The following is a 57,671-nucleotide window of genomic DNA, read 5'->3' as shown; positions in this document are numbered from 1 at the left end:
GCGCGGGCCTGGCCGGGCTGACCGCAGCGTCCCGGCTGGTCGCCGCGGGCGCGACGGTGACCGTCCTGGAGGCCCGCGACCGGGTCGGCGGGCGCACCCACGGCATCGAGGTCGCGCCCGGCTCCACCGTGGACGCCGGCGCGGCCTACCTGGGCGAGCGCCACACCGAGCTGCTGAAGCTGATGGCGGACCTGGACCTGGCCACGGTGCCCACGGGCATGCGCGGGGACAGCCGTTTCGAGCTCGGCCACGGCGCCGACACCCGCGCCGGGCGGTTCCCGCCGCTGAACGCGGTGGCCCTGGGCGACCTGTTCGAGAAGCTGGCCGAGGTGACCGCGGCGGTGCGCCCGGACGCGCCGTGGGCGAGCCCCCGCGCGGCCGAGCTGGACGCGATGACGGTCGCCGAGTGGGTGGAGCGGGAGGTCCCGCACGCCGACGCGCGGCTGTTCTTCCCGCTGTTCCTGGGCGAGATGATGGCCGCCGACGCCACCGACGTCTCGGTGCTGCACATGGGCTTCTACCTGCGTTCGGGTGGCGGGATCCGCTACCTGAACGCCTTCGAGGGCGGCGCGCAGGAGAGCCGGGTGGACGGCGGCGCGCACCAGATCTGCGAGCGGCTGGCCGCGCCGCTGGACGTCCGGCTCGGCGAGCCGGTGGTGGCGGTGCGGGCGGGCGGGGACGGCGTCACCGTCCACGGCACCGGAGGGAACGGCGGCGCGTACCGGGCGGACGCGGTGGTCGTCGCGGTCCCGCCGGTGCTCGCCGACCGGATCGAGCTGCCGGCGGGCCCGGCCCGCTCGACGGCGGTGACCGCGCCGGGCTGCGCGGTGAAGGTCCACCTGATCTTCGGCTCGCCGGTGTGGCGCGAGCACGGCATGTCGGGCTGGTCGGTGAACGCGCACGGGCCCCTGCTGTCCACGGTGGACGATTCGCCGCCCGGCGGCGCGGGCGTGCTGACCGGTTTCGTCACCGGCGCCGAGGCGCACCGCTACGGCGCCCTCGACCCCGCCGAGCAGCGCGCGAGTGCCGTGGCGCAGGCGCAGCGGCTCTTTCCGTTCCTGCCCGACCCGGTGGCCTTCCACGTCACCGACTGGGTCGGGGAGACCTACTCCAAGGGCTGCTACGCGGCCCTGTTCGGGCCGGGCGACTGGACGCGCCTGGGCCCTGCGCTGACCACCCCGCGCGGCCGCGTCCACTGGGCGGGCACCGAGACGAGCACCGAGTTCTTCGGGCTCATGGAAGGCGCGATCCGCTCCGGCCACCGGGTGGCCGCCGAAATCCTCTCCACCTACTAGCCGAAAAGGAGGCCGACGATGACCTCGATCGCTCCCCTCTCCGCCAGGCAGAAGCTGATGACCGAGCCGGAGCTCGGCGCGGGCAACTTCCTGGATTACGCCCTGGCGTCCAACCCCAACCGCTCCGTCCCGTTCGTCTTCACCCACCGCCTCGACCACCGCGGGCGGGTGGCCCTGCGCGGCCACAGCCTCGACGACCTGGCCGCCCTGCGCGACCGCTACGCCCGCTGGTACCACACGGCGGGCGTGCGTCCCGGCGAGCCGGTGGGCATCGTGGTGGCCGAGGGCCTGGAGCCGCTGATCCACTTCCTCGCGCTGTCGGCGCTGGGCGCGATCCCGGCGATGATCAACGACGCGATGCGCCCGGACGTGATGGTGCGCTACCTCAACCACGTCGGCGTGGTCGGCGTCGTCGCCGACGACACCACGCGGCTGGCCTCGGCCTACCGAGCCGACCCGCAGTCGCGGCCGCGGTTCCTGGCGCTGGCCGCCGAGGTGGCGTCCTTCGACGCGGCCACCGCCGAACTGCCGGAGGTGTACCCGCACCGGCACGCCCCCGACGACATCGTCGCGCTCATCCACTCCTCGGGCACCACGGGCACGCCGAAGTCCACGACCCTGGCGCACCGCCAGTTCTGGGACGGCAAGCAGCCGCGCATGGTCCGCTTCCCCGCCCAGGACTACGACCGGCTGATGTCGCTGATGCCGCACACCCACGCCGGTGGCCTCAGCTACTTCATGACCGCCACGCTGCTGGGGCTGCCGCAGGTCATCATGGGCGACTGGCGCCGCTCGGTGGTCGAGCCGGTCATGGAGGCCTTCCAGCCGACCATGATCGCCTCGTTCCCGCGCACCTTCGTCGAGCTGGCCACCGGCGAGCTGCCGGTGAAGGGCGCGGCCAGGGTCCACTCCTGGTTCAACACCGGCGACTCCGCCCACTACGGGCACATCCGCCGGCTGGTCACCCTCGGCGAGCGGCCCGCCGGGCTGATCAAGCCGTGGCTGCTGCCCTCGGAGGCCGCCGCCGAGGAGGCCGTGCCGGGCTCGCAGTTCATCGACGGCCTCGGGTCCTCCGAGATGGGCATGGCGCTGTTCGGGCAGGTCTTCACCCCGGAGTCGGCCCGCGACGACCGCTGCGTCGGCAAGGCCACCGAGGTCGTCACCGACGCCACCGTCCTCGACGACGACGGCAACGAGCTCCCGGCCGGGACGGTGGGGATGCTGGCGGTCAAGAGCCCGTCGATCACCCTCGGCTACTGGAACGCCGAGCGGCTGACGAACTCCTTCCGCCTCAACGGGTACTGGCTGACCGGCGACGTGGCCCGCAAGGAGGCCGACGGCCGCTTCTACCACCTCGACCGGACCGTCGACGTCATCGACACCGCCGAGGGCCCGGTCTACAGCCTGACCCTGGAGGAGGTGCTCATCGCCGACGTGGACGACCTGGTGCTGGACGCCTCGGTGGTCGGCGTGCCCGCCGCGGTGGCCTCCGCGCCGGTCGCGGTGGTGCTGCTCCAGCCGGGCGTCACCGTCTCGGCCGAGGAGCTCAAGGAGCGGGCGAACAAGGCGCTCACCGAAGCCGGGCTGGCGAACGTGGCGGCGGTGTCCATCGTGGACGCCTACCCGCTCGGCCCGACGGGCAAGGTCCTCAAGCGCGAGCTGCGCACGCGGCTGGCCTCGATCCTGGAGCCCGCCGCCCGATGACCACCGACGCTGCCCGGCAGCCGTACGCGTACGTCCGGACTCAGCTGGTGGAACCGGACTGGCGCAGGCTGCCGGGCTGGCGTCACGTCACCGAATCGGAGTGGCGGGACGCCCAGTGGCAGCGCGCGCACTGCGTGCAGACCCCGAAGCGGCTGCGGGAGGTCCTCGGCGGCCTCGTCGGCGAGGCCTTCTACGCCGATCTCGCCGAGGACATGGCGCGGCACGCGACGATGTCGATGCTGCTCCCGCCGCAGATGCTGAACACGATGGTCCCGGGCGGCGAGCCGTCCACCGAGGCCTTCTACGAGGACCCCGTGCGCCGGTACATGCTGCCGGTGGCCTCCGACCGCGACCCGGTGTGGCCGAGCCATCCGCTGGCGCAGCGCGACTCGCTGCACGAGGCGGAGATGTGGGCGGTGGAGGGCCTCACCCACCGCTATCCGACGAAGGTCCTGGCCGAGCTGGTGTCGACGTGCCCGCAGTACTGCGGGCACTGCACGCGCATGGACCTGGTCGGCACGTCCACGCCGCAGGTGACCAAGACGCGCCTGAGCCTGCGTCCCGCCGACCGGCAGGAGCAGATCCTGGACTATCTCAAACGCACCCCGTCGGTCCGCGATGTCGTGGTGTCCGGCGGGGACGTGGCGAACGTGCCGTGGCCGCGGCTGGAGACGTTCCTGCTGCGGCTGCTGGACCTGGGCTCGGTCCGCGACATCCGGCTGGCCACCAAGGCGCTGATCGGCCTGCCGCAGCACTGGCTGCAACCGTCCATCGTGGACGGCATGGCCAAGGTCGCCCGGCTGGCCGCCGCGCGCGGGGTCAACCTGGCGATCCACACCCACGCCAACAGCGTCCAGTCGGTCACGCCGCTGGTCGCCGAGGCGGCCCGGGCGATGCTGGACGCCGGGGTCCGCGACGTGCGCAACCAGGGCGTGCTCATGCGCGGCGTCAACGACACCGCGCAGTCCCTATTGGACCTGTGCTTCGCGCTCCAGGGCGAGGCGAACATCCTGCCCTACTACTTCTACCTGTGCGACATGATCCCCGGCGCCGAGCACTGGCGCACCTCGGTGTGGGAGGCCCAGGAGCTACAGGAGGGCATCATGGGCTACCTCCCCGGCTACGCCACACCCCGTATCGTGGTGGACGTCCCCTACGTCGGGAAGCGGTGGGCGCACCAGGTCGTGTCCTACGACCGGGAACGCGGCATCTCGTACTGGACGAAGAACTACCGCATCGAGTCGGTCTTCAAGGAGACCGAGCGGCTCGACGAGCGCTTCCCCTACCACGACCCCATCTCCACGCTGACCGAGTCGGGCGAACGATGGTGGGCCGACCGGTACGGCCGAAAGGCGGATTGATGCTCGACCTGCACCGCCGCACGCTCCTGCGCAGCGCCGACCTCGTCGCCGCGGTCGGCGCCGGGCAGTGGGACGGCCCCACGCCCTGCGCGCCCTGGACCGTGCGGGAACTGGTGACGCACATGATCCGGGAGAACCGCGGCTTCGCCGCCGCCGCGCGCGGCGAGCGCGCCGACCGGAGCCCGTGGACCTCGCCAGTGGGCCCGTCCCCGGCGGCCGACTACGCGTCCTCGGTGGACGAGGTGCTGGCCGCCTTCGCCGCCGCCGACCCGGCGCGCGGTTTCTGGCTGCCGTTCATCGACGACGGGATCGTCCACCCGTACGCGCGGGCGGTGAGCTTCCACCTGCTGGACTATCTCGTGCACGGCTGGGACGTGGCGGCCGCGACCGGGCAGAAGTGCGGTTTCGATCCCGACATCGTGGCGGCGGTGCTGGACGTCGCTCACCGCGAGGTCCCCGACGGGCCGCGCCGCCACCGGGAGCGTGCGAGCTTCCGGCCGCCGGTGGCGGTGCCGCCGGAGGCCCCGGCGATGGCGCGGGTCCTGGGGTGGCTGGGGCGTGACCCGGAATGGCACCCGTCGTCCGATTCATGACTTTCGGGTAGAAAAATCTGCGCGAAGGCCCGTCCGGTATGTCCCGGACGGGCCTTTCGCCCGCTGCTGAACTGGACGGATGCAGCGGGAGAAGCGGGTCGCCCCGCCGCCCGCGCGGCGGCCGCCCTCGGCGTCGGCGCCGGGCCTGCTGTCCCTGCAGAGCCTGGCGGGCAACCTCGCGGTGTCGCGGCTGGTCGCCGGTGGCGTCCTGCGGCGGGGTTCACGCGGTCCGGAGGTCGCCGAGCTCCAGCGGCGCCTGGGCGTGCGCGCCGACGGGGAGTTCGGGCCGGGCACCGAGAAGGCGGTGAAGGCGTTCCAGAGCGCGCACGGGCTCAAACCCGACGGCATCGCCGGGAAGGACACGCGAGCGGCCCTCGACAAGGCCGCCGCGCCCGCACCCGCCGCTCCTCCGATACCCGGGCCGGTCCCGGCGAGCGGGCCGCCGGGCACGCCCTTCGGGCCGCCGTCGATACCGCCGTTCACCGCGCCCGACGACCGCGACCTGCCCGCCTTCATCGCCGCCCGCGCCGAGCTGAAGCGGTTCCTGGCACAGGGGCACCTGCTGAAGAAGAACCACCAGCCCTCCACCGGCGTCGGCGGCTTCAACGTCGACTACGCGCCGGCCGCGAGCGCGCTGACCGCGCTGTTCCCGGTGCACTTCGAGTTCAGGGACGGCGTCCGCGAGCACACCGTCTTCCACTGGCCCGGCGGGAAGGTCACCGACCTGCCGTTCCCGATCCCCGAGGGCGAGGACCCGCGCGCCATCTCGCGCCCGGAGACCGTGCGGGACAAGGTGGGCTGGACCCAGGCCAGGCAGGACGTGTTCCGGCAGGCGTTCCGCGACCAGGTCCAGGACACCTGGAACAAGGCGGCCTTCGTGTTCCACTGCCACCACGACTGGTGGGAGACTCTGCTGGCGCAAGCGAAGGTGGTCGTCACCGACCGCACCGGCGAGGCGACGACCCCGCCGGACGTCGGCGCGTTGTGGGCGGTCATCGTGACCGCCGGGGCGAATCCCGATCCGGCCGGGCCCGAACGCAGCCACGTCGGCGCGCGCAGCGCGTCCCTGTTCGAGGAGGACCGCGACACCGCCGACGGCGCCAACGTCCTCGGCCACGAGTCGGGGCACATGCTCGGCCTGGGCGACGAGTACTTCGACGCGCAGAACGTCAAACCCGGCCGCGCCCAGCACTCCGACCTGGTGAACAGGGAGTTCGGCCACCACGTCGATCGTCAGGACGCGAAGTCCACGACCAGGGACAAGGCGCAGTCGCTGATGCTCACCCACTTCGGCACCGTCCACCCCGAGCTGGCGGTGACACTGCTGGAGGCCCTGGTCGAGGTGTCGAAGCAGGAGTGGCACCTGCGCCCCAAGCCGCCCCGGCCGATCCCGCCGGGCGGGCTGTTCCAGACCTTCTAGGGTGTGTCCTGTGGGTCTTGTGGGTGCGAGACGGTGTCGGCTGCATTTCTGAAGCTCTGTGTTCATGGCAAGCCGGTCTTCCGGCCTCGTACCGGTGTTGTACGTGGCCGGGAGAGCGGTGCAGCTAGGGGCGAAATCGGCTCGTCGCAGCCCCGCAAAGACCCGCAGGACAGGCCCTGACCGCGCTAAGTCGTCGGCGGCCGCCTTCACCCACAGCGCCAGCCTCCCCGCCGGAGTCCACCCCTTGGCCCCCAACTTGGAGTCGGCGTAGCCGCGCGGGTAGGCCGACTCGATCAGCTTCATGTGGTAGTCCAGCAGCACCAGCCGGGCGGCCCGGCCGGGCACCGGGTTCATGTCGAGCAGCTTCATGATCGACTTCCGCAGGTCGGCCTCATCGGTGCCGCCCACCCGCTCGTGGGTCCGCAGGACCGCCCGGTGCGTCGCCTCGTTGCGGTAGTCGGTGTTACCGGCCTCGAAGGCGACCCCGGGGGTCATGTTCACGTGGGACAGCGCCTTGGTCACGCCGTCCTGCGCGTAGAGCGGACGCGCGGTCGCCGGAGCGGCCTTCGCGGCGGTGACCAGGGTGTCCATCTGCGGCTCCAGCTTGGGCCGGTCCGGGTCGCGCACGGTCTTGAAGACCTTCAGGCGGGTGACCATCTCGTCGATCCGCCGGCCCATGGCGGGCAGCTCGTCGACGGCCTCGCCGACCTTCTTGCCCAGCAGCGCGGCCCGCACGATGTCCTGGTGGACGATCCAGGCCGTGCTGTGCGCGCCCATGCTCGTGCCGGGCAGGTGGTTGGGCGGGCGGCCCTCCAGCAGGACCTCGGTGACCGTCTCGTCGGCGGCCAGGACGAGGGCCGCGGCGGTGCCCGGCCGGTCGATCTCCTCGCGGTCGATGGCGTCGTGCTTGCGCTTGGGCGGGTTCGGGTTGGGCGCCTGCGGTGGGATCGGGTCGCCCTTCACGTAGGCGACTCCGCCGTTGGCCACGACGAAGCCGGAGAGCCGGACGATGTCGCCGTTGATCGTGGCGATCTCCTTGAGCAGCTTCTCCCTCCGTCTGCCGGTCTCCACGCCGGCGGTCTGCTGCTTCTGCTCCACCTGCGCGAAGAGCGCGACGATGCGCCCGTTGTAGAAGGCCACGTTCTTCGCCTTCTTCTCCGCCACGATCGGGGCCAGCGCCGCGTTGAGCGCGATCGTCGCGGTCGCCACGTCACCCCAGGCCCGCGCGATCACGCCGGGGTAGGCGGTCTCGATGGACGCCAGGTGCTGGGCGATGATCGGCGAGGTCCGGTCGGCGAGGTCCGCGCCCGGCGCGACCCAGGACGCCACGTCGGCGTCGGCCTCGGTGGCGAACAGCGCGGTCCCCTCCACGTCCCACAGCCCGAGGACGCCCTCCTGGAGCTGCGCCGGTGGCGCCGTGGCGATCGGGGCGGAGAGCATCGCGTGGTAGGCGGCCTCGCCCTTGCCCTTGCCCGCGATGGCCTTGCTGATCTGCCCGATGTTCAGGGTCGTCAGCGGCACCAGCTCGCGGTAGTCCATGAACGCGGTGATCAGGCTCTGCAGGACGGTCACCAGCCGTCCCCCCGCCGCCCCGGCCAGCTCCGCCGCGAGCGCGGCGCCCCGGGCGCGCGCGGCGTCGAAGCGGTCGCCGTGCTCGGGATGCGCGCCCGCCGCCGCCCGCGGCAGTTGCGGCGCGCGGGCGTGCCCGGGCAGCGCCTCGGTCGCCGCGACCAGCGTCAGGACGGCCGCGCGGGCCTCGGCGGGCGTCTTGCCGATGACGGCCTTGCGCAGGGCGGTGACCTGGGCGATGTTGGCGGTGGTGTGGTCGCCCATCGAGTCGCCGTGGGTCTTGGGCGGGCGGCCGATCACATTGAGCGTCTCGATCTTGTCGTGCGCGGCGTCGAGGCCGACCTGCGCGACGAGCCGCTGCGCCAGCACCGGGCGCGGCCGCCGTCCGCCGCCCATGAGGGCCGCCACGGCGGCGTTCCCGGCGGCGCGCTGGAGGCGCAGGAGCCCGTGCGCCACGGGGACGACCTCGGCGTGGTGGCTCGCGGCGGGCTGGGGCTCGTGTTCGGCTCGCTGGATGTCCCGCATGCGCTCACCCGCGTCCACCGAGGGGATGTTTCGGGCGAGGCTAGCGCGAATCACCCTTTATGCACACGTACGCGGACGTGATCCTCATATGGCGGTGAACGGGCGTCCCGGAGGCCGGGACGCCCGCCGCTTCAGACCCCGCTGGTCGCCAGGCTGCCGACCGTGGCCAGCACCCGGCGGCGCAGGTAGAACCACCAGTTGACCACCGCGAAGACGGCGTACCCGCCCAGGAACACGTACATCGCCAGCTCGATGCCGCCGGTCGCGGCCAGCGATCCGGCGAAGCCGCGCGGGATGAGGAACCCGCCGAAGGCTCCGATGGACGAGGCGATGCCGATCGCGGCGGCGGCCTCGCGCTTGGCGGTGACCAGCGCGGTGGCGGGGGCCGTCCCGGTGTCGATGGCGTCGCGGGCGCGGGCGGCGAAGATCGCCGGGATCATCCGGTAGGTCGAGCCGTTCCCGGCGCCGCTGGCGATGAACAGCAGCAGGAACGAGCCCAGGAACAGCGGGAAGCTGTGCGCGCCCAGCCCGAACAGCGCTCCGGCGACACCGGCGGCCATCACCGCGAAGGACCAGCCGGTCACGCGCGCGCCGCCGACCCGGTCGGCGAGCCAGCCGCCGGCGGGCCGCGCCAGCGAGCCGACGAGGGCGCCGAGGAACGCGAAGTAGCTCGCCTTCGACTCGGGAAAGGCGCGGTTGATGACCAGCGGGAAGGCCGCCGAGAAGCCGATGAAGGAGCCGAAGGTGCCGATGTAGAGGAAGGACATCACCCAGGTGTGCATCCGCTTGAAGGCCCGCCCCTGCGAGGCGAAGTCGGTCTTGACCTCGGCGAGGTTGTCCATGCCGACCAGGGCCAGCACGGCCGCCAGCACGATCAGCGGCATCCAGAACAGCCCGGTCAGCACCGCGGCGAGACCCGCCAGCAGCGGCACGACGAGCTGGACGACGGCCACGCCGAGGTTCCCGCCGGCCGCGTTGACGCCGAGGGCGGAGCCCTTGAGCCGCTCGGGGTAGAAGTAGGAGATGTTGGCCATGGACGAGGCGAAGTTGCCGCCGCCGAGCCCGGCCGTGGCCGCCGCGAGCAGCAGCAGCCAGTAGGGCGTGGTGGGATCGGTGACGCACCAGGCGAGCAGCCCGGTGGGGATCAGCAGCAGCAACGCGCTGGCCACCGTCCAGTCGCGGCCGCCGAAGCGGGCCACCGCGAAGGTGTAGGGCAGGCGCATGGCCGCCCCGCACAGGTTCGGCACCGCCACCAGCCAGAACAGCTGGTCGACGGACAGGTCGAAACCGGCCTTCGGGAGGTAGAGCACCACCATGCTCCACAGCAGCCACACGGTGAAGCCCAGGTGCTCCACGAAGATGGAGTAGGCCAGGTTCCGCGAGGCGACCCGGCGTCCGGTGTCGCGCCAGAAATCGGGGTTCTCCGGATCCCAGTGCCGGATGGTGCGGTTCATGCGCTCTCTCCTTCGAGCCGGGCGATCAGGTCGGCGATCCGGTCGCGGCAGTCACCGCAACCGGTTCCGGCGCGCGTGGCGGCGGCCGGGTCGGGGGCGCCCGCGCGCCAGGCGTCCACAAGGAACGCCCGGGTCACACCGGCGCAGCGGCACACGAGCCCGCCCGCCGGGGCCGCGCCGGCGGGCAGCGCGCGGCCGAAGAGCAGGGCGAGCCGGTCGGCGGGCGCGGGCGCGCCGGTGGCGTGCAGGTCGGCCAGGTGCGCGGCGGCGTCGGGCAGGCCGAGCAGGACCGCGCCGCCGACCCGGCCGTCCACGATGGACAGCGCGCCGTAGCGCCCGCCCGCCGGGTCGCTGAAGCGCAGGGCGTCGGGGTCGAGGCGGCCGAAGGCGGTGAGGTCGACGCCGGACGCGCGCAGCCGCGTGACCGGCGGCTCGGGGACGTCGCGGCGCTCGCCGCCGGTGAGCCGCTCGGCGAGCACGTCGGCCTGCCGCCAGGCGTGCGCGACCAGGCCCGGCGCGCCGCGGACGCAGTCGCCGATCGCGTACACGCGCGGGTCGCTCGTGCGCAGCCCGTCGTCCACGATCACGCCGCCGTCGACGGCGAGCCCGGCGCGTTCGGCCAGTTCGGTGCGGGGCCGCACGCCGGTGGCGGCGATGACGATCGCGGCGGGCAGGAAGGTCCCGTCGTCGAGTTTGAGGCCCTCGCCGGGTTCGTGGCGCACGGCGGTGGCCCCGGCCAGGACGCTCACCCCGTGGTGGCGGCACTGCCGTTCCAGCACCGCCGAGGCGGTGTCGTCCAGGACGCGCTCCAGGAGCCGCCCGGCGGGCTGGACGACGGTGACGCGCGCCCGCATCGAGGCCAGCGCGAGCGCGGTCTCCAGCCCGAGGACGCCGCCGCCGAGCACGGCGATCTCCGTGCCGGGCCGGACCTCGGCGGCCAGCGCGAGGTGGTCGTCGAGGGTGCGCAGGACGCGCGCGTCGAGGTTCTCCACCGGTGGCGTCCACGGCCGCGCGCCGGTGGCCAGGACGAGGACGTCGTAGGGCAGGCCCGTCCCGTCGGCGAGGGTCACCCGCCGCGCCCGCGGGTCCACATCGGACACCGCGACGCCGAGCCGGGCGGTGCCGCCGCCGGTGAGGGCGACGTCGTCGGCGGTCAGGGTCCCGGTGAGCACCTTGGCCAGCAGGAGCCGGTTGTAGGCGGGCCGGGGCTCCTCCCCCACGACCGTGACGTCGTGCCCGCCGAGGCGTTCGGCGAGGCGGGCGGCGGCCATGCCGTATCCGGCGATGACGATCCTCATGGCCGTTCCAGGCGGACGGCGGCGACCTTGAACTCCGGCATCCGGCTCACCGGGTCCAGCGCGGGGTGGGTGGCCAGGTTGGCGCGCTGCTCCCCGGGGAAGTGGAAGGGCGCGAAGAGGGTGTCGGCGCGGATGCCGGTGGTGCAGTGGACGCGGGCGGTGAAGGCCCCGCGCGCCGAGACCACCCGGGCCAGGTCGCCGTCGGCGAGCCCGGCGCGGGCGGCGGTGTCGGGGTGGACCTCGACGCGCATCTCGGTGGCCAGCTCGGGGACGCGGCGGGTCTGCGCGCCGGACTGGTACTGGGCCAGGACGCGGCCGGTGGTCAGCCACAGTGGACGGTCCGGGGTGAGCGCCTCGGCGGGTCCGGTGTGCTCGGCCGGGCGCATGCGGGCGCGCCCGCCGGGATGGGCGAAGCCGTCCAGGAACAGCCGGGGCGTGCCGGGGTGAGCGGCGTCCGGGCAGGGCCAGTGCAGGGCCTCGCCCGCGCGCAGCCGCTCGTAGGTCACCCCGGAGTAGTCGGCGAGGCCGCCCGCCGAGGCGCGGCGCAGCTCGGCGAAGACCTCCTCCGGCTCGTCGGGGAAGCGCTCGGCGGGCTGCCCGAGCCGGACGGCGAGCTCGCGCAGGATCCGCAGGTCGCCCATGGTCCCCGGCGGCGCGGGGTAGGCGCGGCGGCGCAGCAGGACGCGTCCTTCGAGGTTGGTCATGGTGCCGTCCTCCTCGGCCCACTGCGGCACCGGCAGGACGACGTGCGCCAGCCGCGCGGTCTCGGAGGGCACCAGGTCGGCGACCACCAGCAGGTCCAGCGCGGACAGCCGACGGTGGATCCTGGCGCTGTCGGGGGCCGAGACCGCCGGGTTGCTGCCGAAGACGATGAGGGCGCGCGGCCCGCCGGGCTCGCCGAGGGCGTCCAGCAGCTCGAAGGCGGAGCGGCCCGGGCCGGGCAGCGACTCCGCCGGGACGCCCCAGACGCCCGCGACGTGGGCGCGCGCGGCCGGGTCGGTGATGGAGCGGTAGCCGGGCAGCTGATCGGCCTTCTGCCCGTGCTCGCGGCCCCCTTGCCCATTGCCCTGGCCGGTGAGGCAGCCGTAGCCGGAGCCCTCGCGGCCGGGCAGGCCCAGGGACAGGGCCAGGTTGATCCAGCCGGTGACCTGGTCGACGCCGGTGGCGTGCTGCTCGGTGCCGCGCCCGGTGAGCAGGTAGGCGCGCTCGGCGCCGGCGAGGATCTCCACGGCGGCGCGCAGGTCGGCGGCGGCCACGCCGGTGACCGCCTCGGCGCGCTCGGGCCACCACCCGGCCGCCACCCGCCACACCTCGGCGAAGCCGGTGGTGCGGGCGTCCAGATAGGACTTGTCGGCGTGGCCTTCGGCGACGGCGATGTGCAGCATCCCCAGTGCCAGGGCCAGATCGGTGCCGGGGCGGGGACGCAGGCGCAGCGCGGCCAGCTCAGCGGTGGCCGAGTCGCGGGGGTCGACGGTGATCAGCCCGCCCCGGTCGCGGGCCCGGCGCAGGTGCCGCACCAGCGGCGGCATGGTCTCGGCGACGTTGGCGCCGACCAGCATCACCGCGTCGGCGGCGGCCAGGTCGGTGACGGGGAACGGCAGTCCCCGGTCGACGCCGAAGGCGCGCAGCCCGGCGGCGGCCGCCGAGGACATGCAGAACCTGCCGTTGTAGTCGATCTGGGCGGTGCCCAGGGCCACCCGGGCGAACTTGCCGAGCAGGTAGGCCTTCTCGTTGGTGAGCCCGCCGCCGCCGAAGACGGCGACCGCGTCGGGCCCGTGCTCGGCGCGGATCGCCAGCAGCCGCGCGGCCACCGCGTCCAGCGCCTCGTCCCAGGTGGACGCGCGACCGTCCACAGTGGGCGTACGCAGACGCTCGGGGTGGTCCAGCAGCGCCGTCGCCGACCAGCCCTTCCGGCACAGCGCACCCTCGTTGACCGGGAAGGACCGCGCGGCCACCGCCGGTCCCGGCTCCAGCGACATCCCGCACTGGAGCGCGCAGTACGGGCAGTGCGTGGGCACGCCCATGTCAGGTCAGCCCGGCGAAGGGGTTCCCGGCGAGGGTCACGCTGGCGCCCCGGAACTCCGCGATCGCCTCGCCGTCGCGGGTCACCGTCACGTCGTAGAGCCCGGCGCGGCCGATCCGGGACCGCTCGCGCGCCTCGGCGACCAGCGTGTCGCCCGGCTCGGCGTGCCGCAGGAACATCACCTGCGCCGACTGCGCCACGGTGACCGGGCCGTAGGAGTTGCAGGCGAAGGCGAAGGCGGCGTCGGCCAGCAGGAACAGGTATCCACCGTGGACTATGCCGTGGCCGTTGACCATGTCGGCGGTGGCGGTCATGGAGACCACCGCCCGTCCCGGCGCGGCCTCGTCGAGGGCGATGCCGAGGGACCGGCAGGTCAGGTCCCGGGCGTGCATCTCCTTCGCGGGCGTCGCCTCGGCGCTGGAGCGGGGCATCGATCCTCCTGTGGGGCCGGCTGTCCGGCGAGCGTGTCAGCCGGCCCCACAGATCCGCTTCAGATCGGGTACGTTTCCGCCGCGTCCAGGTCCAGGCGGGGCGGGACCATGTCGCGCCTGCGCTGCGCGGGGATCGCCACGCCCGCGGCGGCCTCGCGGACCCGCAGGGCCCGGCTCACCGCGATCAGCGCGCGCGACAGCGCCCGGTCGGCGGGCGTCACGCGCGGCACGTCCAGCGAGCGGTCCAGGTGGTCCAGGTACTCGTCGGCCAGCTGCTGGTCGAGGTAGACCCAGCCGCGGTCGAAGCGCCCGAAGCGGTCGCCCTGCGAGCCGATCGCGGCCTGGCACAGGATCACCGCCTGCGCGAAGCGCTCGTGGCCCCGGTCCAGGGCACCGGCCCGCACCAGCACCTGCGCGTAGCCGAGGAGGGCGATGGCGTAGGCGATCGGCTCGCGTCCCGGGTCGAGGTAACGCAGCGCGCTCTCCACGGCCTCCCGCGCCTCGGCCTGGCGCGACTGGCGGGCCCGCACCAGGCCGAGGGCGAAAGAGGCCGCCGACGGCAGGCGGCCGTGCCCGGCGTCCAGCAGCTCGGCGGCCAGCGCGAGATGCCCCTCGGCCCCGTCGAGCCGCGCCGGATCGCCGAGCAGGACCAGGCCCAGCCGGGCGTGGGCCTCGCCGACGGCGCGGCGGTCGTCCAGCTGCCGGGCGGCGGTCAGGCCCAGTTCGGCGGTCTCCGGGTCGAGATCGGCGCCCGCGGTGTGGGTGAGCGAGACCAGCCGCCACGCGGTGCGCAGGTCCCGGTCGGCGGCCCAGGCGATCACGGCGGCGAGGTTGCCGCTCTCGGCGCGCACGAACCGCGCGGCCGAGGCGGCGTCGGCGAACGGCGACCACTCGGCGTGCCCGGCCACCGACGGCCACTCGCGCAACGGCTCGGCCTCGCGCGCCAGCGCGTCGAAGACCGCCAGGTACCAGCGGGACACCCGCTCCTCGACCACCGCCCGGTCCGGCAGGCGGCGGCCGCAGCGGCGCGCGTGCCGGCGCACCATCTCGTGCAGCCAGTAGCGGTCCGGGCCGGTCTCCACGACGAGGTTGGCCGCCAGCAGCTCGTCCAGCAGCCGCCGCGCGCGCAACACCGAGGTGCCCGAGGCCGCCGCGGCCAGCGCGAGACTCGCCGTGGCACCGGGCAGCAGACCGAGTTGCGCGAACAGGCGCGCGGCGGCGGGATCCAGCTCGTCGTGGGTCTCGGCGAGCGCGCCGCGCACCGTGCGGGGATCGTCGGCGACCGACAGGACGTCGACGCGTTCGCGCAGCTCCTCGGCGAAGGACGGCAGCGACTGCAGCCGCCGCGCGGCCAGCGTCGCCCCCGCCAGCCGCAGCGCCAGGGGCCACCCGCCGCACAGTTCGACGATCTCGGCGGCGCCGGGCCCGCGCAGCCGGTCGGCGCCGACGATGGCGCGCAGCAGGTGCCCGGCCGCGTCCTCGCCGAGCGGGTCCAGCGCCAGGGTCCGCACGGCGTGATGCGCGGCGAGCGCGGCGAGCCGGTTGCGGCCGGTGGCGACGACGACGCTGCCGGGCGTCGGCGGCACCAGCGGCAGGATCTGCCCGGCGCCGGAGGCGCCGTCGGCGACGACGAGGACGCGGCGGCCGTGCGTGAGCGTCCGGTACAGCGCGGCCCGCTCGTCCACGCTCACCGGGAGCTGCTCGGCGGCCACGCCCAGGGCGAGCAGGACCGAGCCGAGCGCCGCGCCCGGCGACAGCGGATCGGCGGCGCCGCGCAGCTCCACGTAGATCTGGCCGTCGGGGAAGCGGTCGGCCACCGCGTGCGCCCAGCGCACCACCAGCGCGGTCTTGCCGATGCCACCGGCGCCGCAGACCACCAGGACGCGCGGTTCGTCGCCGTCGCCGGGCAGCGCGGCGGTCAGCGCGTCGAGCTCGGCCTCGCGGCCGGTGAAGTGGCCGGAGCTGGCCGGCATCTGCGCCGGTCGCGGCTCATCGCGCGAGACCTCCGGGGCGGGCCGGGTGGCCGGGGAGGGCTCGCGCCGGGGCCGCTGCTCGCCGCGCAGGATCATGGTGTGCAGTTCGCGCAGGTCGGCGCAGGGCTCGCCGCCGAGTTCGTCGGCGAGGCGCTCGCGCAGCGCCTGATAGGCGCGCAGGGCGTCCGCCTGCCGGTTGCTTCGGTAGAGGGCGGTCATGAGCTGCCCGGCGAGGCGTTCGCGCAGCGGGTGGGCCGCCACGGCGGTGAGCAGCTCGCCGACGATCTCCTTGTGCCGGGCCAGGGCGAGCTCGGCGTCGAAACGGTCCTCCATCAGTCCCGCGCGCAACTCGGCGAGGCGGACCCGGTCGGCGTCGACCCCCGGGGCCGAGATGCCGTCTAAGGGCTCGCCGCGCCACAGGCCCAGCGCGCGGCGCAGCCAGTCGGCGGCCTCGGCGGGGTTCTCGGCGCGTCCGGCCCGTGCGGCGAGGTCTTCGCAGCGCGCGAGGTCGGCGGCGCCGTCCGGCAGGTCGAGCAGATACCCCGGATGGCGGGTGATCAGGACGTCGCCCAGTTTGCGGCGCAGGGTCGACACCAGCCCCTGTACCCGGGAGCGCGGGGCGGCCGGGGGCCGTTCGCCCCACAATCCGTCGATGATCCGCTCGGTGGACAGCACCGTCCCCGGGGAGAGAGCCAGCAGGGCGAGCAGGTTCCGCTCCAGCGGCGCCAACGGCACGCCGGTCCCGCTCGCCAGGACCTCGACGGGTCCCAGTAGGACTACCTCCAGCAACGTAGCTTCCTCGCTATCGTGGCGACATAAATCTCGCGTGCGAACATGGCCCATCGGGCCGCCACCCCCGTGGACGACCACCTGGAACGATTCGATTATCGAAGGCATACGACCTTCGACAGGAGGTCGATTATCACCCAATCGGCGGGCCGCCGAAAGAACTCGTTCGACTCTTTTTGCCGGGCGTGCGGCCACACTTTATGAATACGTCCGCACTACCACTGAGTACCGGATCCGAAGTGATCTTCACAGTCGCGCGTTCACCCATTCGGGCAAGGGTTAATGGCGCGCGAGCCCACCGCGGGCGCGGCCCCGCCGTCCCGGCCCCGGACGGACCCGCCGGGGCCGACCCAGCGTCCCCGCTCCGACGGAACGGCGGTACCTGCGCCTTCATGATCAGTTCAGTGAACCGGTGGCCGGGAGAACTCTGAACGGTGAAGGTGACGGTGGTCCTTCCGGTTACCGATCGCGGTCGGTTACATTTGTGTTGCGGAACGCCGACATCACCACTCTTCGGACGCCCAGAATCCGGCATACCCCGCAGACTACCGCCGCACCGTCCTCAAAACTGCATCACCGCATCCTTGCGACAGCACCTCCCGATCGGGCCGGGATCAGTCCAGGATATTATCCGATAAAGCCCGCAGAGTTGATCTTTTTGGACTTTGCCCGCGCAATTCCGCCATGGCCACCATCGGTGGTTCATGCGGATTTCGCGCAATTTGGCCGAACGTCGAGGCGGTGCGGCGCGTAGCGGAACCACCGCCGCGAGGGGCGCGACGGCGTCCCACTAAAGGCCGAGTCCGGCCCGGAACGCGACGGCCCGACAATGATCAACATTGGCGCCGGGGAGCGGATTGATCACTCCGGAATGGGTGATCACCGGGCCCGATCACACCTGGCCCCACCCGCCGATCGAACCCGACGGGCGGTTCGGCCCACCGGCTCGCGGGCGGGAATTTTCGCGGATGCGGATTCGCGCGCACTTGCGGGTGGAGTGGCGAGTGCGGCAGTGGGTGGAGTGGAGGTGGCGGCGGGATTTCCGGCGGACTCCGGCGATATGCCGAGCCGATGACCCGCGGCCGGCCGTGACCCACCCCCGGCCGCTCCGGGCCTCTGGGAGTAAGACCCGGGGCGGCGGCGCGCCCTGGCGACGGAAGCGCGTTGCCGCCAGTGTAGGTGAGAATGGTTATCAGTTCTATCCCCTCGGGGGTGGATGTTCGCCCGTGTCCAGCATGTGGACCAGCTCGCGTACCCGCCCGACGCGGACGCCTACACCGGCACTGGCACCGGCACCGGCACCGACGATGTGGGGAGGCCACGCGGCACCATGCCGTGGCGAGCCGCCACTGGCGGTGCGGTTGGCCGGGCCGAGCACCGCACCTGGCCACAGCGGGCCGCGTCACGCCCGGCCAGGGAGACGATCCCGGGCGGCGCGCTCCACCACCCGAGCCACCCGAACCCAGACTGCACCGGGCCGCGTCACGCCCAGCCGGGTGGCGCGATCCCAGGACGGCACGCTTCACCAGGCCGAACCGCCCAAGCCCAGGCCGCACCGCACCTGGCCGGGTGGCGCGATCCCCGGGGCAGCGGCCACGCGGCGCCGCGCTTCACATGGCGTGAAGTGGGGCTTCGTGTGATTTGAGCCGGTACGGCCCGGCCGGTGCCGCCTGGCATCGCGTGACTTGGCGTGGCTCGGTGCGGCCTCCCACCGCACGGCTCGGTTCGGCGCCACCTCGCGTGGCGTGGCGTCGCTTCGCGTGGCGCGCAGCCCGGAGCGGCTGCTGCCACGGACCCGGCTCGGCACGGCCCAACTCGGCGCGTCCCGGCGAGATGAGGCAAGCCCGCTCGGGCTCGGCTCGGCGTCACCCGGCGCCGCGCTTCACATGAGGTGGCGCGGGGCTTCGTGTGACTTGAGCCGGTACGGCCCGGCCGGTGCCGCCTGGCATCGCGTGACTTGGCGTGGCTCGGTGCGGCCTCCCACCGCACGGCTCGGTTCGGCGCCACCTCGCGTGGCGTGGCGTGGCGTCGCTTCGCGTGGCGTGGCGTGGCGTGGCGTCGCTTCGCGTGGCGTGGCGTCGCTTCGCGTGGCGCGCAGCCCGGAGCGGCTGCTGTCACGGCCTCGGCCCGCTCATCGCGGCGCCACGGCGAGGTGAGGCAAGGCCCGCTCGGGCTCGGCTCGGCACCACCCGGCGTGGCGTCATGTGGCCCGCCTCGGCGTGCCGTGGTGTCGCGTGGTCTGGGCTTGCGCCTGGTGCGGCCCGGTGCCGCGTGCAAGGCTCAGCTCAGCGCGGCGTGGAATACCGCTGCGTGACCTGGGCTTATGCGGCCTGGGCCGTGGTCTGAGCCGGGGCCTGGGCTTCCGTGACCTCGCGTCAGGTGATCCGGCCCAGCCCACCCCGGCCTCGTGCGGCGTGGGTCGGCTCGGCAGCGCCCGGTCGGCCTGTCGCGTGACCTGCCCCGGCCCTACGACTCGGCGCAGCTCCGCCCGGCCCGGCACGCACTACCTGACTCGGCGGGGGCGGGCCAACACGGCCCGGCGCGAGGTGGCGCCGTGCAATGTGGCTCGGCTCGGCTCGGCTCGACCCGATCCAGCCCGGCCCGGCTCGACCCGATCCAGCCCGGCCCGGCCCGGCTCGACCCGGTCCGGCTCGACTCAGCCCTGCCCTGCCCTCTGTCCCGCTATCCCCGTACCGCTCCCGCGCTCCCCCGCAGTGCCGCGCGGTCGGCGGCCTCGCGTCCGGCGGCCCAGCCGTGGCCGTCTCGCACGCGTACGCGCTGGGAGCGCAGGCGGCCGAACATCGCGTCGACGGCCTTGTCGACCTTCTCCTCGCGCGCGGCGAGCACGGGCAGGAGATCGGAGTCCGCCGTTTCCGCGACGGCTTCCTCCACCGCGCTCTCGGTCGCCGCCGAGAGGCGTTCGCGGATGCGGGTCGCGTAGGCCACCAGGAACGAGTGCCGGAACGACTTCGTGCGCGCGGCGCCGTGCCGGTGGTGGGCGTCGCCCGCGCGGGACATCGCGGCGGTGGCCTGCACCAGCAGCGAGGTGTAGAGCAGGTCGACGGCGTCCAGGTCGGCGTCGAAGCCGATGACGGTGCAGAAACCGAACTCCTTCGACCACACCGCGCGGCAGCGGTTGGCGTCGGCCACCGCATCCAGCAGCATCGTCTTCGGGCCGTCGTAGGGCGCGTCGACGCCGATCCGCAGCGCGGCGGGCGCGTCGGGGGACGCGTGCCCGGCGGCGAGGCGGGCCTCGTCGATGCTGTGGCGGGCCATCAGCTCCTGCGCCTTGCCGGTGAGCGCCTCGGCCTCCTGCGGGAAGTCGGTGGACTCGGCCTTCGCCAGCAGCGCGCGGATCCGCGCCAGCATCGGCGAGTCGCCGGTGACCGGCTCCGACGCGCGGCGCGGCGCACCCCCCGGAGCCGCGCCCACGGGAGTGATGACGGGCAGCAGCCCCCACACACGCAGCAGTTCGAGGACGGCGGTGGCGATCGCGAACCGGTCGAGCCGGTGCGCCGCGGCGAATCCGGGCAGGTACGCGTCATCGCCGTCCCACCACACGTCGGCGGACAGCTCGCGCAGCTCACCCAGCCAGCGCCGGTCCAGCACCGCCGGAGCATGCCGGCGCCCCTCGGCGGCGATCAAGTCGACGGCGAGCGCCACATGGACGGCGGCCAGCTCACGACGCGCGACCCGCGCGAGATCGGCGGGGCGCCACCCGGCGTCCCAGAGCCGCCCGAGCTCGGACTCGGCGTGCGCGAGCAACTGCCGGCCCACCCCGGGCCAGGACGCCTCGGACGCGGCGAGCGTGGACGCGCCGAGGTCGAGCGCGAGATCGAGATCCCGGTCGGTGGCGGCCAGAACGCGGTGGGCGGCCGCGGTGACCAGGTTCTCGCTCACTTCGTGTCCCCCTGTCGGTTCGAAGGCAATGATGCCCGAGGGCGAGGTGGGACCGCCCGGGTGTGTGACGGATGTCGGGTTCGCGAGACCACACGCGGCACCGAACCCGCCGACTCGGGACGAGGCCGAGCCGCCCAGGCCGCGCATGCGCCCATGCGCCCATGCGACGAAGGCACCGCATCGCCCACCCGGGTCACGGCCAGCCCGCCCAGGTCACGCCACCACACACACGCCACCCTCACCCACGGCCCGAACCCGCGCGGACCACGGCACCGCCGCACCGCAGCACCAGCGCCATCCCGCCGAGGCCGCGCCGCCACGTCACGGAGCCGCGCCCCGCCCCGCCTCGCCTCGCCTCGCCAGGGGCAGTGTTTCAGCAGGTCACGCGCGACGTGCGCACCGCCGAACCAGCACGGACCACGGCACCGCCACACGCTCGCCATGCGACCAGGGCCGCGCCGCAACATCACAGAGCCGCAACCCGCCCCGCACCGCGCCATCCCGCCCCGCACCGCCTGGCCTGGGGCAGGGGCAGGGGCAGGGGCAGGGGCAGTGTTTCAGCAGGTCACGCGCGACGTGCGCAGCGCCGAACCTGCACGCTGGCCGAGCCACTCACACCACGCACCACACGATGCGGCGTACTCGCCACATACGGCAAGGTCACGTGCTGCAAGTAGGCATCGTGCGATGCGCTGCACCGAAGGCCACCGCCACACGACGCCGCCGTTGCTCTGCGAGAGTCACGAACCCTGGTCACGGGTCAGGGCTCACAGCTCACAGCTCACAGCTCACAGCTCACAGCTCACAGCTCACAGCTCACAGAGTCATTGGAGCTTGCGGGCTTGGCTTGCGGGCCTGCACGCGGTCTTGCGGCTTGCGGGCTTGGGGGCTTGCAGGCCCGCGGGCTTGCGGGCTTGCGGGCTTGCGGCTTGCGAGCCTGGCTTGCGGGCTTGGGGGCTTGCGGCGCCTCGTCCCACCCCAGGTCCACCCCGCCCCACCCACCCCCCGACGGCACCGCCGCGATGTCCCCCACCCGCGCCGCCCCGGCAAGCCCCGTGAGCGGATGGCCATCGCGCTGCGGAGACATCACCGTCCCGCCCCGTTTCCGCAGGTCACGCGCGACATACGCCCCATCGACCCGACCCGACCCGGCCCGACACCGCGCCCAACCCCCTCACCCCTCCCCCTCCGCCGCCCGCGCGATGTTCCGCGCCATCCCCCCGAACACCACCGCGTGGAACGGCCACACCGCCGCCCAGTACGCGTGCCCCGCGATCCCGCGCGGCAGGAACACCGCCCGCTGCCGGTAGCGGCTGCCGCCGTCCCCGGCCGGTTCCGCGCGCAGTTCGAGCCACGCGCGGCCGGGCAGGCGCATCTCGGCGCGCAGGCGCAGCAGCTCGCCGGGGACGAGTTCCTCCACGCGCCAGAAGTCGAGGGCCTCGCCGACGCGCAGTCGCCGGGGGTCGCGGCGGCCGCGGCGGAGTCCGACGCCGCCGACGGCGCGGTCGAGCCAGCCGCGCGCGGCCCACGCGAGGGGAAAGGAGTGCCAGCCGTTGCCGCCGCCGATGGCCTCGATGACCCGCCACAGGCGCTCGGGCGGGGCGGCCACGTCGCGCTGCCGGACGTCGGTGTACACCGTCCCGCCCGACCACGCGGGATCGGAGGGCAGTGGTTCGGCGGGCGCGCCGAGGACGGGCGCGTTGACCCAGCTGGTCTCCACGTCGGCGTCGCGGACGCGGCGCAGCGCCAGCCGCACGGCGGTCTCGAAGCCGGTGAGCCCGCCGGGCGAGTCAGGGACATACCGGGCGATGTCGTGTTCGCGGCAGACCGCCTCGTGGACGAGCCCGGCGACGAGCGGCCGCGCGATCGCGTTCGGCACCGGCGTCACCAGCCCCACCCAGTGCGCCGACAGCCCGGGGCTGAGGACGCCGACCGGCAGCAGGACGCGCCCGCGCAGTCCGGCCACGCGCGCGTATCCGGCGATCATGTCGGCGTAGGCGAGGACGTCGGGCCCGCCGATGTCGAAGGCGCGGTCGACGTCCGGGGGGAACGCGTCGGTGGCGGCGACGAGGTAGTGGAGGACGTCGCGGACGGCGATGGGCTGCACGCGGTTGCGGACCCAGCGGGGCGTCACCATGACCGGCAGGCGTTCGGTGAGGTGCCGCAGCATCTCGAAGGACGCCGAGCCGGAGCCGATGATGACCGCGGCACGCAGCACCACCGCCGGGACGGGCGCGTCGAGGAAGATCCGCCCGACCTCCTGCCGGGACCGCAGGTGCGCCGAGGCGGTGGAGCCGACGGCGGGCCCGCCGAGGTAGACGATCCGGCCGACACCGGCGGCTTCGGCGGCGCGGGCGGTGTTGCGGGCCCCGGCGCGGTCGGCGGCCTCGAAGCCGGGCCCGCCCATGGAGTGCACGAGGTAGTGGACGACGTCGACGCCGTCCATGGCCGCGCCGAGCCCGGCGCCGGTGGTCACGTCGCCGGTGACGACCTCCACGTCGGCGCGCCACGGCACGTCCCGCAGCCGGTCGGGCGAGCGGGTGAGGCAGCGGACCTCATGCCCGGCCGCGAGGAGTCTGGGGACGAGCCGGCCGCCGACATAGCCGGTGGCCCCGGTGACGAGGCAGCGCACACCTTGAGCCTAAGCGCCGGTGATCTCCGCGAGGGCTTTCACGGTGTTCCAGTTGCGGCTGGTCGCGCGCAGCCCCTTCACCAGGCGCGGGCGGGCGAGTTCGACACCGAGTTTCGACACGCCGAGCCCGTCGGGGGCGTACAGGTAGACGGCCTTCTCGCCGAGCCGGTAGTCCTCGGGCGCGTACGCGGCGGCGTCGACGGCCGCGAAGCGCTCGCCGGGCTCCTCCGACAGGAACGTCACGTGGAGCTGTTTGCCCTCCAGCTCGTCGGCGGGGAAGGGGCAGGCGGCGATGACGCGACGCAGGTAGGGGCCGTCGACGACGAGGGTGTCGATGGGGAACCCGAAGTGCCCGGCGAGGGCCTCCTCCACGCGCAGGGTCAGCTCGGCGGCGTCGCCGGTGGCGGTGAAGGTCGCGTTGCCGCTGTTGAGGTACGTGGTGACGTCGGTGTACCCGAGCCCGCTGAGGACGTCGCGCAGCTCGGCCATCGGCACGCGCTTCTTGCCGCCCACGTTGATCCCCCGCAAGAGGGCCGCGTATCTGGTCATGACCGCACTCTCACACATCCGCCGCGCGCAGGACGAGGGTCATCGCCTCCTCCAGGCTCGCGGGAGTGAGGACGCCCGGCGGCGGCGCGGGCCAGCCCGGCCCGGCCGCGGCGACGAGCACGCCGGACGCCTGGAGCCGCGCCAGCTGCGCGGGATCCCCGGTCGCGGCGGCGTGCGACCACACGATGACGAGGGCGGGGCCGGTGCGGGCGACGGCGGCGGCCAGCGCCTCGGGCGGGACGCGCGCGCCCAGCATCCGCACCGACAGCCCGCGCTCGGCGAGCGCGGCGGCGAGGGCTTCGAGGGGCAGGCTGTGCTGTTCGTCGTCGGCGCAGGCGAGCAGGACGGGCGCGGGTGGCGCGGTGGGGCGCGGGACGGCGGCGAGGGCCTCTCCGGCGCAGCGGGAGAGGAGGTGCTCGACCTCGACGTGGCGTCCGGTGGCGGCGTGCCGGTCGCCGACGCCGGTGAGGGCGGGGCGCAGGAGCCCGTCCCAGGTGGCGGGGACGCCGTGGACGGCGAGGTGGCGGGCGAGGGTCTCGCGGACGGCGGTGACGTCGAGCCGGAACGCGGCGGCGATGAGTCCGCGTACGGCGGCGATGGGCGAGACCGGTGGGGGCGCGGGCGGCGCGCCGGACATGGGCAGCACGAGCGTGCCCGGCGGTGGGGCCAGGGTGGTGGGGGCGCCGTGGCCGAGGGCGGCCGGCGGTACCGCGCTCACTCGCCGGGCCGCCTCGGCGGCGGGGACGCCCCGGGAGGTCAGGCGGCACATCAGCTCCAGCCGCGCCAGGTCCGCCTCGCGGTACCTGCGGTGCCGTCCGGCGGCGTGCCCGCCGGGCCCGAGGCCGTAGCGGCGGTGCCAGGTGCGCAGGGTGGTGACCGCGACGCCCAGTCGGCGAGCGGCCTCCCCCGCGCTCAGTCCTTCAGTCAAAACGGCAATCTCCGGTTCACAACACGACACCTTAACCACGGCTCCCTTATGGCCCGATGCACTACGCTGGGCACATTGCGTCGATTCGTGCGTCGATTGGCCTGGCTCATGCGTACCGTGATGGTCGTCTTCACCCGGGACCTGCGGGTGCGGGACAACCCGGCGCTGGCCACGGCGTGCCGGGTGGCGGATCGGGTGGTGCCGCTGTTCGTGGCCGATCCGGCGATCGAGGCGCCGCCGGGGCGCGCGCGTTTCCTGCTGGACGCGCTGACCGACCTGCGCGCGTCGCTGCGGGATCTCGGGGGCGATCTGCTGGTGCGGCGCGGTGATCCCGCCGAGGTGATCGCGCGGACCGCGCGGGAGGCGGGAGCCTCGCAGGTGGCGATGGCCGAGGACGTCAGCGCGTACGCGCGGCGCAGGCAGCGGCGGGTGGGCGAGGTGGCCGAGCTGCGGCTGTTCCCGGGGGTGACGGTGCTGCCCGCCGGGGCGGTGCGCCCGGCCGGGGGCGATCACTACAAGGTCTTCACGCCGTACTGGCGGTCGTGGTCGGCCTCGCCGTGGCGCAAGCCCGAGGAGGTGCCCGCGCGCGTCGTGCTGCCCGAGGGCTGGAGGGGCGACGATCCGCGCGCGGTCCTGGGCGAGGCGCCGCCCGCCCCGGTGACCGGCGGTGAGTCGGCGGGCCTGGCGCGGCTGGAGGACTGGGCGCCGCGCGCGGGCGACTACGCCGGCCTGCACGACGCGCTCGCCGAGGACGGCACCTCGCGGCTGAGCCCGTACCTGCGCTTCGGGTGCGTCTCGCCGCTGGAGCTGGCGACCGACCCGCGCGTGCCGGAGGCGTTCGTGCGGCAGCTGTGCTGGCGGGACTTCTACCACCAGCTGCTGGCGGCGTTCCCGAGGCTGGGCACCGAGAACTTCCGGCCGGGGGCGCGTGAGGACTGGGCCGACGACCCGGAGGGCCTGGCCGCGTGGAAGGCGGGCGAGACGGGCGTCGCGCTCGTCGACGCCGGTATGCGGCAGCTGCTGGCCGAGGGCTGGATGCACAATCGCGCGCGCATGGTCACCGCGTCCCATCTGACGAAGACGCTGGGCGTGGACTGGCGGGAGGGCGCGGCGTGGTTCGCCCGGCACCTCCTCGACGCCGACGTGGCCAACAACTGCGGCAACTGGCAGTGGACGGCCGGTACCGGCACCGACGCCCGCCCGCACCGGCGCTTCAACCCCGAGCGGCAGCGTGAGCGCTTCGATCCCGAGCGCGTGTACGTAGACCGCTGGAGAGCCTGACGCCGGGGACGACGCGAGCCGCGCGCCGTCCCGCCGAGGGGCCGCCGGTCGGGGCGCACCGGCGGCCCCTTCGTCACTTCCCGAGGCGGGCCGGCCACCAGATCCGCCGTCCGATGTCGACGGCGAGCGCCGGTACCAGCAGGGAGCGCACGATCAGCGCGTCCAGCAGGACGCCGAAGGCGACGATGAAGGCGATCTGCGCCAGGAACAGCAGGGGCAGCACGGCCAGGGCGGAGAAGGTCGCGGCCAGCACGACCCCGGCGGAGGTGATGACGCCGCCGGTGGCGGTGAGTCCGCGCAGGGTGCCCTCGCGGGTGCCCAGGCGGACCGATTCCTCGCGGACGCGCGTCATCAGGAAGATGTTGTAGTCGATGCCGAGGGCGACCAGGAACACGAAGCCGAACAGCGGCACCACGGGATCGGCTCCGGGGAAGCCGAAGATGTGCTCGAAGACCAGCGCGGAGACGCCCATGGTGGCCGCGAAGGACAGCACGACGGTGCCGATGAGCAGCAGCGGCGCCACGAGCGAGCGCAGTAGCAGCGCGAGCACCGCGAAGATCACCACGAGCACGATGGGGATGATCAGGGCCCGGTCGCGGCGGGAGGTGTCCTGTGTGTCGAGCTGGACGGCGGTGGGCCCGCCGACGAGCGCGTCGGCGCCGGGCACGGCGTGGACGGCCTCGCGCAGCCGCCGGACGGTGTCGACGGCGGCCTCGGAGTCGGCCGGGTCGCTCAGGATGACGTCGAGGCGCGCGAGCCCGTCGGCGACGCGGGGTTTCCCGTCGCGCCCGAGGGCGGGCGCGGCCGACTCGACGCCGTCCACGTGCGCGGCGGCCAGGACGGCCCCGGCGGTTTCCTGGCGGGCGATGACGATGGTCGGCGCGCCGGAGCCGCCGGGGAAGTGCCGGGACAGCAGGTCCTGCCCGGCCACCGATTCCACCTCGCCGAGGAAGATGTCGGACTGGGCGGTGCCCTCGGCCTTGAGCTGACCGGCGAAGGCCGCGCCGAGCAGCAGCACCACGGCGGTGAGGGCCCACACGGCGCGGGGGCGGCGTTTGACGAGCGCGGCGACGCGCGCCCACAGCCCGCCGGTCTCGGGGTGCGGTGAGCCGACGGCGGGCCGTTTCGGCCAGAACGCGCTCCGGCCCAGCAGGGCCAGCACGGCGGGCAGGAACGTCACCGAGGACAGGAAGGCCGCGGCGATGCCGATGGCGGCGACCGGCCCGAGGGCCCGGTTGCTGTTCAGGTCGCTGAAGAGCAGGCACAGCACGCCCAGGACGACGGTTCCGGCGGAGGCGGCGATCGGCTCGATGGTGGCCTTCCAGGCCTTGCGCAGCGCGGCGTGCCGGTCGGCGGTGTCGCGCAGTTCCTCGCGGAAGCGCGAGACGAGCAGCAGCGCGTAGTCGGTGGCGGCGCCGAAGACGAGGATGAACAGGATGCCCTGGCTCTGCCCGTTCAGGTCGAGCCTTCCGCTGTCGGCCAGCACGTAGACGGTCAGCGCGGCCACCGCCAGCGCGAAGGCCGAGGAGGTCAGCACCACCAGCGGCAGCAGCGGTGAGCGGTAGACGGCGATGAGGATGAGCCCGACCACCGCGGCGGTGACCAGCAGGAGCAGCCCGTCGACGCCCTTGAAGGCCGCGCCCAGGTCGGCCAGCTGCGCGGCGGGCCCGGTGACCATGATCGTGAGCCCGTCGGGGTGTGTCGCCAGCTGCGCGCGGATCGCCTCCACGGCCTGGCGCGGGTGCGCGGGGATGGCCACGGTGATCCGCCCGGCGTCGGGGATCAGGACGGCGGGCGCGGCGGTGCCGTGCGCGGCCAGCGCGGCAGGCAGGCCCTCCAGGTAGGCCCGGTCGCCGGGGGTGAGCCCGCCGGGGCGTTCGGCGACGATGACGGCGGGGATCGCGGTGCGGTCGTCGAACTTCTTGAGCAGCGTGGCGACCTCGGTGGCCTCGGCGGAGGCCGGCAGGAACGCCGAACCGTCGTTGACGGTGACCTCGCTGAGTTTGCCCGCGTAGGGCCCGGCGAACCCGCCGAGGGCGAGCCAGGCGAGCACGATGAGGGCGGGGACGAGCCACCTCGCGGGTCGGCGCTTCGCGGGGGCGTCGGTGGGGGCAGGATTGACGGTGGCCATCGGCGAATCTTTCGATCGTCGAAACTTTCGATCGTCGAAATGATAACCACGGGACGGAGAGGACGAACCAGGTGCCCGAGACAGCGCCCGAAGAGGTGCCCGACGCGCTACTGGTGCGCCTGCTGCGGCGGTTCACCGTGGAGTCGGGGCGGTTCGTGGAACTCTTCGGCGAGGCGCACGGCCTCCACCGCACCGACCTCAACGCCATGGCCGTCATCCTGGACGCCGGGCTGCGCGGCGAGTCCGTCACGCCCGGCCGCGTCGCCGAGGCCCTGCGCCTGAGCCCCTCGGCCACCACCGCCGCCCTGGACCGGCTGGAGGCCGCCGGGCACCTGCGCCGCTCCCGCGACCCCGCCGACCGCCGCCGGGTCGCCCTCGAACTGCCCGAACGCGCCCGCGAGCTCGGCGGCCGCTTCTTCCTGCCGCTGGCCCGCGAGTACGCCGAGGCCTGGCGCGGCTTCGACGAGCGGGAGCGCGCGGTCATCGCCCGCTTCCTCGCCGCCAGCATCGAGGCCACCGAGCGCGCGCACACCGACATGCCGCATCCGGGCCCATCCGGGCGCCGGGCGGCTCCGAACCACGGGGAGAACCCACGACGCGAATGAACGCCTAGACGGGAGTGACCCGTGAGAGCCCTGCCCGAGCCCGGACGTCCGGGCTCAGCCGACGCCACGACACCGACCCCCGAGGAACTGATGGCGCGGATCGCGCGCGGCGACGAGGACGCCTTCGCGTCCCTCTACGACCTGCTCGCCCCGCGCGTGTGCGGCCTGGCCCGGCGCGTGGTCCGCGACCCCGCGCAGGCCGAGGAGGTCGCCCAGGAGGCGCTGGTGGAGATCTGGCGCCACGCCGCCCGCTTCGACCCGGGCCGCGGCTCGGCGATCGCGTGGGCGCTCACCCTCACCCACCGCCGCGCCGTCGACCGCGTCCGCAGCGCGCAGGCCGGCGCCGAACGCGAATCGCGCGTGGCCGCCGCCTCCGGCGAGATCGCCTTCGACCAGGTCAGCGAGGCCACCCTGGGACGCCTGGAGCGCCAGCAGCTGCGCCACTGCCTCAAACGCCTCACCGAACTCCAGCACGAGTCGATCGCGATGGCCTACTACGGCGGGCTCACCTACCCCCAGGTGGCCTCGGTGCTCGGGGTCCCGCTGGCCACCGTCAAGACCCGGATGCGCGACGGGCTCATCCGGCTCCGCGACTGCCTCGGGGTGGGACGATGAACGACGACGCGCACACCCTGACCGGCGCCTACGCCCTCGACGCGCTGGACGACATCGAACGCGCCCGCGCCGAACGCCACCTGCGCGACTGCCCGTCCTGCGCCGCCGAGGCCGCCGAACTGCGCGCCACCGCCGCGCGCCTGGCCGACGCGAGCGCCACCGCTCCCCCGCCCGGGCTGCGCGAACGCGTCCTGCGCGAGGTCGCCGGGACCCGCCAGCTGCCGCCGCGCACGGCCCGCGAACCGCTACGCGAGACGCCCGCCGCGCGCCGCTGGCGCGTCCGCACCGCCGTCGCGGTCGCCGCCGTCATCCTCGCCCTGGGCACCGCCGCCGGGACCTGGGCGATCCAGGAGGACCGCGTCCGCGACGCCCGCGAGCAGGCCGAGCAGCTGCGCGGCGAACGCGAGCGCGTCGCCGCCGTCCTCGCCGCGCCCGACGCCGCCACCTCCACCGTGCCCGCCGGCGACGGCGGGCAGATGGTCGTGGTGTCCTCCCGCTCGCTGGACGCCGTCGTCGTCACCCGCGTGGGCATGCCCGCGCTCGCCGCCGACCGCGCCTACCAGCTGTGGCTCGACATCGGCGGGCGCATGGTCAGCGCCGGGCTCATGCCGGGCGCCACCGCGCTCGTCGAGGGCATCGCCCCCGCCTCCCGCGTGGCCCTGTCCACCGAACCCGCCGGGGGTTCCCCGGTGCCGACCCACCCGGTCGGAATAGCGACTCTGAAATAGCGCCAATCCATTCCGTTCGCGGCGGCGAATACCCGGTGAGAACCAACCGGGCCCCCCGCCCCGAACGGAGGAACGACCATGAACGCAAGATCGCCGAATCGCATCGTCGGCGCGATCTTCGGCGCGGTTTTCACCCTCGTCGGACTGATCGGTTTCTTCTGGTCCGGCGGTCACGCCGCGATGGGACATGAAGGCGGCGCGATTCTCGGCCTCTTCGAGGTCAACGTCGCCCACAACATCGTGCACCTGGCCGTCGGCGCCGCCCTGCTGGCCGGATCGGTCCTCGGCACCCCGGCCGCGCGCGCCGCCAACGGCACCGTCGGCGCGGTCTACCTCGCCGTCGGCGTCGCCGGGCTGTTCCTCATCGGCACCGACCTGAACATCCTCGCGCTGAACGGCGCGGACAACGCGCTGCACCTCGTCGTCGGGGCCGTCCTGCTGGGCACCGCCCTGGGCCTCGACCGGCGGAGCGCCGGCGTCCATCACGATCAAAGGAAGTCCCATGCGTAAGTCCACCATCGCCGTCCTGACCGCCGTCACCGCGCTGGCCCTGGCCACCGCCGCCTGCTCCTCGGGCACCGACGACAAGGCCGGCGACACACCCGCCGCGCAGCCCACCACCGCGACGGCGCCCAAGGCCGACGGCGTGTTCGGCGCGGCCTGCGGCCAGATCCCGGCCGACCCCGGCAACGCCGGCAGCCTCGACGCGATGGCCAAGGTGCCCACCGCGACCGCCGCGAGCGGCAACCCGCTGCTGAGCACGCTCGTCACCGCCGTCGGCGCCGCCGACCTGGGCGACTCCCTCAACACCGCGCCGGCCATCACCGTCTTCGCGCCGGTCAACAGCGCCTTCGCGAAGGTCCCCGAGAAGGACCTCAAGGCCCTCCTCGCCGACAAGGAGGCCCTCACCGGCGTCCTCACCTACCACGTCATCGGCGAGCGCCTGGCGCCCGCGCAGCTGGCCGGTGAGCACACCACCCTCGAAGGCGACACGGTCAAGGTGAGCGGCTCGGGCGAGTCCTGGACGGTCAACGGGAACTCCATGGTCGTGTGCGGCAACATCCAGACCGCCAACGGCACGGTGTACCTGGTGGACACCGTGCTGATGCCTCCGGCGAAGAAGTAACCGCCGTCCGGGGACGGCCGAAAGGCCGTCCCCCGAGCATGGGAGCGCGTTCGTGAAACGATTCACCCGATGGTTCCGGCGCGCTTTCCCGGCGGCGATGATCGGTTTTCTCTCGGTGGCCGCGGGAATCGCGCTCGCCGAACTGTCCGCGGCGATCATCGGCATCACCGGCCCGGTGCTGAATCTTGGTTCGGCGATCATCGACGCGACTCCGACACCGGTCAAGGAATGGGCGGTGCGGTCATTCGGCACCGCCGACAAGACCATTCTGCTGGCCTCGGTCGCGGTGGCGCTGGGCGCGCTCGCCGCGGCCGTGGGCCTGGTGTCCCACCGCCATCGTGGACTCGCGGTGGCGGCGCTGTGGGCCTTCGCGGCCGTGGGCGCGGCGGTCTCGCTGACCCGGCCCGCCGCGGACGCGTGGGCCGCGCTGCCGCCGCTCATCGGCGCGCTGACCGGCACCGCGGTACTTGGGGCTTTGTCGCGGGCGCGCGCCGCCGCCCGGCCGGGTGGGGAACCCGGCCGGGCGGCCCGGCGGCGGTTCCTGATCACCTCGGCGGCGGTGGCCGCCGGGACCCTGGCGGGCGGCGCGGGCGCGCGGCTCGTCTCACGAGCGCGGGCGGCCGGGGAGACATCGCGGGCGCAAGTCCGGCTGCCCGCCCCCGCCTCACCGGCGGGGCCGCGGCTCGCGGAGGGCTTCTACACGCCCAACCGGGACTTCTACCGCGTTGACACCGCCCTGTCGGTGCCCCAGGTCGACGCCGGTGCGTGGCGGCTGCGCGTGCACGGCCTGGTCGGCGCCGAGCGCGAGTACACCTTCGCCGAGCTCCTGGCGCGTCCGCTGATCGAGCGGGACGTGACGCTGGTGTGCGTGTCCAATGAGGTCGGCGGCCCCTACCTGGGCACCGCGCGCTGGCTGGGCGTGCCGCTGGCGGAGCTGCTGGCCGAGGCGGGCGTGGCCCTGGACGCCGACCAGATCGTGGCGCGCTCGGCGGACGGGATGACCTTCGGGACGCCCACCCGCGCGGTCACCGACGGCCGGGACGCGATGATCGCGCTCGGCATGAACGGCGAGCCGCTGCCGCTGGAGCACGGCTTCCCCGCCCGGATGCTGGTGCCGGGCCTGTACGGCTACGTCTCGGCGTGCAAGTGGATCACCGAGCTGGAGGCGAGCCGTTTCGGCGACTTCGATCCGTACTGGGTGCGCCGCGACTGGGCGCGCGAGGCGCCGGTCAAGACCTCTTCGCGCATCGACGCGCCCCGGGCCCTGGCGGCGGTCCCGGCGGGCCGGGTGCGGGTCGCGGGCGTGGCGTGGGCACCGCACCGGGGTGTGCGGGCGGTGGAGGTGCGCGTGGACGGCGGCGAGTGGCGCCCGGCGGCGCTGGGCGCGTCCGCCTCGGCCGACACCTGGGCGCAGTGGACCTTCGACTGGGACGCCACGCCCGGGCGGCACGACCTCGCGGTGCGCGCCACCGACGGTTCGGGCGCGGTGCAGGATGAGCGCCGGGCCGCGCCGTTCCCCGACGGCGCCACGGGGTGGCATTCGATCGCGGTGCGGGTGTCCTAGATCCGTGCGAGCCGTCAGCCCTTCAGCTTCGAGCGCGTGCGGGCGGGCGCGGTGGCGGGCAGCGAGCCGAGGATGTCGGCGAGGCTGACCGCGTCCAGACTGGACCGCCAGGCCTGATGCGCCTCGGCCATCTTGGCCGCCAGGACGCACGTTTCCCGGCAGTCCGCGGCCGGGAGCGCGCCCTTGCCGGCCTGGCGGATCTCGCGGCACTCGTAGGGCGGGGCGGCGCCGTCGACGGCCTCCACGATGCGCAGCAGGGTGATCTCGGCGGCCGGGTGCGCGAGCCGGAATCCGCCGCGCGGGCCCGTCGCGGCGGTCAGCACACCGGCGTTCACCAGCGCCTTGAGCTGCTTGGTGAGGTAGGGACCGGGCAGGTCGTAGTAGGCGGCGAGCTGCGCGGCCGAGGCGCTGTCGCCCGGCTCCAGCTGCGCGAGGGTCGTCGCGCAGTGCAGGACCCATTCGGTGCTCACCGGCAGCTTCACCGCATGAGCGTATCATGGAGATTGCGGATCTATTTAGTCCATGATAGCCTGTGAGCGTTCGCCTACCGAGGAGTTGCACACCATGCGGATCGCCGTCGCCGGGGCCACCGGCAACATCGGAGCCCTCACCGTCGCCGAGCTCGAAGGCGCCGGCCACGAGGTCGTGCGCATGAGCCGCGGCGCGGGCGTCGACCTGGCAACCGGCGCCGGGCTCGACGAGGCCCTCGCCGGTGTCGGCGCCGTGGTCGACGCGACCAACCTCCAGGCCGCCGACCGCGAGTCGACCGTGGCCGCCTTCGGCACCGCCACGGCGAACCTGCTGGCCGCCGAGGAGTGCGCCGGGGTCCGCCACCACGTGCTGCTGTCCATCGCGGGCGTCCACCGCGTCGAGGGCAACGACCACTACTCCGGCAAGCGCGAGCAGGAGCGCCTGGTCACCGCCGGTCCGGTGCCGTGGACGATCGTCCCGGCCACCCAGTTCCACGACTTCGCCGGGATGGTCGCCTCCTGGGTCGAGCGGGACGGCGTCGCGGCCATCGCCCCGCTGCTGCTCCAGCCGATCGCCCCGGCCGACGTGGCCGCCGTCCTCGCCGAGATCGCCGCCGGGGAGCCGCAGGGACGCCACCGCGACGTCGCGGGCCCCGACCCGCAGGACATGATCGACATGGCCCGCCGCACCCTCGCCGCCGACGGGCGCACCGACGTGAAGCTCGTGCCGAGCTGGGACGCGGGCCTGTTCGGGGCCGAGATGGCCGGGAACGCGCTGCTGCCGGGCGAGGACGCGCGCATCGCGCCCACCACGTTCGACGAGTGGCTCGCGACCCGGAAGTGACGAAAGGGCCGCCCCTCGGGGCGGCCCTTTTCGCTCGGCTCAGGCGCCGGTGACCTCGACGCCCTTCCAGAACGCCACGTAGTCCTTCACGTGGTCGGCCTCGGGCTTGGTGTCCGGGTAGTACCAGGCGGCGTCCTCGTTGGACGCCCCGTCGACCACGACGGTGTAGTAGGACGCGGTGCCCTTCCAGCCGCAGACGGTGTGCGTCTCGCTGTCGCTGAAGTACTCCCGCTTGATCGAGCCGGGCGGGAAGTAGTGGTTGCCCTCCACGATGACGGTGTCATCGGATTCGGCGAGCACGGCGCCGTTCCAGGTCGCGCGTACGGTCATCGATCGCTCCCTATTCGTGGGTGTCCGGCTCCGAGCCTAGCCCGCCTCGGGGGTGGCGTCGGGCGTCCGGCCGCGCCGGGTGAGCAGCACGACGGTGGTGATGTTCAGCCCGGCGAGGGCGATGAGGAACAGTCCGGCGAAGGCGTCGCCGAGGTCGCCGGGCGAGATCACCGACACGATGGACGCGATGGCGTCCAGGCCCCACGCGAAGGAGCCGACGGCGGCGGCCGCGAGGCCGATGACGCGCGCGGCGACGGCCCCCATGGCCACGGGGACGCCCATGGCGCCGACCACGACGGCGGAGGCGATGCCGAGGGCGTCGGCGCCGAAGCCGAGGGTCAGCCGCGACCACAGCAGGATGAGCACGAGCAGGGCGGCGACGCCGGTGGCGATCATGACGGCGGGCACCGCCCTGGCCGGGCGCCACTCGTCCTGCTCGGGGACCAGGTCCCCGGCCCAGCCGAACCAGTCGCGGGCCTGGGCGGACATGAGGGCCACCGAGGCGGTCACCGCCAGGGCGGCGAAGCCGACGGCGAAGATGCCGATGAACAGGGCGATCGCGGCGCCCAGCCCGCCGGAGGAGAGGCCGAGGACGAACGCGACGGCCGCCGCCGCGCCGGTGAGGATCGCGATGGCGAGGCAGCAGCCGAGGGCGAGCCGGCGGATCCAGGCGCGCCCGGCGCGGAAGTTCACCGCGGCGAAGCCGGCGGCCAGGCCCAGCACCGCCAGGGCGCCGCCGGTCCACCCGATGACGTTCCCGGCGGCGAACCATCCGGCGGACAGTCCGCGCAGGAGGGTCAGCAGTGAGGCTCCGGCCAGGACGGCGATCATCGCGGTGGCGAGGATGACCCGGCCCGGCATCTGCGGACGGGGTGTGTACATGGGACCTCCAGGGGGTGCGGCGGCCATCCCCCGGCCGCCGTGCCATCGGAGTCTGCCAGACACGAAGCGTCCTCGGGTCCTCATCGGCGCGGCGCGGTGGTGACCGGTCCACAGTGTCCGGTCACTTCGCTGAGTTTCCGCCCCGCGCCGCGCCTCCGGGCTACCCCGCGGGCGTGTACCGGGAGACCACCACGCGCCCGTCGCACACGTGACTCCCGGCCAGGTTCAGCTTCCGGCGCGTCTCGTCGCGCGGGAACAGCTCCTGCCCGCCGCCCAGGACCACCGGGTGCGTCATGACGATGTACTCGTCGATGAGCCCCAGCTCGGTGAGCGCGGCGGCGGCCTTGGACCCGCCGTTCAGCAGAAGCCCGCCGCCGTCCCGCGACTTGAGTTCGGTGACGGCGGCGTAGAGGTCGCCGCCGATGACGGTGGTGTTCCAGTCGGCCTTCTCCAGCGTGCGGGAGATGACCACCTTCGGCGTCTTCCGCCAGATCGGCGCGAAGGTGCGGGTGTGCTCATCGTCGGCGATGCTCTCGGCGACGGGCCAGAACGACGACATGAACTCCCACACGACCCGCCCGTACAGGAACGTGTCGACGTCCTCGTGGACGGCGTAGGAGTACTCGGTCAGCTCCGGGGTCAGCTCCGGCCAGTCGAACTCCCCGTTGGGGCCGCTGATGAAACCGTCGACGGACTGGTGGACCCAGTAGGTGAGCTTGCGCATCGTGATCGCTCCTCAGGTTCGCGGCCCCTCGTGGGCCCTCACCCGTTGGTCGGGGCGGCCCGGGCGGGCTCGACATTTTCCGGGGAGGTTTTTCTCGGGCGGCGTTTCCGCAGGTCAGCGGGTACCCAGGTACACCGTGTTGGTCGACTCCCGTCCCTGCAGCGGGTTCCAGAAGCCCACCACGCGCGCTTCCACATCGGTGAACACGCCCCGCAGGACCGCCAGGTAGTCCTCCTCGGGCGGGTCGTTCGACCACAGCCCGAAGACGCCGCCCTCGCGGATGCGGCGAGCCATGCGCGCGGTGCCGTCCGGGGAGTAGAAGCCCTCGCCGCCGGGCGCGAGGTGGTGGCTGGGGCTGTGGTCGATGTCGATCAGCAGCGCGTCGTAGGTCTCGCCGTCCTCCATCACCGAGGTGAAGAAGTCGGCGGCGACGAGACGGCAGCGCGGGTCGGTGGCGATGCCCTCGCCGAGGGGGACGAGCCCGCGCCGGTGCCAGTCGATGACCTCCGGCAGCGCGTCGACCACCGTCAGGGCGCCCACGCGCGGGTCGTCCAGGACCGCGCGGGCGGTGTAGCCGAGGCCGAGACCGCCGACGAGGACATCGAGCCCGGCGCCGTCCAGGCGGGCCAGGCCGAGTTCGGCGAGGGCGATCTCGGCGGCGGTGAAGGCGCTGGACATGAGGTACTCCTCGCCCAGCTTCACCTCGTGGACCTCGTGACCGAGGGCGGGATCGTGGCGGCGGCGGAGGCTGATCTCACCGATGGGCGTCTCGGCCCACGCGAGTTCTTCGAATAGCACGCCGTCACCCTACGTGTCACATGACGCGCAGCTGCGCCGCCGCCGCCCGCGCGTGGTCCCCGGCCGGGCCGGGCCGGTAGCCGGACTCGATGGCGGCGGCCAGCATCGACAGCTGCGTGTGCGGCACACGGCGCCCGTACCAGGCGAGGGGCAGGCGGACGACGGTCCCGGCGTCTTCGGCGCACAGCAGCGGGACGGAGTAGGTCGTGGTGACCTGCATGTCGCCCTGCCGGCTGGTCGTGCGCTGCTTGCGCTCCTCGAACCACAGCCGTCCGGCGCGCGCCAGGTCGACGGTGCCGAGCCCGAAGGTGGAGCGGTGGGTCAGGCGGGTCCCGTGCAGCCACGCGGCGGTCCGCCAGATCGACAGCATCGCGAAGATCGCCACGATCGCCGCGGCGAAGGGCACCAGCAGCAGGACGCGCGGTCCCTCGTCGCCGGGGTGCGGGGTCATGGTCATGATGTCGTAGCCGGTGGCGATCCCGACCGAGACGCCGGTGGCGGCGGTCAGCAGGAACAGCACGACCACGCTGCCCAGGATCTTGACGGCGGCGCTGTTGCCGACGGATAGGCGCACGATCATCCTCCACAGATAACGCGGTAGTCGACGGTCAGGGACACGGTGGACTGCGGGTAAGGGGCCACGAGGGTGACCTCGCGCCGTCCGCCCTCGTGGACGGGGGCCATCGGCCCGATGTAGACGACGTACTCCTCACCACCGGCCGGGGCGGTGATCTCCACGTCCCCCTCGGTGATCGCGCCGTCCTCCACCAGGGCGTAGTGGACGGTGACCGGCCCGGCGTTGGCGCGCACGGCGAACTGGACGTAGGCCTGGTCGGTGACGATGCCCGAGGAGCAGTCCACGCGCGCGTCGGCGACCGGCCCGTCGCGTTCGGCGGTGATCACCGGCGCGCACGTGAGCGCCAGCTCGCGCGGGGCCGACTGGACGCCCGCGCCGAGCACGGTCAGCGCGACGGTGCCCTGCCAGGAGGTCCCGGGGAAGTCGAAGCGCCCGCGCACCCGCGCCTGCCCGTCGGCGCCGGTGGTGACGCTCTGCTCGCCGGTGCTGCGGCTGTCGTGGGTGCGCCAGGTGTAGCGGACGGCGGTGCCGGGGTCGGCGGCGATGACGCCGGTCAGCTCCACCAGCAGCGGGCACTCCCCCGCGCCGGTCGCGGCGTCGACGACGCTCGCCGCGACGCCGCCCGGCGGGTGGCTGAGCGTGCCGCCGCCGTCCCCGTTCCCCGACGGCGACACCGACACCGTGGACGTGGGCTGCGGCCCCGGCGACGCGGTGCCGCCGCCCGGGCCGCCGCCACCCGCCCCCGCCAGCAGGTACGTCCCACCCGCGGCGAGCGCCGTCCAGGCCAGGACCGACACGACGACGATCGCCGTCACCGGGGCTCTCCCCATCACCCATCCCCCGTCTCCGGTTCTCCCCCGTGTGCGCCGGGGACGAGCAATGGTGTGGCGGGCCGTGGCCGGAACGCATGAGTAGCGGGCTACTCAAATCCGGTTACGCTGCGCGCCATGACGACGCAGTGGCCCTTCGCCGGGCGCGAGGCGGAGCTGGCCGCGCTCGCCGGGTTCCTCGCCGCGCCCGGCGGGCACGCGGTGATCACCGGGCCGGCGGGGGTGGGCAAGAGCCGCCTGGCGGCCGAGGCGGTGGGACCGGACGCGCGGGTCGCGCGCGCCGCCGAGGCGCTGCGGGGCGTGCCGTTCGGGGCGTTCGCGCACCTGCTGCCCGCGCCGCCGCCGCAGGCCGCGGCGAACCCCGTCGGGTGGGCCCTGTCGGTCCTGGACGGGGACGCGGCGGTGCACGTGGACGACGCGCATCTGCTGGATCCGGCCTCCACCGCGCTCGTGCGGCACCTCATCGACGGCGGGCGAGTGCCGGTGCTGCTGACCGTCCGCGACGGCGTGGACCCCGGCGGCGCGGTGTGGGACCTGGTGGGCGCCTGCGGCGGCAACCGCGTGGCGCTGGCGCCGCTGACGCCCGGCGAGAGCACGGCGCTGCTGCGCGCGGCCCTCGGCGGGCGGGTCGAGGAGTCCACCGCCGGGGCGATGTGCGCGCGGGCGGGCGGGAACGCGCTGATGCTGGCCGAGCTGGTGCGCGCCGGGCGCGAGAGCGGTGTCCTGACCGCCGGGGACGGGGTGTGGCGGCTGACCGGCGAGCTGCCGCTGACCACGCGCCTGACCGCGCTCATCGCCGCACGCCTGCCCCGCGACCCGCGCGTGGCCGCCGTCGCCGAGTACGTGGCCTTCGCCGAGCCGCTCGCGCCGGAGGCCCTCACGCTCGCGCCGGGCGCGCTGGAGGCCGCCGAGGAGGCCGGGGTCGTCCGCATGGACGCCACCGGGCTGCGCCTGGCGCATCCCCTCTACGGCGAGGTCCTGCGCGAGACGCTGCCGCCGCTGCGGCGACGGCGGCTGCTGCGGGAGCTGTCGCGGGCCCTGCGCGAGCACGGTCCGCGCACCACCGCCGACCGGGTGCGGCTGGCGGTGTGGTCGCTGGAGTCGGGCGAGGAGGCCGATCCGGTGGAGCTGACCGAGACGGCGATGGAGGTGTGGAACCTCCTGGACGCGCCGCTCGCCGCGCGCCTGGCCCGGCGCGCCCACGAGCTCGGCGGGCCGGTGGCCGCGCGCGTGCTGCTGGGCGCGGTCCATCTGCACACCGGGGACCACGCCGCCGCCGAGGCCATCGCCGTGGGCGCCGAGGACCTGGCGGAGCCGTGGCGTTCGTCCCTGGTCAACATCCGCGCCTGCGCGGTCCTGTTCGGGCACGACGATCCCGCCGCCGCCGACGCGATCCTGGCCACGGCCGCCGAGGGCGCGCCGGAGCCCGCCGACTTCCTGTGGCCGCTGGCGATGTACCGCGTCTGGCGCGGGGAGCTGGCCGCCGGGCTGGCCACGCTGCCCGATCCCGGTGTCAGCGCGCGGCTGGTGGACACCGCCGCCCTGGTGACCGCCTCGGCGAAGGTCTCGTCGGGGGACCTGGCGGGCGCGGTGGCCGACGCGGCGGCCGCGATCGCCCGCTGGGAGCCGTCCCCGGAGCGGGAGCCGACCGGGCTGGCGCTGCTGCACCGCGCCCTCGCCGAGGCCCACGCCGGGCTAGGCGACGTCGGCGGGCTCGACGCCGCGGTGGCGAGCCTGCGCGCCACGATGGGCGGCGGGCCGATCGCCGACGCGCACGTCGCGGTCCTCACCGCGCGTTCGCTGCTGCTGCGCGGGCACCCGGGCCGGGCCCGTGAGCTGCTGGCGGCCGCCTCGCGCAGCGTCACCGGGCCGGTGCCGCTGGCGCCGCCGGCGCCGGTCGAGCTGGTGCTGGCCGCCGTCCACAGCGGACTGCCCGGCGTGGCCGCCGATGTCCTCGCCACCGCCCCGGCCACACCCCATCACGCGGCGACGACGTGGGCGCTGGCCGACGCGAGGGTGTGGGCCTCGGCGTCGCCGTCCTCGGCGCGCGCGGCGGCGGTGACGGTCGCACGCGGGCTGTCGGGCACCGAACTGCGCGGGCTGGAGGCGGCGGCCTGGCACACCGCGCTGCGGCTGGGCGCGCGCGAGGCGCGCGAGCCGCTCACCCGCCTCGCCGGGGACAACCCGCTGCTCCGGCTGGCCGTCGCGCAGGCGGCCGCGCTGCACGCGCGCGATCCGCACGCGCTCCTGGCGGTCGCCGCCGCGCTCGGCGCACGCGGGCTGCGGCTATACGCCGCGGAGGCCGCCGCGCACGCCGTGCCGCTCCTCGGCCCGCTCGACGCCGAGCGCGTCCGGATCGAATACGGCTGGTACGCCGGTCCCCTGCGGGTCCTGATGGGCCCCTCCGGGCTCACCGAGCGCGAACGCGAGGTGGCGCGGCTGGCGTCCCTCGGGCACAGCAGCAGGGAGATCGCGGCCGCGCTGGTGGTCTCGGTGCGGACGGTGGACAACCAGCTCCGCTCGGTCTACCGCAAGCTCGGCCTGCGCGGACGCGGTGAGCTGCGCGGCCTGTTCTAGCCGAACCGCCCCGCCCCACCGCCGCCGCGCGCGACCATCATGTGATGGACGAACTCTCTTCCGCCGACCTCGATCTCCTCGCCGACCTGCGCATCCGCCTGTCGGCCATGGACGACGTGCCCGCCGACGACCTCGCCGCGCCGGACGCGCCCGAACGCGGCGAGGTCGAGGCCGCCCTGCGCCGCCTGTACGACGGCGACTACATCGACGGTTTCGTCCCCGACGACGGCGACTTCCCGCTGATGATCGAGGCCGTCACCGGCAAGGGCGAGCGGGCCTTGCGGGACGACTAGACCGGTGTGGCGGTGAAGACCCAGCGCTGGTCCTTGCTGGGCACCACGGCCTGCTCGACGCCGGTCTGGCCCTGGATGGCGCAGTACTGGCCGGGGGTGTTGCGGTAGAACACGCGGAAGACGTAGCCGATCTGGTAGGCGATGTTGCCGTAGTCGGCGTACAGGATCGTCCGCGGTGAGATGACCGTGCTGAAGGACTCGCGGGTGCGGGAGGTCTCGGTGTAGCTGGTGCCGCGCGTGAACGAGAAGGTGTTCTGGACCTCCAAGCCGCGCACGAACTGCTGCTTCGACGACGTCGACAGGCTGCCGCTGGTGGTGACCGTCCAGCTCACCGTCTGCTCGGTCTCACGGCTCCAGTTGATGCCGTTGTCGGTGTTGTTCACATAGGAGTGGCCCTCGGACTTGAGGAAGCCGTCGGCCACCGACACGTACTTGTAGCCGTACCACCAGCCTCCCCCGCCGTCGAAGTAGTGGTCGGCGACGTCCTTGCCGGGCGCGCACGCGGCGAACGCGCCGGTCGGGGCGGCGAGGGTGATGAGGGTGAGCAGGACCGCGACGAGGGCCGCGAGGGTCCCTGCGCGGCGGAGAGGGGGTCGCATGGGGGCTCCTTTCCCGCGCGTCCCGGGCGGGACGCGCGGTGGCGACGCTATGGGCGACGCGGGGAGCCGGGCCAGATCAATCCCGTTGGCCCACCGCACTGTTCCGCAACACCGACAGCACCGTCGCCACGAGCGCCTCCACGGCCTCGGCGGGCGTCAGGCGTCCCGCGCGCTGCTCGTCGGCGGCGGCGTGCACGAGGTGATAGAACGCGGTGATCAGCCACCCGGTGGGCAGGTCCCCGCGGAAGACGCCCTCGGCGCGGCCGCGAGCCAGCAGCGCCGTCAGGTACTCCATGAGCGGATCGTGCCCGGCGCGCAGGCGCTCGGGCTCGACGTCGGCGACGATGTTGCCGCGCAGGTACTCGTTGCGTTCGAAGATGCGCCACTGGCCCCGCAGCATCGCCGCCACCGCCTCGTCGGCGGGCAGGGCGTCCAGGCCCAGCCCCGACAGGGCCGCGACGGTCTCGGCGACCGCGCGCTCGGCGACGGCGGCGCCGAGATCGGCGCGGGACGGGAAGTGCGCGTACAGCGTCACCCGGCCGACACCGGCCGCCTTGGCCACATCGGACATGCTCACCCCGGGACGGGAGCCGTACAGCTCCAGCGCGGCGGCCAGGATGCGCTCGATGTTGCGGCGCGCGTCGGCGCGACGGGGTTCGGGCATGATCGGATGGTAGCTAGTGCGCCATCGGCCCCGACGACTCCAGCCGCCGGTTCGGCACGATCACCAGCGCGGCCAGCGCCGCCGCGCCCGCGGTGACCGCGCAGACGGCGAAGGCGAGGGAGAACCCGGAGGCGGCCACGGTCGACATCACCGCGACGCCGATGGAGCCGCCCAGCTCATGGAACGTGGTCACGATCCCCGAGGTCACCCCGGCGTCCTCATGGGAGGCCGCCGACATCGCGGTGGCCGTCGCGGTCACGAACAGCGTGCCCAGCGCACCGGCCGCGAGAGTGAAGCCCGGCAGGAACGGCCCGGCCGCCAGCCACGCCGCGCCCGCCCCGGCCAGCGCGAAGCCGAGCACGGCCACCCAGCGCGCGCCCAGGCGTCCCAGCAGCCGCGAGGCCAGGTGCGCGCCGGCCACGATGGCGACCGCGGCGGGCAGGAACATCAGGCCGGTCCGCAGGGGACCGTAGCCGCGCTCGCCCTGGAGGTACAGGGAGCCCAGGAAGAAGAACGAGATGAGCAGGCCGGTGGCGACCAGCATGAGGAACACGCCGGTGAGGGTGGTGCGGCGGGCGAGCAGCCGCAGGGGCATGAGCGGGTGGGCCGTGCGGCGCTCGATGAGCGCGAAGGCGGCGTAGAGGACGACCGCGAGGGCGATCGGGACGGCCGCCGCGCGCCATCCGCCGTCCCCGGCGCGGACGACGCCGTAGACGAGCGCGGCGGTGGCCAGGGTCGCGGTGGCCGCGCCGGGCAGGTCGAGGCGGGCGCGCTCGGGCGGCGGGTCGGCGGGCAGCGCCTTCAGCAGCAGCGGCCACAGCAGGACGCCGACGGGCAGGTTGACGATGAACACCCACTGCCAGCCGGGTCCGGCGGTGAGCAGCCCGCCGACGAGGACGCCGAGGGCGGCCCCGCCACCGCCGACGGCGGCCCACGCGCCGAGCGCGCGGTGCCGTTCGCGGCCGTGGAAGAGGGTGGTCACCGACGACATCGCCGCCGGGGACATCAGGGCCGCGCCGACGCCCTGCGCGAGCCGTCCGGCGATGAGGACGCCGCCGTCTTCGGCGAATCCGGCGGCGGCCGAGGCGAGGGTGAACAGGGCGAGGCCGGTGAGCAGGACGCGGCGGCGGCCCAGCCGGTCGGCGAGGCGCCCGCCGAGGAGCATGAGCCCGCCGAAGGCGAGGGTGTAGCCGGTGACGACCCAGGTGACGGCCTCGCGGCCGAGGCCGAGGTCGCCGCCGATCGAGGGCAGCGCGACGTTGACGACGGTCAGGTCGATGACCAGCATCGCCTGGGCCGCGCACAGCAGCGCGAGGGCGAGGTGGCGTCGGGGGTGGAGGACGGGCGGATGGGTGTGGGGGTGGTGCGCGGTGCCGTGCATGGAACTCTCCATAACTCGAACAGCACTGTACGAGTTAGAGCATAGCAGCTAACCCGAACACTGCTGTACGAGTTATTCGCGCGACCGGTTTGTCGCACCCGTCTGGCAAAGTGACGCCATGACAGATTTGCCAGCGCTGCTGCACGGCCATGTCGAGGCCGGCACCTTCCCCGGCGCCGTCGCGCTGGTCGCCCACGGCGACCGCGTCGAGACCGCCGTCGCCGGGTCCACCGCCTTCGGCGGCCCGGCGATGGAACCCGGCACCCTGTTCCGCGTCGCCTCGGTCAGCAAGCCGATCGTCACCGCCGCCGCGATGCTGCTCGTCGAGGACGGGCGGCTGCGCATGGACGCCCCGATCGCCGAGTGGCTGCCGGAGCTGGCCGCGCCGGTCGTCGTCCGCGAGCCCGCCGGGCCCGTCGACGACGTCGTGCCCGCCGCGCGGCCCATTACCGTCGCCGACGTGCTCACCTACCGCTGCGGCTGGGGCTTCCCCGACGACTTCTCGCTCCCGGCGCTGGGGCCGCTCTTCGCGCTCACGCCCGACACCGGCGGCGGGGCCGCCGACAACGAGGCCTGGCTCAAGGGCATGGCCGCCGTGCCGCTGCTGCGCCAGCCGGGCGAGGGGTGGCTGTACAACACCAGCGGCGACCTGCTCGGCGTGCTCATCGCGCGCGCCTCGGGTCAGTCCCTGCCCGGCTTCTGCGCCGAGCGCGTCTTCGCCCCGCTCGGCATGAGCGACACCGGATTCCACGTCGCCGCCGCCGACCTCGGCCGCCTGGCCACCGCCTACACCCCGGCCGCGGACGGCACCCTCGAACCCGTCACACCCGGCGGTGAGCCGACGGCACCGCCGTCCTTCCCCTCCGGCGCGGGCGGCCTGGTGTCCACCCTCGGCGACCTGCACACCTGGGCGCGGGCCCTCCTCACCGGCGGCCTGCTCACCCCCGCGTCGGTCCGGGCGATGACCACCGACCACCTCACCCCCGCCCAGCGCGCCTCGGCCACCCTGTTCCTGGAGGGGCAGGGCTGGGGCTTCGGCGGCAGCGTCGACGTCGTGCCGGCCGAGCCGTGGAACGTCCCCGGCCGCTACGGCTGGGTCGGCGGCTCGGGCACCACCTGGCACGTCATCCCGTCGACGGGGACGATCACGATCATGCTCACGCAGCGCGCGATGACCGGACCGGCCCCGACCCCGTGGATGCGCGACTTCTGGCGCTACGCCGCATCCTGAGCCCGCACGGCCTCGATCACGCTGGCGAAGACGTCCTCGCCGCGACCGGCCGCCGCACGGGCGGCGAGGGCGTCGCGCACCGGGGCGAGAAAGCCGTCGCCGACACCCTCGTCGCGGGCGGCCTCCATGATCGCCTCCAGCGCGCCCAGGTTGAACGACACGCTCTGCGTGTCGGTGGTGTAGTCGCGCTTCTCGGCGACCACCGCGTGCCCCGCGGCCTGCGTGGCCATCGCCTGCAGCCACGCGGTCAGCCGCGGCGCGAAGACCGTCGGCGGCAGCCCCGCGCGCTCGGCCATCGCCGTGGCCTGCGCGATGCCACCGAACATGCCGTACATGCCCGCCAGCAGCGACAGGTCCACCAGGGACGCGCGCCCGGCGTCCCCGGGGAAGAACTCCGCCGAGGCCAGCTCCGCCAGCACCGGCCGCGCCTCCTCGAAGGCGGCCTCGTCGCCGCTGTACAGGATCGAGGCGCCCGGCCGGCCGATCATCTCGGGGACGGCCATCATCCCGCCGTCCACGTAACGCACGCCGTGCGACGCCAGCAGCGCCGCCAGCGCCCGCGCCTCGTTGGGGGTGCCGCTGGTCAGGTTGACCACCGTCCTGCCCGCCAGCTCACCGAAGACGGGCGCGAGCACCTCCTCGACGCTGTTGTAGCGCAGCAGCGTGACGATGAGGACGTCGCTCGCCGCGATCACCTCGGCCAGCGTCCCGCCGGTGGCGCCCTTCGCGATCAGCGGCTCGGCGCGGTGGGCCGAGCGGTTCCAGACGGCCGTGTCATGGCCGGTGTCCAGCAGGCGGGCGGCGATGGCGGCGCCCATGGCCCCCAGGCCGATGACGCTGACGTTCATATCGAGCTCCTTCGTTTCCGGTTACCCCATGAGCCTGCGCCGAGCCACCCTGACCTGCAAGAACGCACAATCCGGTGAGGGACTTACCGATTGGTGAGCATCCAGGTCGGCGCGCCGGGACATGACGGGCGTCACGTCACACGCCCGGCGCGGCCTCCGTCAATGAGGCGTTCCCCCAGAAACGGAGATCGACATGACCGCAGTGCACGGCACCGTCGCCACCGGCTACGAAGAGGTCCGGGAGGCCTTCGCCGAGGCCGCCGCCCGCCCCGGGCAGGACGCCGTCCAGCTCGCCGCCTTCGTCCACGGACGGCCCGTGGCCGACCTGTGGGCCGGGGACGGCGTCACCGGCGAGACCCTCACCGGCGTCTTCTCCTCCGGCAAGGCCGTCCCCGTCCTGCTCGCCGCACTGCTGGCCGCCGACGGCCTCCTCGACCTCGACGCCACCGTCGCCTCCTACTGGCCGGCCTTCGCCGCCGAGGGCAAGGACCGGCTGACCGTCCGGCGACTGCTCCAGCACCGCGCCGGGCTCATCGGCGCCGACGGCGGCATCGACGCCGTCACCTTCATCGACGACGCCCTCATCGCCTCGCGGCTGGCCGCGCACCGGCCCTACTGGGAGCCCGGCGAGCACATCGGCTACCACGCCTACACCTTCGGCGCGCTCGTCGACGGCCTCGTCCGCCACGCCACCGGACGCTCGGTCGCCGACTGGTACGAGGAGCGCGTCGCCGTCCCCCACGGCCTCGACCTGTACGCCGGGCTCCCCGAGCGCCTCGAACACCGCTACCACCCGATGCGCCACTGGCTGGCCACCCCCGAGCAGCTCGAACTGATCGCCGGCGCCTGGCCCTCGGCCGATTCGGTCGCCGGGGTCGCCTACAACCTGAACGCGACGCCCCCGTTCGACCAGGTCGCCTTCATCAACGACCGCGCGGCCCGCGCCAAGGGCCAGCTCTCGGCGGGCGTCACCGGCAACGCGCGCGGCCTGGCCGGGCTGTACCGGGCGATCCTGGGCGACGGGGACCGTCCGCCCCTGCTGGACGCGGCCACGCTCGGCGAGTTCACCACCGTCTCCCCCGGCCTGGACGTGGTCTCGCTCGACACCGACCGCCGCATGCTCGGCTTCGAGGCCAAGCGCGCCTGGTACCCGTTCCTCGGCGAGGACGCCTTCGGGCACTCCGGCGCGGCCGGTTCCGACGGGTTCGCCGACCCCGCCAGCGGGCTGGCCTACGGCTACGTCCGGTCGCGGTTCACCCTCTTCTACGACGCCCCGGAGAACGCGTCGATCGCCGAGGCGCTCCACCGCGCCGCGACGCGCTAAGTGATCACTCTGGGTAGCGTGATCATCACACTTCCAAGGGTCGTCACTCCCCGTTTCCAGACCCCTGCCCTGCGCCCACCGAAATCGCCGTTTCCGAGACCTCACCGAGATCTTGACGACCCCATACGCTGCGCATATACCCCCGGAGTTAACCTCACGGCGACCGATCAAGATCCCCGCGTCCCCTCGCGCGGTCCCCGGGAGTGTCATGCCCTCTTCACCCACCGTCACCGAAAAAGCGGTCGAAGACGCCCGCCCCGTGAACGCATTCGATCGATTCTTCGAGATCACCGCCCGCGGCTCCACCTTCGGCCGCGAGGCCCGCGGTGGACTCGCGACCTTCTTCACGATGGCCTACATCCTGGTCCTCAACCCGATCATCCTGGCCGGGGCGACCGACAAGTACGGCCATCACCTGTCCCCCGCCCAGCTCGTCACCTCCACCGCGCTGGTCGCGGCGGTCATGACGATCCTCATGGGCGTGGTCGGGCGCCTCCCGATCGCGCTGGCGGCCGGGCTCGGCCTCAACGCCGTCCTCGCCTTCCAGCTCGCGCCGCGCATGGCGTGGGAGGACGCGATGGGCCTGGTCGTCATCAACGGCCTCGTCCTGTGCGTCCTGGTCGCCGGCGGCATCCGCAAGGCCATCATGGACGCCATCCCGATGGGCCTCAAGCAGGCCATCGGCGTCGGCATCGGCCTGTTCCTGGCCTTCATCGGCTTCGTGGACGCCGGTTTCATCAGCAAGGGCGAGGGGACCCCGGTCCAGCTCGGCACCAACGGCCACCTCTCCGGCTGGCCCGTGGTCGTGTTCGTCCTGGGCGTCCTGCTCATGTTCGCGCTGACCATGCGGAAGGTGAAGGGCGCGATCCTCCTGAGCATCATCGGGATGACCGTCGTCGCCATCATCATCGAGGCGGTGGCGCCCGGGCAGAAGTGGGGCATCACCACCCCGAAGTTCCCCGACAACCCGATCGGCGCGCCCGACTTCGGCCTGCTCGGCGACTTCTCCCTCACCGGTGTCTTCAGTGAGGTCTCCGTCCTCACCGTGGTCCTGCTGGTCTTCACGCTGCTGCTGTCGGACTTCTTCGACACCATGGGCACCGTGGTGGCCATCTCCGGCGAGGCCGGTCTGCTGAACGAGAAGGGCGAGGTCCCCCGCATCGGCCGCGTCCTGATGGTGGACGCCGCGGCGGCCGTCGCCGGTGGCGTCAGCTCGTCCTCGTCGGCCACGTCCTACATCGAGTCGGCCGCCGGCGTCGGCGAGGGCGCCCGCACCGGTGTGGCCAACCTGTTCACCGGTGCCCTCTTCGCCGTCGCGCTGCTGTTCACGCCGGTCCTGACGATCGTCCCGATGCAGGCCGCCGCGCCCGCCCTCGTAGTCGTCGGGTTCCTGCTGATGACGCAGGTCCGCCACGTCGACTGGAGCGACCTGAGCATCGCCGTCCCGGCGTTCCTCACCATCGCGGTCATGCCGCTGACCTACTCGATCACCAACGGCATCGGCGCCGGCTTCCTCGCCTTCGTCCTGCTCAAGGTGGTGGCCGGGAAGATCAGGGAGATCCACTGGCTGCTGTGGGTGGTCACCGGCCTGTTCCTGCTCTACTTCCTGCAGGGCCCGCTGGAGAGCCTCATCGGCTAGCCCGGGCACGCGAAACGGCGGCCGCTCCCCCTCTCGCGAGGGGAGCGGCCGCCGTCGTCATGTCAGGCGATCAGCGCGGCCACGGCCTCCACCGTCGCCGGGTGGGACGCCACCAGCTCACCGGCCGCGCCCGCGCCCGGCCCGGCCTCGCGCCAGCCCGGCGGGCAGCCCAGCAGCGCCGCCACCGCGTCGGCCGACTCCGGACGCCCCGCCAGGAACGCCGCCACCGGTCCCGCCGGGACGGCGCCGACCGCCGCCACCGGCTCGGCGCGGCCCACCCACGGGGGCGTCCACGCGTCCACCGCCGGGAGCGTGCCCGGGAACATCCGCCCGGCCTCGCGGGCCAGCATCGGGATGTACTCGGCGGCCTCCTTCTTCAGCGTCGTGATCAGCGTCGGCAGCCACGGCAGCAACACCGCGTCGGGCAGCTTCGCGAACGCCCCCGACAGCAGCTCCACCACGAACCCGGCCAGCGGCGGGACCGGGTCCAGCGCCTGGATGAACCCGCTCAGGTACTGCGGGAACGTCGGGATCACCAGCGGATTCGACAGCATGTCGGCGCACCGCTCGCGCAGGTCGGCAATGGTGAGCACGCCGATCTGCGTGTGCGCCGCCCAAAGCAGCGCCACCTTGCCCGGCGCCTCCGGATGCGACTGCCGCACCGCCAGCTCCAGCTGCGCCCGGTCGCAACCCAGCGACAGCGCCAGGTTCTCCAGCGTGAACAGGAAACCCAGCATCGCCGCGACCTGCCGCACCCCGCTGTCCTCATCGGAGAACGCCGTCGGCAGCAGCGTGCAGTAGTGCCCGTAGCCGCCCGTCACGAACAGCTCGGTCCAGCGCGGCAGCGCCGGCTCGTTGGCCCGGTAGTAGGCCAGCAGCCGCCGGACGCGCTTGAGGACCTCCGGCGCGTCATCGACGGTGCGCTCCGCCGACAGCAGCTCCACCGCCCGCTCACCGAGCTCCTCGGTGAAACGCGGGTTGTCCAGGTAGAGGATCGAGTCCTCCACCGCCCGCAGCGCGTCGGAGGCGGTGGCCTTGGCGTCCCACACCGACTTGCGCAACCGCAGCTCGAAGACCTGCTCCAGCGTCACGCCCTCGTAGCCGAGCTCGATCAGCGCGCGCTGCTCCCGCCCGATCCACAGGTCCCAGCTCTCCTGGATGGACCGCTTGCCCAGCTCCTTGCTGCCCATGATCGGCTTGAGCGCGCCCTCGGGCAGCAGATACCGCAGCATCCACAAAACCCGCGAGCACGCCCGCAGCTCCGGCTTGGCGTCCAGGTCCATCAGCGCCCGCTGGAGCGTGCGCTTCTCCAGGTCCAGCCCCAGCGGCGCCAGCCGGTCCAGGACGTCCCGCGCCAGCGGCGGCAGCGAGTCGTAGCCGACCTGCCCGACCCGGTCGCCGCCCAGCAGGATCTCGCAGAGCCTGCGCACGTCGCGGCGGCCCGGCACCGCGTCCTTCTCGATGCACGTGACCGCGGCGTCCTGGAAGTCGTAGGGCGTCGGCCGCGACCGGTTGCGCATCCCCGCCAGCAGGATCGAGGTCTCGTAGACCGCGATCGCGTCGGCGGTGCTGGCCAGGTAACCGTGCCTGCGGGCGAGCCGGACGATGTCCACGCACCACCCGCGCAGCTCGTCCTCGTCCAACACCGCCAGCGCCGAGGGCGCCGCCAGGAACCCGCTCAGCTTGTCGGTGACGGCCTCCGGCGGCTTCGGCGCGACCGCCTTGGCCGCCTTCGCCGGCTTCTTGCCGCCCTTCTGCCCGGCCAGCCGGAACGGCTTCGCCGCCCCCGCCCGGACCGCCTTCTCCCACGTCGCCGAGGCGATCGACACCGAACCCGGGGCGAGCCCGAACTGCGCCTCGATCGCCGAGTGGCTCGACGGAATCAGCCCGTACAGCCACTTCGTGGCGGTGCGGTCGGTGATCTCGAAGGTGTCGGCCCCGTCCAGGCCGAACTCGGCGACCCGGCTGGCGGCGTGGAAGGCCCCGCACACGTACATGACGCGCTCGGGGTCGGCGCCGCTGGACGCCAGGTGCTGCCGCATCCGCGTCCACATGTAGCGCTCGCGGTCCTCGTCCCGGTCCTCCTTGGCCCGGTCACTGGGCCGCAGGCGGCGGAACAGGCTGCCGATGAGGACCATGACCTGGCGGTAGGAGTCGTAGTCGGCGTCCACGAGGGGCTGCTCGACGTACTGGTCCCACCACTCCGACCAGTGGCGCACCTTGCCGTGGTGGACGAGGTGCTCCTCCAGCTCGGCGAAGCCGGGCCGCAGGTCGCCGATCTCGATGCCGACGCTCTCGCCGTGCATCGCGGCCTCTTCGGGGTCGTCGACGTCGGCGGAGGGCTTCTCCGGCTTCAGTTCCGGCGACCACTGGAAGACGTGGTCGACCGAGCGGTCGACCAGCACCAGCTCGACGTCGGGATTGTCGAGGGCGTAGGCGATCGCCTGGTACTCCGCCGAGGACTCCGTCACCGGCGCCACGACGCTCAGGGGACCCGCGCCGGGCGGGAACCCGTCGAGGTCGCTGGCGAAGGCCTGCAGCGCCACCGGCAGGCGGCAGTTGCGCAGCTCGCCCAGGATGGGCCGCAGGTCCTCGCACAGCTCCAGGTAGATGACACTGGGACGCTTCTCCCGCAGCCTGCGCGCCATCGCCAGCGCCGAGGCCGGCGAGTGGTGGCAGACGGGGAAGATCTCCAGCTTCTCGGTCAGCGCCCGGTCGACGTCCTCGACGATCCCCGACAGGATCCCCGAGACCGATCGGGGATCCTCGGTGAACGCCTCGGCCGCGCCGAGCAGCTGATCGCGGAGTGCCGTGAAAGTCTGGGTCATGACAGTGTCGAGATCGCCTGACGGCCGCCGTCGAGGAACCCGTCCCAGTCCCCGCCGTCCTTCTTCGCGCGCGGCTCGACCACGCCGTGCAGGTACTTGTTGAAGATGGCCAGGTCCTCCGGCTGGCGGCGGACGAGCGAGCCGACCAGCGAACTGGCCAGGGTCGCCGCGCGCAGCGTCTTGTCGCCGAAGAACTGGCTGTGCAGGATCGCGTCCTCCAGGACGCCGATCTGCTCGGCGGTCGACAGCGCCGACTCCAGCTTCTCGTCATCGCTGCCGGCCGAGGCCGCGGCCTTACGCAGGTCGGCGAAGCTCTGCAGGAGGATGTCCAGCAGCGTCGGCGGGACGTCGAGCTCGATCTGGTGCCGCCGCAGCAGTTCCTCGGTGCGGTAGCGGACGATCTCGGTCTCGCTCTTCTTGTTCGACACCACCGGGATCTTCACGAAGTTGAAGCGCCGCTTGAGAGCCGAGGACAGGTCGTTGACGCCCTTGTCGCGGCTGTTGGCGGTGGCGATGATCGAGAAGCCGGGCTTGGCGAAGACGATGTTGTCGTCGTCGAGCTCGGGGATCGAGACGTACTTCTCCGACAGGATCGAGATGAGCGCGTCCTGGACGTCGCTGGTGGAGCGGGTCAGCTCCTCGAAGCGGCCGATGACGCCCTGCTCCATCGCGGTCATGATCGGCGAGGGGATCATCGAGTCCCGCGACTGTCCCTTGGCGATGACCATGGAGACGTTCCAGGAGTACTTGATGTGGTCCTCGGTGGTTCCGGCGGTGCCCTGGACGACGAGGGTGGAGTTGCGGCAGATCGCGGCGGACAGCAGCTCGGCCAGCCAGCTCTTGCCGGTGCCCGGGTCGCCGATCAGCAGCAGGCCCCGGTCGGAGGCGAGGGTGACGATGGCCCGCTCGACGAAACTGCGGTCACCGAACCATTTCTGCCCGATCTCGCGGTCGAGCCCGTCGGCGCGCTCGGAGCCCAGGATGAACAGCCGCACCATCTTGGGGCTCAGCCGCCAGGAGAAGGGCTTGGGGCCGTCGTCGACGGACTCCAGCCAGGCCAGCTCCTCGGCGTACTTCACCTCGGCGGGGGCGCGCAGCAGTTCTTCGGTCATGTGCTTCGTCTTCTCCTAGGTGAGGAACTTCTTGAGTTCGAACACGAGCTTCTTGATGCGACCGGACAGCACGGGCGTGCCGAGGTCCTTGAACTTCTGCCGGAACCAGGGGTTGACCACACCGGCGCCGCCGCTGGTCACCGAGCCGACGGGGATGAAGCGGACGCCCGAGCGGTGCAGCGCCTCGAACTCGCGCCACAGCTCCTCGGTCTTCCACTCGTAGTAGTCGGAGATCCAGACCACGACGGTGTCCTTCGGGGACTCCACCTTCGGCTTGGCCAGCTCCAGCGCGACGGTCCCGTCGGTGCCGCCGCCGAGGTTGGTGCGCAGCAGCGTCTCGAACGGGTCGCCCACCCACGGGGTAAGGTCGATGGCCGTGGTGTCGTAGGCGATCAGGTGCACGTCGACCTTGGGCAGCCCGGCGAAGATGGAGGCCAGGATGGTGCAGTTGACCATCGAGTCCACCATGGACCCCGACTGGTCGACGACCACGATCAGCCGCGCCGGGGTGGTGCGCCTGGCGGTCCGCTTGTAGAAGAGCTTGTCGACGTAGAGCCGCTCGTCCTCGGGGCTCCAGTTGGTCAGGTTCTTCCAGATGGTGCGTTCCAGGTCGAGGTTGCGGAAGACCCGCTTGGGCGGCACCGAGCGGTCGATGACGCCCACGGTGGTCTTCTCCACCTGCGTCTTGAGGACCTCGGCGACCTCGTCCACGAAGCGCTTGATGAGCTTCTTGGCGTTGGCCAGGGCCACCCCGGACAGGTTCGACTTGTCCCGCAGCAGCTGCTCGATCAGCGACATCGACGGCGTGAGCTGCCGCGCCAGGTTCGGATCGGCGAGGACCTCGCGCAGCCGCATCCGGCTCACCAGGTCGCCCTCGATGGCGTTCAGCGCGGCGTTCACGTCGGCGTCCCCGAACGAGGGGCCACCGCCCGAGCCCGTCCCGGCCTGCCGCCCACCGCCCTCACCGCCGCCGGACGAACCGCCCGACGCGCCGCCCCGCCCGGCGGCCCGGCGGAACCAGCCCGCGTCGGCCTGCCAGTCCGACAGCTGCTGGGCGGTGACATTGCCCTGCCCGGTGCAGAACACGTTGATCAGCAGCTTGGAGACCAGCGCGGCCCGCCGGACCTCCTCGGCGCCGATCTCGCCCTCGGGCACGGCCTGGTCGTCCGGCGGCGGCGCCAGGAGCCCGTCGAAGGCGCCGTCGAGTTCCGGGAAGCGCTGCATGAGGTTGTTCATGGACACGCCCGGGTCCAGCAGCGCCGGGGGCAGCCCGATGTCGTCGACGATCGCCATGCTCGCCGTCTCCAGGCTCGGCTGCTCGTCGGCGGAGAACAGCCGCGACATGAGCCGCCAGTAGAGGACCTGGCGCCGGTTGGCGTCGGCGTTGGTGGTGAACTCCTCGGTCATTTGCGCAGCAACCGTCCCGCGCGTTCGCGCAGCACCGCCACCGCGTCGGCCTTGGCGAGGGCCTTGGCGACCTTCGGGTCGGTCGGCCCCATCGCCCAGTCGCCGATGTGGACGTCGACGGTCGCCTTCTTCACCGTCGCCCGCACCGCCAGCGGCTGCAGGAACCACCGCCCGTCCCACCGCAGCAGGCCCACACACTCGGTCGAGGACGCCACCAGCGCGGCCGTGAGGGGTCCGGCCGTGGGCAGGCGGTCGAGGGCGACCGGAAGCTCGTGCCCGTCGATGACGAACGCGCCCGCCGCGTGCCCGTAGCCCTGGAGGAACACCGGTTCGGCGATGCGGACCGGGTGCCGCTCCAGCGGCGCCGCCGAGGGCGCCACCGCCTCACCGAGCTGCAGACGCGCGGTGGCGAACGGATCGACGGCCTCGCCCGGCTTGGCCTTCTCCTCGTCCCACACCAGGTCACCGCCGGGCAGCAGCGTCATCCCGGTCAGCTCCAGCGCCTTCTTCTCGGCGACCGCGCCCAGCAGCACCGGGAAGCCCGCCAGCAGGCTCCACACCTGCGGCCCGACGATCGTGTCGGTCTTGCCCGCCGCGACCCCGGTGCGCACCAGCCGCTTACCGGCGGCGGTCTCCAGGACGCCGTGGATCTGCGCCCGCACGACCGTGGCGTGCTCCTGGAGTTCCAGGCCCAGCACCAGCAACCGCCCGCTGACCTCTTCGGGCTCGCCCGGAAGGGAATCGGCGGCCGAGAGCATCATCCCGCGCGCCCACAGGTCCGCCCACCGCCGCGACGGCAGCGGCGCCATCGTCGACAGTGGACTGCCCGCGGTCAGCTCGGCGGCCAGCCCGTCGAGCAGCACCGCCAAGCCCCGCCGGTCCGGCTTCGCGTACAGCGCCTCGACCGCCTGGCTCCCACCGGAGACCAGGTCGCTCTCCACGCCCCGCCATCCGGCGATGGCCAGTTCCGCCAGCCACGCCCGGCAGCCCGAGAGCAGGTTGTCGGCCTCGCCGGCCTTGCCGTTCTCGCCCGCCCACGCGGCCCGCTCGCGGCCGATCGCCGCGTCCAGGGTGGCGATCAGGTCGTCGTGGACCGCGCCCAGCAGCGCCGTCCTGGCGCCCGCCAGCGCGATCAGCGCGTCCTCGGCCACCGCGCCCGCGGTCACCTTCGCCGCCGCCTCGGCGACCCGCTCGCCCAGCGGCGAGGCCGCGAACGCGCCCGCCAGCGCCGTCACGGCCCCGGCCCGCTCGGCGTCCAGCCGCGCCAGCCCGTGCACCAGCGTCGCGTCGAACCCGTCGACGAGCTCCAGCGCCTCAACCGCGCCGGCGCTCTCAGCGCCCAGCAGCGCCGAAACGTGCGTCCCCAGCATCACGCGGTCACCCCCGCGGCCGGGAACCAGTTCAGTTCCACCATCGGCGACGTGCTCACCGGCAGTTCCAGATAGGACAGGTGGTGCAGGAACCGGCTGAAGACCACCGCGGCCTCGGTCCGGTTCAGCGTGCCGTTCATCGCCCGCCGCAGCTCCCACGCGCCCGGCTCACCCTCCTCCGGCAACTCGACGCGCAGGTACCGCGCCACCGGCCGCAATCCGTACTGCACCACGGCCTCGGTGATCAGCGCGTCGACGTGCTTGCACGTCCCATAGGACCCCGCCCCACCACACGGCCGATTGTTGTTGGTGGAACAGCTGTAGTCATGACTGCCCGCCTCGACCGACGAGACGTAAACCCGCGCGATGTCCGAACCACTCGACACCACCCCCTGCAACCGCCCATCGGCCAGCTCCACAAAAGGAACCTTCGCCAACTTCCGCGGTTGCACGGGTGGCAAGACCCTCGCGGTACTGCTCTGCTCGTACTCGGGCGCTTCCGGCTGCACGCGCCTCGACCTCCAGCCATCGGTCCATCGCCCCGAGACGCCAAGCGCCCCGAGCGACAGAGGATCGGTGATCGCATATTCATACCGGACCCGTGCGACACCGCAACCGCCGCCACGGAACCCCTTACGCCCACCAGTTCGAACGCCCAGCTCACCCCACCACGAACAACCGTCCACAATGGACTAAGTGAGCATGGAACAACCCACCGTCACCAGCCGCGGCTCACGTCGTGCATCATGCCGGTTATGTCCACTCTCCGCTTCGTGCCCGGAATGCGCCGCTTCCGCCGCGGCGAGGCCCTGATCCAGTTCGGCGTCCACGAGCACCGAGCGAAGATCCTCGTCCTCCCCGACCCGAAACTCTTCCCCGCCCTGACCGTCTTCGACACCGGCCGCGACCCCAAAGGCTTCCGCTCGGAGGCCAAACGCCACGGCGCCGACCCGGAAAAGGCCGAGGCCTTCCTCACCGTCCTCCAAGAAGAAGGAATCCTCGTCGACACCCGCACCCTCACCACCCCCGGCGGCCCCCTCACCACCGAATGCCGCGCCCTGGCCCTCCGAGGCACCACAACAAACGCCGGCCACCTCATGCGCACCCGCGCACAAGCCACCATCGACATAGAAGGACAAGGGCAGCTCGTCACCACCCTCCTCACCGAACTCACCGGCTCAGGCCTCACCCGCACAAGAACAACCGCAACAGGCGCCCGCACCCAAGCCCAAGCCCGCAGCAAACAAGCACGCCCCCGCCCATCCCTGAGCATCCTGGTAGACGTCACCAGGCCCGCCGGCCTGATCTCCTACGGCTACCGCAGAAGAGGCGTCCCCTACCTCGTGGTCACCCGCATGGACGGAATCGTTCGCATAGGCCCCCTCGTCACCCCCACCACCCCCGACGGAGCCTGCGGAAACTGCGTAGAACTCCGCCGCCGCGACCGAGGCGGCACCGGCACAATCCCCCCGACCTTCGGAGAAGACACCAGCACGACCAGCACCCGGAACGAGGACGGGAACAGAAACGGGAACGGGAACGAAGAGGAACTACTGGAACGAGCAGTCCGCTCCATGGCAGTGGGAATCCTGACCGCCCACATCCTCACCCACATCGACGGCGGCAGAAGCCCACTCATAGGCGCCACCATCGACATCACCCCGACGGGCATCACCCAACCAGAAACCTGGACACCACACCCCGACTGCGGCTGCCAAACCTAGCCGGTGACGGATGACCACCCGGGTGTGATGTGCGCGCAGCCTGAAGCGCAGCAAGCGCGAGACGAAGGCAAGAGCCGGGCAAAGCACGCCAGCGATGGGTTTAGCCAGCCCGAGACGAGGTCCGGGGACGATGTCACAAGCCGGGTGCGATGCGTAGCAGGGTAGGGCTCTTGATCTGACCCGCAGCCTGCAAACCTGCCCGTCACGACAGACGAGGCCCCGCACAACCTTTCCTTCGAGAGCTGGATCTTTCGGCGTGCGGCCTGACGGGTCTTTGGAACGAGGGTTCTGGGGGTGTCAAGACAGCTCTTCCGTCTTGACACCCCCAGGTTCCTCGTTCACCGTCGCCGAGGCCGAACGACGGGAGATCCGCGGCCGGCAACCCGAACGATCAGGGTGGGGATGGAAGGGACCGGGCCAAGAGAGACAGGCACGACAAGCCCCGTGCAGGCCGCGGCCGCCAACCCACACGACCACAGAGGATGGAGGGCCGAGCCAAGCGGGAGAAGCCCGAAGAAGCGCGACAGGCCAGCCAATGCGGCCCCACTGTTTCTGGGTATGGGAAAGCCCCCCAGGCCGGGCCTGGGGGGCTTTGACGTTAGTGTTCGGCGGTGTCCTACTCTCCCACCCCGTTCCCAGGGCAGTACCATCGGCGCTGAAGGGCTTAGCTTCCGGGTTCGGAATGGGACCGGGCGTTTCCCCTTCGCCATGACCACCGAAACATC

46 protein-coding genes and 1 rRNA gene (1 of these 47 running past the window's edge) are annotated in these 57,671 nt (G+C 73.4%); 20 read left to right on the top strand and 27 right to left on the bottom strand.

Features of this window, described 5'->3' with window-relative positions; genetic code table 11:
• The 6 genes from QSK10_RS30940 to QSK10_RS34340 all read left to right on the top strand — a co-directional run.
• Window positions 1-1,295, top strand: partial view of a flavin monoamine oxidase family protein gene (locus QSK10_RS30940; RefSeq protein WP_285666963.1) — the 3' portion only. The gene continues 19 nt to the left of window position 1, outside the view; the window shows 1,295 of its 1,314 coding nt (coding positions 20-1,314); the start codon falls outside the window, past its left edge; its stop codon occupies window positions 1,293-1,295.
• A gap of 18 nt (window positions 1,296-1,313) precedes the next feature.
• The gene (locus QSK10_RS30935; RefSeq protein WP_285666962.1) at window positions 1,314-2,999 is read left to right on the top strand and encodes a class I adenylate-forming enzyme family protein; all 1,686 of its coding nucleotides are present in this window, start codon (window positions 1,314-1,316) and stop codon (window positions 2,997-2,999) included.
• A complete protein-coding gene (locus QSK10_RS30930) occupies window positions 2,996-4,360 on the top strand; it encodes a KamA family radical SAM protein (protein WP_285666961.1) in 1,365 nt (454 codons plus the stop codon). Before QSK10_RS30935 ends, QSK10_RS30930 begins: the two co-directional genes overlap by 4 nt.
• Window positions 4,360-4,953, top strand: coding sequence for a TIGR03086 family metal-binding protein (locus tag QSK10_RS30925; protein WP_285666960.1), 594 nt, complete (start codon window positions 4,360-4,362; stop codon window positions 4,951-4,953). The genes QSK10_RS30930 and QSK10_RS30925 overlap by 1 nt, the downstream gene beginning before the upstream one ends.
• 79 nt (window positions 4,954-5,032) lie before the next feature.
• Window positions 5,033-6,373, top strand: a complete 1,341-nt coding sequence (locus QSK10_RS34345; protein ID WP_432705386.1) for a peptidoglycan-binding domain-containing protein — start codon at window positions 5,033-5,035, stop codon at window positions 6,371-6,373.
• Between the two features lie 303 nt (window positions 6,374-6,676).
• Window positions 6,677-8,548, top strand: a complete 1,872-nt coding sequence (locus QSK10_RS34340; protein WP_432705385.1) for a thioesterase domain-containing protein — start codon at window positions 6,677-6,679, stop codon at window positions 8,546-8,548.
• A 50-nt stretch (window positions 8,549-8,598) separates the two neighbouring features.
• Here the strand turns inward: QSK10_RS34340 and QSK10_RS30915 are convergent, their stop codons facing one another.
• The 9 genes from QSK10_RS30915 to QSK10_RS30875 all read right to left on the bottom strand — a co-directional run bounded on the left by QSK10_RS30915 (window position 8,599) and on the right by QSK10_RS30875 (window position 24,444).
• On the bottom strand, window positions 8,599-9,921 hold the full coding sequence (locus QSK10_RS30915) for an MFS transporter (protein WP_285666957.1): 1,323 nt from the start codon (window positions 9,919-9,921) through the stop codon (window positions 8,599-8,601).
• Entirely contained in the window at window positions 9,918-11,219 is a 1,302-nt protein-coding gene (locus tag QSK10_RS30910; protein WP_285666956.1) for an FAD-dependent oxidoreductase, read from the bottom strand. Before QSK10_RS30910 ends, QSK10_RS30915 begins: the two co-directional genes overlap by 4 nt.
• Entirely contained in the window at window positions 11,216-13,243 is a 2,028-nt protein-coding gene (locus QSK10_RS30905) for a molybdopterin oxidoreductase family protein (protein ID WP_285666954.1), read from the bottom strand. Before QSK10_RS30905 ends, QSK10_RS30910 begins: the two co-directional genes overlap by 4 nt.
• A 1-nt stretch (window position 13,244) precedes the next feature.
• A complete protein-coding gene (gene paaI / locus QSK10_RS30900) occupies window positions 13,245-13,673 on the bottom strand; it encodes a hydroxyphenylacetyl-CoA thioesterase PaaI (RefSeq protein ID WP_285666953.1) in 429 nt (142 codons plus the stop codon).
• A gap of 59 nt (window positions 13,674-13,732) precedes the next feature.
• On the bottom strand, window positions 13,733-16,435 hold the full coding sequence (locus tag QSK10_RS30895) for an AfsR/SARP family transcriptional regulator (RefSeq protein WP_285666952.1): 2,703 nt from the start codon (window positions 16,433-16,435) through the stop codon (window positions 13,733-13,735).
• Between the two features lie 2,682 nt (window positions 16,436-19,117).
• Window positions 19,118-20,335, bottom strand: coding sequence for a DUF2786 domain-containing protein (locus QSK10_RS30890; RefSeq protein ID WP_285666951.1), 1,218 nt, complete (start codon window positions 20,333-20,335; stop codon window positions 19,118-19,120).
• 1,174 nt (window positions 20,336-21,509) lie between these two features.
• Window positions 21,510-22,967: an SDR family oxidoreductase gene (locus QSK10_RS30885; RefSeq protein ID WP_285666950.1), complete on the bottom strand. Its 1,458-nt coding sequence runs from the start codon at window positions 22,965-22,967 to the stop codon at window positions 21,510-21,512.
• 9 nt (window positions 22,968-22,976) lie between these two features.
• Entirely contained in the window at window positions 22,977-23,516 is a 540-nt protein-coding gene (locus tag QSK10_RS30880) for a DUF1697 domain-containing protein (RefSeq protein WP_285666948.1), read from the bottom strand.
• Between the two features lie 10 nt (window positions 23,517-23,526).
• Window positions 23,527-24,444, bottom strand: coding sequence for a MerR family transcriptional regulator (locus QSK10_RS30875; RefSeq protein ID WP_432705384.1), 918 nt, complete (start codon window positions 24,442-24,444; stop codon window positions 23,527-23,529).
• Between the two features lie 108 nt (window positions 24,445-24,552).
• Here QSK10_RS30875 and QSK10_RS30870 point away from each other — a divergent pair, with 108 nt between their 5' ends.
• The gene (locus QSK10_RS30870; RefSeq protein WP_285666946.1) at window positions 24,553-25,725 is read left to right on the top strand and encodes a cryptochrome/photolyase family protein; all 1,173 of its coding nucleotides are present in this window, start codon (window positions 24,553-24,555) and stop codon (window positions 25,723-25,725) included.
• Window positions 25,726-25,798: 73 nt separating this feature from the next.
• On the opposite strand, the gene QSK10_RS30865 is transcribed toward QSK10_RS30870, so the two are convergent.
• Window positions 25,799-27,856 (bottom strand): MMPL family transporter, encoded by a 2,058-nt coding sequence (locus QSK10_RS30865; RefSeq protein WP_285666944.1) that lies wholly within the window; start codon window positions 27,854-27,856, stop codon window positions 25,799-25,801.
• Window positions 27,857-27,927: 71 nt separating this feature from the next.
• Here QSK10_RS30865 and QSK10_RS30860 point away from each other — a divergent pair, with 71 nt between their 5' ends.
• The 6 genes from QSK10_RS30860 to QSK10_RS30835 all read left to right on the top strand — a co-directional run bounded on the left by QSK10_RS30860 (window position 27,928) and on the right by QSK10_RS30835 (window position 32,494).
• Window positions 27,928-28,461: a MarR family winged helix-turn-helix transcriptional regulator gene (locus QSK10_RS30860; protein WP_285666942.1), complete on the top strand. Its 534-nt coding sequence runs from the start codon at window positions 27,928-27,930 to the stop codon at window positions 28,459-28,461.
• 21 nt (window positions 28,462-28,482) lie between these two features.
• Window positions 28,483-29,076, top strand: a complete 594-nt coding sequence (gene sigK, locus QSK10_RS30855) for an ECF RNA polymerase sigma factor SigK (RefSeq protein WP_432705383.1) — start codon at window positions 28,483-28,485, stop codon at window positions 29,074-29,076.
• On the top strand, window positions 29,073-29,804 hold the full coding sequence (locus tag QSK10_RS30850) for an anti-sigma factor (protein WP_285666939.1): 732 nt from the start codon (window positions 29,073-29,075) through the stop codon (window positions 29,802-29,804). The genes sigK and QSK10_RS30850 overlap by 4 nt, the downstream gene beginning before the upstream one ends.
• 78 nt (window positions 29,805-29,882) lie before the next feature.
• Complete coding sequence (locus QSK10_RS30845; RefSeq protein WP_285666937.1) at window positions 29,883-30,314, top strand: DUF4383 domain-containing protein; 432 nt, start codon at window positions 29,883-29,885, stop codon at window positions 30,312-30,314.
• Window positions 30,307-30,930, top strand: a complete 624-nt coding sequence (locus tag QSK10_RS30840; protein WP_285666936.1) for a fasciclin domain-containing protein — start codon at window positions 30,307-30,309, stop codon at window positions 30,928-30,930. The genes QSK10_RS30845 and QSK10_RS30840 overlap by 8 nt, the downstream gene beginning before the upstream one ends.
• Window positions 30,931-31,027: 97 nt before the next feature.
• Window positions 31,028-32,494, top strand: a complete 1,467-nt coding sequence (locus QSK10_RS30835) for a molybdopterin-dependent oxidoreductase (protein WP_285667209.1) — start codon at window positions 31,028-31,030, stop codon at window positions 32,492-32,494.
• Window positions 32,495-32,508: 14 nt separating this feature from the next.
• Here the strand turns inward: QSK10_RS30835 and QSK10_RS30830 are convergent, their stop codons facing one another.
• A complete protein-coding gene (locus tag QSK10_RS30830; protein ID WP_285666935.1) occupies window positions 32,509-32,976 on the bottom strand; it encodes an RrF2 family transcriptional regulator in 468 nt (155 codons plus the stop codon).
• Window positions 32,977-33,058: 82 nt separating this feature from the next.
• On the opposite strand from QSK10_RS30830, the gene QSK10_RS30825 reads away from it, so the two are divergent.
• Window positions 33,059-33,808 carry an SDR family oxidoreductase gene (locus QSK10_RS30825; protein ID WP_285666933.1) on the top strand — a complete coding sequence of 250 codons (750 nt, stop codon included), beginning with the start codon at window positions 33,059-33,061 and terminating at the stop codon, window positions 33,806-33,808.
• A 39-nt stretch (window positions 33,809-33,847) separates the two neighbouring features.
• Here the strand turns inward: QSK10_RS30825 and QSK10_RS30820 are convergent, their stop codons facing one another.
• The 6 genes from QSK10_RS30820 to QSK10_RS30795 form a co-directional block, all read right to left on the bottom strand.
• Complete coding sequence (locus QSK10_RS30820; RefSeq protein ID WP_285666932.1) at window positions 33,848-34,138, bottom strand: DUF427 domain-containing protein; 291 nt, start codon at window positions 34,136-34,138, stop codon at window positions 33,848-33,850.
• A 36-nt stretch (window positions 34,139-34,174) separates the two neighbouring features.
• Window positions 34,175-35,020, bottom strand: a complete 846-nt coding sequence (locus QSK10_RS30815) for a hypothetical protein (RefSeq protein WP_285666930.1) — start codon at window positions 35,018-35,020, stop codon at window positions 34,175-34,177.
• A gap of 160 nt (window positions 35,021-35,180) precedes the next feature.
• Complete coding sequence (locus QSK10_RS30810) at window positions 35,181-35,744, bottom strand: dihydrofolate reductase family protein (protein ID WP_285666929.1); 564 nt, start codon at window positions 35,742-35,744, stop codon at window positions 35,181-35,183.
• A gap of 114 nt (window positions 35,745-35,858) precedes the next feature.
• Entirely contained in the window at window positions 35,859-36,542 is a 684-nt protein-coding gene (locus QSK10_RS30805) for a spermine/spermidine synthase domain-containing protein (protein WP_285666928.1), read from the bottom strand.
• Window positions 36,543-36,558: 16 nt separating this feature from the next.
• Window positions 36,559-37,116 carry a hypothetical protein gene (locus QSK10_RS30800; RefSeq protein ID WP_285666927.1) on the bottom strand — a complete coding sequence of 186 codons (558 nt, stop codon included), beginning with the start codon at window positions 37,114-37,116 and terminating at the stop codon, window positions 36,559-36,561.
• 2 nt (window positions 37,117-37,118) lie between these two features.
• Entirely contained in the window at window positions 37,119-37,934 is an 816-nt protein-coding gene (locus tag QSK10_RS30795; RefSeq protein ID WP_285666926.1) for a hypothetical protein, read from the bottom strand.
• Window positions 37,935-38,066: 132 nt separating this feature from the next.
• Between QSK10_RS30795 and QSK10_RS30790 the strand changes: the two genes are divergently transcribed.
• Together QSK10_RS30790 and QSK10_RS30785 are read left to right on the top strand one after the other, a co-directional pair.
• Window positions 38,067-40,526 carry a helix-turn-helix transcriptional regulator gene (locus tag QSK10_RS30790; protein ID WP_285666925.1) on the top strand — a complete coding sequence of 820 codons (2,460 nt, stop codon included), beginning with the start codon at window positions 38,067-38,069 and terminating at the stop codon, window positions 40,524-40,526.
• Window positions 40,527-40,570: 44 nt separating this feature from the next.
• Window positions 40,571-40,819, top strand: coding sequence for a hypothetical protein (locus QSK10_RS30785; protein WP_285666924.1), 249 nt, complete (start codon window positions 40,571-40,573; stop codon window positions 40,817-40,819).
• Here the strand turns inward: QSK10_RS30785 and QSK10_RS30780 are convergent.
• The 3 genes from QSK10_RS30780 to QSK10_RS30770 form a co-directional block, all read right to left on the bottom strand.
• Window positions 40,816-41,418, bottom strand: coding sequence for a hypothetical protein (locus tag QSK10_RS30780; RefSeq protein ID WP_285666923.1), 603 nt, complete (start codon window positions 41,416-41,418; stop codon window positions 40,816-40,818). The genes QSK10_RS30785 and QSK10_RS30780 overlap by 4 nt on opposite strands.
• A 76-nt stretch (window positions 41,419-41,494) precedes the next feature.
• Window positions 41,495-42,082 carry a TetR/AcrR family transcriptional regulator gene (locus QSK10_RS30775; RefSeq protein ID WP_285666922.1) on the bottom strand — a complete coding sequence of 196 codons (588 nt, stop codon included), beginning with the start codon at window positions 42,080-42,082 and terminating at the stop codon, window positions 41,495-41,497.
• A gap of 13 nt (window positions 42,083-42,095) precedes the next feature.
• Window positions 42,096-43,463, bottom strand: coding sequence for an MFS transporter (locus QSK10_RS30770; RefSeq protein ID WP_285666920.1), 1,368 nt, complete (start codon window positions 43,461-43,463; stop codon window positions 42,096-42,098).
• Window positions 43,464-43,581: 118 nt separating this feature from the next.
• Between QSK10_RS30770 and QSK10_RS30765 the strand changes: the two genes are divergently transcribed.
• Window positions 43,582-44,694 carry a serine hydrolase domain-containing protein gene (locus QSK10_RS30765; protein WP_285666919.1) on the top strand — a complete coding sequence of 371 codons (1,113 nt, stop codon included), beginning with the start codon at window positions 43,582-43,584 and terminating at the stop codon, window positions 44,692-44,694.
• On the opposite strand, the gene QSK10_RS30760 is transcribed toward QSK10_RS30765, so the two are convergent.
• Complete coding sequence (locus QSK10_RS30760; RefSeq protein WP_285666918.1) at window positions 44,679-45,542, bottom strand: NAD(P)-dependent oxidoreductase; 864 nt, start codon at window positions 45,540-45,542, stop codon at window positions 44,679-44,681. The genes QSK10_RS30765 and QSK10_RS30760 overlap by 16 nt on opposite strands.
• Before the next feature lie 193 nt (window positions 45,543-45,735).
• Here QSK10_RS30760 and QSK10_RS30755 point away from each other — a divergent pair, with 193 nt between their 5' ends.
• Window positions 45,736-46,866: a serine hydrolase domain-containing protein gene (locus tag QSK10_RS30755; RefSeq protein WP_285666917.1), complete on the top strand. Its 1,131-nt coding sequence runs from the start codon at window positions 45,736-45,738 to the stop codon at window positions 46,864-46,866.
• A gap of 208 nt (window positions 46,867-47,074) precedes the next feature.
• Complete coding sequence (locus tag QSK10_RS30750; protein ID WP_285666916.1) at window positions 47,075-48,505, top strand: NCS2 family permease; 1,431 nt, start codon at window positions 47,075-47,077, stop codon at window positions 48,503-48,505.
• A 62-nt stretch (window positions 48,506-48,567) separates the two neighbouring features.
• Here the strand turns inward: QSK10_RS30750 and QSK10_RS30745 are convergent, their stop codons facing one another.
• The 5 genes from QSK10_RS30745 to QSK10_RS30725 are packed head-to-tail and all read right to left on the bottom strand — an operon-like array spanning window position 48,568 to window position 55,731.
• Window positions 48,568-51,333, bottom strand: coding sequence for a DUF5682 family protein (locus QSK10_RS30745; protein WP_285666915.1), 2,766 nt, complete (start codon window positions 51,331-51,333; stop codon window positions 48,568-48,570).
• Window positions 51,330-52,445, bottom strand: coding sequence for an ATP-binding protein (locus QSK10_RS30740; RefSeq protein ID WP_285666914.1), 1,116 nt, complete (start codon window positions 52,443-52,445; stop codon window positions 51,330-51,332). Before QSK10_RS30740 ends, QSK10_RS30745 begins: the two co-directional genes overlap by 4 nt.
• Window positions 52,446-52,460: 15 nt before the next feature.
• On the bottom strand, window positions 52,461-53,852 hold the full coding sequence (locus QSK10_RS30735; protein ID WP_285666912.1) for a VWA domain-containing protein: 1,392 nt from the start codon (window positions 53,850-53,852) through the stop codon (window positions 52,461-52,463).
• Complete coding sequence (locus QSK10_RS30730; protein WP_285666911.1) at window positions 53,849-55,222, bottom strand: hypothetical protein; 1,374 nt, start codon at window positions 55,220-55,222, stop codon at window positions 53,849-53,851. The genes QSK10_RS30735 and QSK10_RS30730 overlap by 4 nt, the downstream gene beginning before the upstream one ends.
• A complete protein-coding gene (locus QSK10_RS30725; RefSeq protein WP_285666910.1) occupies window positions 55,222-55,731 on the bottom strand; it encodes a hypothetical protein in 510 nt (169 codons plus the stop codon). Before QSK10_RS30725 ends, QSK10_RS30730 begins: the two co-directional genes overlap by 1 nt.
• Window positions 55,732-55,977: 246 nt before the next feature.
• Between QSK10_RS30725 and QSK10_RS30720 the strand changes: the two genes are divergently transcribed.
• Window positions 55,978-56,946: a hypothetical protein gene (locus QSK10_RS30720; protein ID WP_285666909.1), complete on the top strand. Its 969-nt coding sequence runs from the start codon at window positions 55,978-55,980 to the stop codon at window positions 56,944-56,946.
• Window positions 56,947-57,549: 603 nt separating this feature from the next.
• Here QSK10_RS30720 and rrf read toward each other — a convergent pair.
• Window positions 57,550-57,666, bottom strand: a 5S ribosomal RNA gene (rrf, locus tag QSK10_RS30715).
• Window positions 57,667-57,671 lie beyond the last annotated feature (5 nt).

The organism is Actinorhabdospora filicis (assembly GCF_030269765.1).
GTDB classification, from domain to species: Bacteria; Actinomycetota; Actinomycetes; order Mycobacteriales; family Micromonosporaceae; genus Actinorhabdospora; species Actinorhabdospora filicis.
This window is presented reverse-complemented; position numbering and strand designations above follow the sequence as displayed.

Coding starts and splice junctions, on each gene's coding strand:
- QSK10_RS30935 (WP_285666962.1), top strand. CDS start 1,314: ATGACCTCGATCGCTCCCCTCTCCGCCAGGCAGAAGCTGATGACCGAG.
- QSK10_RS30930 (WP_285666961.1), top strand. CDS start 2,996: ATGACCACCGACGCTGCCCGGCAGCCGTACGCGTACGTCCGGACTCAG.
- QSK10_RS30925 (WP_285666960.1), top strand. CDS start 4,360: ATGCTCGACCTGCACCGCCGCACGCTCCTGCGCAGCGCCGACCTCGTC.
- QSK10_RS34345 (WP_432705386.1), top strand. CDS start 5,033: ATGCAGCGGGAGAAGCGGGTCGCCCCGCCGCCCGCGCGGCGGCCGCCC.
- QSK10_RS30915 (WP_285666957.1), bottom strand. CDS start 9,921: ATGAACCGCACCATCCGGCACTGGGATCCGGAGAACCCCGATTTCTGG.
- QSK10_RS30910 (WP_285666956.1), bottom strand. CDS start 11,219: ATGAGGATCGTCATCGCCGGATACGGCATGGCCGCCGCCCGCCTCGCC.
- QSK10_RS30905 (WP_285666954.1), bottom strand. CDS start 13,243: ATGGGCGTGCCCACGCACTGCCCGTACTGCGCGCTCCAGTGCGGGATG.
- paaI (WP_285666953.1), bottom strand. CDS start 13,673: ATGCCCCGCTCCAGCGCCGAGGCGACGCCCGCGAAGGAGATGCACGCC.
- QSK10_RS30880 (WP_285666948.1), bottom strand. CDS start 23,516: ATGACCAGATACGCGGCCCTCTTGCGGGGGATCAACGTGGGCGGCAAG.
- QSK10_RS30870 (WP_285666946.1), top strand. CDS start 24,553: ATGCGTACCGTGATGGTCGTCTTCACCCGGGACCTGCGGGTGCGGGAC.
- QSK10_RS30865 (WP_285666944.1), bottom strand. CDS start 27,856: ATGGCCACCGTCAATCCTGCCCCCACCGACGCCCCCGCGAAGCGCCGA.
- QSK10_RS30850 (WP_285666939.1), top strand. CDS start 29,073: ATGAACGACGACGCGCACACCCTGACCGGCGCCTACGCCCTCGACGCG.
- QSK10_RS30845 (WP_285666937.1), top strand. CDS start 29,883: ATGAACGCAAGATCGCCGAATCGCATCGTCGGCGCGATCTTCGGCGCG.
- QSK10_RS30840 (WP_285666936.1), top strand. CDS start 30,307: ATGCGTAAGTCCACCATCGCCGTCCTGACCGCCGTCACCGCGCTGGCC.
- QSK10_RS30835 (WP_285667209.1), top strand. CDS start 31,028: ATGATCGGTTTTCTCTCGGTGGCCGCGGGAATCGCGCTCGCCGAACTG.
- QSK10_RS30825 (WP_285666933.1), top strand. CDS start 33,059: ATGCGGATCGCCGTCGCCGGGGCCACCGGCAACATCGGAGCCCTCACC.
- QSK10_RS30820 (WP_285666932.1), bottom strand. CDS start 34,138: ATGACCGTACGCGCGACCTGGAACGGCGCCGTGCTCGCCGAATCCGAT.
- QSK10_RS30815 (WP_285666930.1), bottom strand. CDS start 35,020: ATGTACACACCCCGTCCGCAGATGCCGGGCCGGGTCATCCTCGCCACC.
- QSK10_RS30810 (WP_285666929.1), bottom strand. CDS start 35,744: ATGCGCAAGCTCACCTACTGGGTCCACCAGTCCGTCGACGGTTTCATC.
- QSK10_RS30790 (WP_285666925.1), top strand. CDS start 38,067: ATGACGACGCAGTGGCCCTTCGCCGGGCGCGAGGCGGAGCTGGCCGCG.
- QSK10_RS30785 (WP_285666924.1), top strand. CDS start 40,571: ATGGACGAACTCTCTTCCGCCGACCTCGATCTCCTCGCCGACCTGCGC.
- QSK10_RS30780 (WP_285666923.1), bottom strand. CDS start 41,418: ATGCGACCCCCTCTCCGCCGCGCAGGGACCCTCGCGGCCCTCGTCGCG.
- QSK10_RS30775 (WP_285666922.1), bottom strand. CDS start 42,082: ATGCCCGAACCCCGTCGCGCCGACGCGCGCCGCAACATCGAGCGCATC.
- QSK10_RS30770 (WP_285666920.1), bottom strand. CDS start 43,463: ATGCACGGCACCGCGCACCACCCCCACACCCATCCGCCCGTCCTCCAC.
- QSK10_RS30765 (WP_285666919.1), top strand. CDS start 43,582: ATGACAGATTTGCCAGCGCTGCTGCACGGCCATGTCGAGGCCGGCACC.
- QSK10_RS30760 (WP_285666918.1), bottom strand. CDS start 45,542: ATGAACGTCAGCGTCATCGGCCTGGGGGCCATGGGCGCCGCCATCGCC.
- QSK10_RS30755 (WP_285666917.1), top strand. CDS start 45,736: ATGACCGCAGTGCACGGCACCGTCGCCACCGGCTACGAAGAGGTCCGG.
- QSK10_RS30750 (WP_285666916.1), top strand. CDS start 47,075: ATGCCCTCTTCACCCACCGTCACCGAAAAAGCGGTCGAAGACGCCCGC.
- QSK10_RS30745 (WP_285666915.1), bottom strand. CDS start 51,333: ATGACCCAGACTTTCACGGCACTCCGCGATCAGCTGCTCGGCGCGGCC.
- QSK10_RS30740 (WP_285666914.1), bottom strand. CDS start 52,445: ATGACCGAAGAACTGCTGCGCGCCCCCGCCGAGGTGAAGTACGCCGAG.
- QSK10_RS30735 (WP_285666912.1), bottom strand. CDS start 53,852: ATGACCGAGGAGTTCACCACCAACGCCGACGCCAACCGGCGCCAGGTC.
- QSK10_RS30730 (WP_285666911.1), bottom strand. CDS start 55,222: ATGCTGGGGACGCACGTTTCGGCGCTGCTGGGCGCTGAGAGCGCCGGC.
- QSK10_RS30720 (WP_285666909.1), top strand. CDS start 55,978: ATGTCCACTCTCCGCTTCGTGCCCGGAATGCGCCGCTTCCGCCGCGGC.